General features: G+C 53.2%; 46 protein-coding genes (2 of these 46 cut by a window edge). 19 read left to right on the top strand and 27 right to left on the bottom strand.

The features are described from left to right. Window positions 1-227, top strand: partial view of a DNA-processing protein DprA gene (gene dprA, locus HMPREF9141_RS05895; RefSeq protein WP_007367666.1) — the end only. 892 nt of this gene lie to the left of the window's left edge; only the last 227 of its 1,119 coding nucleotides appear in the window; its start codon lies beyond the left edge, outside the window; its stop codon occupies window positions 225-227. Between the two features lie 16 nt (window positions 228-243). Here dprA and HMPREF9141_RS12440 read toward each other — a convergent pair whose 3' ends face one another. Further along, window positions 244-798 carry a helix-turn-helix domain-containing protein gene (locus tag HMPREF9141_RS12440; protein ID WP_007367665.1) on the bottom strand — a complete coding sequence of 185 codons (555 nt, stop codon included), beginning with the start codon at window positions 796-798 and terminating at the stop codon, window positions 244-246. Here HMPREF9141_RS12440 and HMPREF9141_RS05885 point away from each other — a divergent pair. Then, window positions 781-1,137 (top strand): hypothetical protein, encoded by a 357-nt coding sequence (locus tag HMPREF9141_RS05885; RefSeq protein ID WP_007367664.1) that lies wholly within the window; start codon window positions 781-783, stop codon window positions 1,135-1,137. The genes HMPREF9141_RS12440 and HMPREF9141_RS05885 overlap by 18 nt on opposite strands. 737 nt (window positions 1,138-1,874) lie before the next feature. Here the strand turns inward: HMPREF9141_RS05885 and ybeY are convergent. The 8 genes from ybeY to ruvB all read right to left on the bottom strand — a co-directional run bounded on the left by ybeY (window position 1,875) and on the right by ruvB (window position 6,925). Then, a complete protein-coding gene (gene ybeY / locus HMPREF9141_RS05880; protein ID WP_007367660.1) occupies window positions 1,875-2,294 on the bottom strand; it encodes an rRNA maturation RNase YbeY in 420 nt (139 codons plus the stop codon). Between the two features lie 63 nt (window positions 2,295-2,357). After that, window positions 2,358-2,804, bottom strand: a complete 447-nt coding sequence (coaD, locus tag HMPREF9141_RS05875; RefSeq protein WP_040554917.1) for a pantetheine-phosphate adenylyltransferase — start codon at window positions 2,802-2,804, stop codon at window positions 2,358-2,360. Window positions 2,805-3,033: 229 nt separating this feature from the next. Next, window positions 3,034-3,492 carry a DUF4252 domain-containing protein gene (locus HMPREF9141_RS05870; RefSeq protein ID WP_007367658.1) on the bottom strand — a complete coding sequence of 153 codons (459 nt, stop codon included), beginning with the start codon at window positions 3,490-3,492 and terminating at the stop codon, window positions 3,034-3,036. A gap of 3 nt (window positions 3,493-3,495) precedes the next feature. Continuing rightward, complete coding sequence (locus HMPREF9141_RS05865) at window positions 3,496-3,978, bottom strand: PG0215 family putative anti-sigma factor (protein WP_007367657.1); 483 nt, start codon at window positions 3,976-3,978, stop codon at window positions 3,496-3,498. Beyond that, entirely contained in the window at window positions 3,965-4,474 is a 510-nt protein-coding gene (locus HMPREF9141_RS05860; RefSeq protein ID WP_007367656.1) for a GFO_1088 family ECF-type sigma factor, read from the bottom strand. The genes HMPREF9141_RS05865 and HMPREF9141_RS05860 overlap by 14 nt, the downstream gene beginning before the upstream one ends. 81 nt (window positions 4,475-4,555) lie before the next feature. Beyond that, entirely contained in the window at window positions 4,556-5,056 is a 501-nt protein-coding gene (locus HMPREF9141_RS05855; protein ID WP_007367655.1) for a DUF4252 domain-containing protein, read from the bottom strand. Window positions 5,057-5,199: 143 nt separating this feature from the next. Further along, window positions 5,200-5,712, bottom strand: a complete 513-nt coding sequence (locus HMPREF9141_RS05850) for a DUF4252 domain-containing protein (protein ID WP_007367654.1) — start codon at window positions 5,710-5,712, stop codon at window positions 5,200-5,202. Window positions 5,713-5,890: 178 nt separating this feature from the next. Then, complete coding sequence (gene ruvB, locus HMPREF9141_RS05845) at window positions 5,891-6,925, bottom strand: Holliday junction branch migration DNA helicase RuvB (protein ID WP_007367653.1); 1,035 nt, start codon at window positions 6,923-6,925, stop codon at window positions 5,891-5,893. 284 nt (window positions 6,926-7,209) lie between these two features. Here ruvB and HMPREF9141_RS05840 point away from each other — a divergent pair, with 284 nt between their 5' ends. From HMPREF9141_RS05840 to HMPREF9141_RS05825, 4 genes are all read left to right on the top strand, one after another. Beyond that, window positions 7,210-8,151, top strand: coding sequence for a YitT family protein (locus HMPREF9141_RS05840; protein ID WP_007367651.1), 942 nt, complete (start codon window positions 7,210-7,212; stop codon window positions 8,149-8,151). Between the two features lie 290 nt (window positions 8,152-8,441). Next, complete coding sequence (gene dapB / locus HMPREF9141_RS05835; RefSeq protein WP_007367650.1) at window positions 8,442-9,197, top strand: 4-hydroxy-tetrahydrodipicolinate reductase; 756 nt, start codon at window positions 8,442-8,444, stop codon at window positions 9,195-9,197. A gap of 113 nt (window positions 9,198-9,310) precedes the next feature. Further along, complete coding sequence (locus HMPREF9141_RS05830) at window positions 9,311-10,843, top strand: S26 family signal peptidase (protein WP_007367649.1); 1,533 nt, start codon at window positions 9,311-9,313, stop codon at window positions 10,841-10,843. 218 nt (window positions 10,844-11,061) lie between these two features. Then, window positions 11,062-11,664 (top strand): WbqC family protein, encoded by a 603-nt coding sequence (locus tag HMPREF9141_RS05825; protein ID WP_040554592.1) that lies wholly within the window; start codon window positions 11,062-11,064, stop codon window positions 11,662-11,664. A 383-nt stretch (window positions 11,665-12,047) separates the two neighbouring features. Here the strand turns inward: HMPREF9141_RS05825 and HMPREF9141_RS05820 are convergent, their stop codons facing one another. The 8 genes from HMPREF9141_RS05820 to HMPREF9141_RS13355 form a co-directional block, all read right to left on the bottom strand. Further along, window positions 12,048-12,437, bottom strand: coding sequence for a GtrA family protein (locus HMPREF9141_RS05820; protein ID WP_007367647.1), 390 nt, complete (start codon window positions 12,435-12,437; stop codon window positions 12,048-12,050). Further along, entirely contained in the window at window positions 12,425-13,045 is a 621-nt protein-coding gene (locus HMPREF9141_RS05815) for an HAD-IB family phosphatase (protein ID WP_007367646.1), read from the bottom strand. Before HMPREF9141_RS05815 ends, HMPREF9141_RS05820 begins: the two co-directional genes overlap by 13 nt. Window positions 13,046-13,145: 100 nt before the next feature. After that, the gene (locus HMPREF9141_RS05810) at window positions 13,146-14,033 is read right to left on the bottom strand and encodes a decaprenyl-phosphate phosphoribosyltransferase (protein WP_007367645.1); all 888 of its coding nucleotides are present in this window, start codon (window positions 14,031-14,033) and stop codon (window positions 13,146-13,148) included. Continuing rightward, the gene (locus tag HMPREF9141_RS05805; protein ID WP_007367644.1) at window positions 14,030-15,055 is read right to left on the bottom strand and encodes an acyltransferase family protein; all 1,026 of its coding nucleotides are present in this window, start codon (window positions 15,053-15,055) and stop codon (window positions 14,030-14,032) included. The genes HMPREF9141_RS05810 and HMPREF9141_RS05805 overlap by 4 nt, the downstream gene beginning before the upstream one ends. Window positions 15,056-15,082: 27 nt before the next feature. After that, window positions 15,083-16,183, bottom strand: coding sequence for an acyltransferase family protein (locus HMPREF9141_RS05800; protein ID WP_007367643.1), 1,101 nt, complete (start codon window positions 16,181-16,183; stop codon window positions 15,083-15,085). Beyond that, the gene (locus HMPREF9141_RS05795) at window positions 16,180-18,009 is read right to left on the bottom strand and encodes a phosphoethanolamine transferase (RefSeq protein WP_007367642.1); all 1,830 of its coding nucleotides are present in this window, start codon (window positions 18,007-18,009) and stop codon (window positions 16,180-16,182) included. The genes HMPREF9141_RS05800 and HMPREF9141_RS05795 overlap by 4 nt, the downstream gene beginning before the upstream one ends. 539 nt (window positions 18,010-18,548) lie before the next feature. Continuing rightward, entirely contained in the window at window positions 18,549-21,173 is a 2,625-nt protein-coding gene (locus HMPREF9141_RS05790) for a DUF2339 domain-containing protein (protein ID WP_007367640.1), read from the bottom strand. A 136-nt stretch (window positions 21,174-21,309) separates the two neighbouring features. Then, window positions 21,310-21,474, bottom strand: coding sequence for a hypothetical protein (locus HMPREF9141_RS13355; protein WP_156792437.1), 165 nt, complete (start codon window positions 21,472-21,474; stop codon window positions 21,310-21,312). A 94-nt stretch (window positions 21,475-21,568) separates the two neighbouring features. Between HMPREF9141_RS13355 and HMPREF9141_RS05785 the strand changes: the two genes are divergently transcribed. Together HMPREF9141_RS05785 and HMPREF9141_RS05780 are read left to right on the top strand one after the other, a co-directional pair. Further along, window positions 21,569-22,288, top strand: coding sequence for an IspD/TarI family cytidylyltransferase (locus tag HMPREF9141_RS05785; protein ID WP_007367638.1), 720 nt, complete (start codon window positions 21,569-21,571; stop codon window positions 22,286-22,288). Continuing rightward, window positions 22,285-23,331, top strand: a complete 1,047-nt coding sequence (locus HMPREF9141_RS05780; RefSeq protein WP_040554586.1) for an NAD-dependent epimerase/dehydratase family protein — start codon at window positions 22,285-22,287, stop codon at window positions 23,329-23,331. Before HMPREF9141_RS05785 ends, HMPREF9141_RS05780 begins: the two co-directional genes overlap by 4 nt. Here the strand turns inward: HMPREF9141_RS05780 and HMPREF9141_RS05775 are convergent. After that, window positions 23,326-24,156: a LicD family protein gene (locus HMPREF9141_RS05775; RefSeq protein ID WP_007367636.1), complete on the bottom strand. Its 831-nt coding sequence runs from the start codon at window positions 24,154-24,156 to the stop codon at window positions 23,326-23,328. The genes HMPREF9141_RS05780 and HMPREF9141_RS05775 overlap by 6 nt on opposite strands. 345 nt (window positions 24,157-24,501) lie before the next feature. After that, window positions 24,502-25,326 carry an alpha/beta hydrolase gene (locus tag HMPREF9141_RS05770; RefSeq protein ID WP_007367634.1) on the bottom strand — a complete coding sequence of 275 codons (825 nt, stop codon included), beginning with the start codon at window positions 25,324-25,326 and terminating at the stop codon, window positions 24,502-24,504. A 405-nt stretch (window positions 25,327-25,731) separates the two neighbouring features. On the opposite strand from HMPREF9141_RS05770, the gene HMPREF9141_RS05765 reads away from it, so the two are divergent. The 6 genes from HMPREF9141_RS05765 (at window position 25,732) to HMPREF9141_RS05740 (ending at window position 32,632) form a co-directional block, all read left to right on the top strand. Beyond that, window positions 25,732-26,268, top strand: a complete 537-nt coding sequence (locus tag HMPREF9141_RS05765; protein ID WP_007367632.1) for an NUDIX domain-containing protein — start codon at window positions 25,732-25,734, stop codon at window positions 26,266-26,268. A 78-nt stretch (window positions 26,269-26,346) separates the two neighbouring features. After that, window positions 26,347-28,683, top strand: coding sequence for a type I DNA topoisomerase (gene topA, locus HMPREF9141_RS05760; RefSeq protein ID WP_007367631.1), 2,337 nt, complete (start codon window positions 26,347-26,349; stop codon window positions 28,681-28,683). Between the two features lie 92 nt (window positions 28,684-28,775). Continuing rightward, a complete protein-coding gene (locus HMPREF9141_RS05755; RefSeq protein ID WP_040554913.1) occupies window positions 28,776-29,336 on the top strand; it encodes a shikimate kinase in 561 nt (186 codons plus the stop codon). 147 nt (window positions 29,337-29,483) lie between these two features. Next, window positions 29,484-31,376 (top strand): biosynthetic arginine decarboxylase, encoded by a 1,893-nt coding sequence (gene speA / locus HMPREF9141_RS05750; RefSeq protein ID WP_040554584.1) that lies wholly within the window; start codon window positions 29,484-29,486, stop codon window positions 31,374-31,376. A 274-nt stretch (window positions 31,377-31,650) separates the two neighbouring features. After that, a complete protein-coding gene (locus HMPREF9141_RS05745; RefSeq protein ID WP_007367628.1) occupies window positions 31,651-32,163 on the top strand; it encodes a GFO_1088 family ECF-type sigma factor in 513 nt (170 codons plus the stop codon). Beyond that, window positions 32,153-32,632: a PG0215 family putative anti-sigma factor gene (locus tag HMPREF9141_RS05740; protein ID WP_007367627.1), complete on the top strand. Its 480-nt coding sequence runs from the start codon at window positions 32,153-32,155 to the stop codon at window positions 32,630-32,632. Before HMPREF9141_RS05745 ends, HMPREF9141_RS05740 begins: the two co-directional genes overlap by 11 nt. 1,009 nt (window positions 32,633-33,641) lie before the next feature. Here HMPREF9141_RS05740 and HMPREF9141_RS05730 read toward each other — a convergent pair. Next, a complete protein-coding gene (locus tag HMPREF9141_RS05730; protein ID WP_007367624.1) occupies window positions 33,642-35,942 on the bottom strand; it encodes a TonB-dependent receptor in 2,301 nt (766 codons plus the stop codon). Between the two features lie 115 nt (window positions 35,943-36,057). Between HMPREF9141_RS05730 and HMPREF9141_RS13350 the strand changes: the two genes are divergently transcribed. Continuing rightward, complete coding sequence (locus tag HMPREF9141_RS13350; RefSeq protein ID WP_007367623.1) at window positions 36,058-36,222, top strand: hypothetical protein; 165 nt, start codon at window positions 36,058-36,060, stop codon at window positions 36,220-36,222. A 537-nt stretch (window positions 36,223-36,759) separates the two neighbouring features. On the opposite strand, the gene HMPREF9141_RS05725 is transcribed toward HMPREF9141_RS13350, so the two are convergent. Continuing rightward, window positions 36,760-37,218 carry a hypothetical protein gene (locus HMPREF9141_RS05725; protein WP_007367622.1) on the bottom strand — a complete coding sequence of 153 codons (459 nt, stop codon included), beginning with the start codon at window positions 37,216-37,218 and terminating at the stop codon, window positions 36,760-36,762. Between the two features lie 497 nt (window positions 37,219-37,715). Between HMPREF9141_RS05725 and HMPREF9141_RS05720 the strand changes: the two genes are divergently transcribed. From HMPREF9141_RS05720 to HMPREF9141_RS05710, 3 genes are all read left to right on the top strand, one after another. After that, window positions 37,716-38,942 carry a spore maturation protein gene (locus HMPREF9141_RS05720; protein WP_007367620.1) on the top strand — a complete coding sequence of 409 codons (1,227 nt, stop codon included), beginning with the start codon at window positions 37,716-37,718 and terminating at the stop codon, window positions 38,940-38,942. 70 nt (window positions 38,943-39,012) lie between these two features. Further along, complete coding sequence (locus tag HMPREF9141_RS05715) at window positions 39,013-40,461, top strand: oligosaccharide flippase family protein (RefSeq protein ID WP_007367619.1); 1,449 nt, start codon at window positions 39,013-39,015, stop codon at window positions 40,459-40,461. Window positions 40,462-40,758: 297 nt separating this feature from the next. Then, a complete protein-coding gene (locus tag HMPREF9141_RS05710; protein WP_007367617.1) occupies window positions 40,759-42,882 on the top strand; it encodes a S46 family peptidase in 2,124 nt (707 codons plus the stop codon). A 459-nt stretch (window positions 42,883-43,341) separates the two neighbouring features. Here the strand turns inward: HMPREF9141_RS05710 and HMPREF9141_RS05705 are convergent, their stop codons facing one another. Continuing rightward, entirely contained in the window at window positions 43,342-45,243 is a 1,902-nt protein-coding gene (locus tag HMPREF9141_RS05705) for a DEAD/DEAH box helicase (protein WP_040554580.1), read from the bottom strand. A gap of 776 nt (window positions 45,244-46,019) precedes the next feature. Here HMPREF9141_RS05705 and HMPREF9141_RS05700 point away from each other — a divergent pair. After that, window positions 46,020-47,117, top strand: a complete 1,098-nt coding sequence (locus HMPREF9141_RS05700) for a lactonase family protein (RefSeq protein ID WP_007367612.1) — start codon at window positions 46,020-46,022, stop codon at window positions 47,115-47,117. An 847-nt stretch (window positions 47,118-47,964) separates the two neighbouring features. Here HMPREF9141_RS05700 and HMPREF9141_RS05695 read toward each other — a convergent pair. The 5 genes from HMPREF9141_RS05695 to HMPREF9141_RS05675 form a co-directional block, all read right to left on the bottom strand. Beyond that, complete coding sequence (locus tag HMPREF9141_RS05695) at window positions 47,965-48,846, bottom strand: carbohydrate kinase family protein (RefSeq protein WP_007367611.1); 882 nt, start codon at window positions 48,844-48,846, stop codon at window positions 47,965-47,967. Between the two features lie 7 nt (window positions 48,847-48,853). Next, window positions 48,854-50,011 carry an MFS transporter gene (locus HMPREF9141_RS05690; RefSeq protein ID WP_007367610.1) on the bottom strand — a complete coding sequence of 386 codons (1,158 nt, stop codon included), beginning with the start codon at window positions 50,009-50,011 and terminating at the stop codon, window positions 48,854-48,856. A gap of 311 nt (window positions 50,012-50,322) precedes the next feature. Continuing rightward, on the bottom strand, window positions 50,323-52,218 hold the full coding sequence (locus HMPREF9141_RS05685) for a glycoside hydrolase family 32 protein (RefSeq protein WP_007367609.1): 1,896 nt from the start codon (window positions 52,216-52,218) through the stop codon (window positions 50,323-50,325). A gap of 349 nt (window positions 52,219-52,567) precedes the next feature. Further along, window positions 52,568-54,880 (bottom strand): TonB-dependent receptor, encoded by a 2,313-nt coding sequence (locus HMPREF9141_RS05680; protein ID WP_007367608.1) that lies wholly within the window; start codon window positions 54,878-54,880, stop codon window positions 52,568-52,570. A 195-nt stretch (window positions 54,881-55,075) separates the two neighbouring features. Further along, a protein-coding gene (locus tag HMPREF9141_RS05675) for a substrate-binding domain-containing protein (RefSeq protein WP_040554909.1) crosses the window boundary here: on the bottom strand, window positions 55,076-57,671 show its 3' portion. The gene runs 38 nt beyond the window's last position; the window shows 2,596 of its 2,634 coding nt (coding positions 39-2,634); the start codon falls outside the window, past its right edge; the stop codon is at window positions 55,076-55,078.

Genomic DNA, 57,671 nt, shown 5'->3' with positions numbered 1-57,671 from the left:
TGGCGCAGGCACAGCAGAAGGGCATTGAACGTACTCTGTTCCCGCATCTGTCGCCAGAAGAAAATGCTGTCGTCCATGTGCTCCGGCAGAACAACGACCTGCAGATCAATCTCCTGTCCGTCCGGACAGACATTCCCATCTCACGGCTCACGGGCGTCCTCTTCACCCTGGAGATGAAAGGGGTCATCAGGGCGATGGCAGGCGGATGTTATCACCTGCTGGCATAGCCTTGCAGACCCTTGCTCACACATTCGGAATCTGGCCACGAGAGGCCTTCGCCTTCTTCCTGTACGCCGTGGGCGAACAGCCGAGAGCACGCCGGCAGAACTTCGAGAAGAAGCTGAGTTCCGGGAAACCAAGGTCTTTGCAGATTTCCTTCACACTCCGGTCAGAGTTCGTCAGACAGTAGCGTACATCCTGTTCTGTGTACTCCCTGATCCATTTCATGGCCGTCTTACCCGACAGATCCTTACTGACTTTTGTGAGATAGCCTGGCGAAACACAAAGTTCCTGGGCATAAGTATCGACAGGCTGGTGTTTGACGTGACGCATGGAGAGCAGCTCGAGAAACTGCTGGAACAGCACCTTGCGCTGCCCTTCTACGGATGTTTCGCCTGTCGGAACAACTACCGTCATCAGTTCAAGATAGTCGAAGAGAATACTGCGGAGAATACTCCGGACAACCTCCCGGTTGTAGCGGCGGCCAGTCTGGGCAAGTTTGAATGCCAACAGACCCGTATATCCCTCGGACTGCCTCCGGCTCTCCTCGTCTGTCCTGATATGATTGCTTTTGTTCACATAGACCGCCCTGTTCCTTTCATCAGTATGGCAGCCCAGCAGATTCCGGACCGTATCGGCATTCAGAACGGCAAGATCGCAGCCGACCACCTGGCAGAAAGTGCTAAGGGAGATGCCTACGAAGCACAGGCGAAGAAGACCGCTGAAGGTATGCGCAAACAATATAGCGGCAGCATGATGAGCGATCCGAAAATCGTTGCCAGAGCCATCAGCCGTGCAGCCAACACCCGCCGACCGAAAGCCCGTTACCTCATCGGTTTCGGTGCCAAGCCCCTCGTCTTCCTGCACACCCTCCTGCCTGCACGCTGGTTCGACTGGTTCATGATGCACGCAAGTTAAGGCCGGCCATTGCTGTCCGGCAAAGCCTAAGCAGCCTGTATTGCCATGTGTGGTGTCCCTGGGCACAGGCGGTTTCCTGTTGTTGTCGGGGGCGGCAAGTCCTGCTTCCATCCGATAAGTCCCGCTGGCTTTTGGCGGAACAGCGTTTCCTTCACTCCCGGTTGCTTTCTTTCCGGCATCCGGTTGCAGGCGTGCGAATGCCCGACACGGCCGGTGTTAGCCGACAATACCATCGGTGACGGGCACCGGTACACCGGCAGAAGGTGGGAAGTCGGGTGCATCCTGCCACTGTCCAGCCTGCCGCAAAAGGCTGACGAGCGGCTTATGCGGACGAGAACTGCTTAACGGCGGCAAGACCAGACAGGCGATGTGCCAGCTGGTAACGGACGCTCGTCATCTTGGGATTAAAAACGGATTACCATAATGGCAGGAATCTGTCTCCACGGTGATGCGGTGACAGACGTCACATGGAATGCAAACGAAAAGGGCTTCGTTTTCTCATCAAGGCAAGAGAAAACGGAGCTTTTTTCATGTCCATGTCCGCACGGACCGGACTGCGGAAAGGGAGGAAGAGGCGGCAGGGACGTGTCCGGAAAGCCCCGGGACACATTGCCCGGACAAGTCCGCCTCGCCCGGAGGGGTATCTAAAATAGGAGGAACAGAGGCTGGCTGCCGGCAATTCCGCATCATACCGGCACACGTGCGGCAGTATGTACGGCCTTCGCCCGCCTGCACCATCACATCTCCTTCAGCAGAGCAAGCGCCTTGTTCTCATTCTCCTCCATGATTTCACGTTCACCGGGTCCTTTGTCGTTGATGCCGCAGAGATGGAGAATGCCGTGGATGATGACCCGGTTCAGTTCGTCTTCATAGGACTTGTGGAAGAGTTCGGCATTGCTTCGCACCGTGTCGAGCGAGATGACGAGGTCGCCGTTGAGCACATTCCCCTCGTCATAGTCGAAGGTGATGATGTCTGTGTAATAGTCGTGTCCCAGGTACTCGTTGTTTATCTCGAGGATCTTCTCGTCGCCGACGAACATATAGCCGATTTCCCCGATCTCCCGGCCGTAGGTGGCGGCAACCGCCTTGATCCACCGGGAAGTATCACGTTTCCTGATTTTCGGCATCTTCACGCCTTCTGCATTGTATGTTATCATCTGTCTTTGTTGTTTTTGCGGGGCGGCCCTGTGAGAGCCTCCTGTAGCTTTGAGTCTTGCCGGTCAATATCCCTCTGGCAGAAACCCGGTTATATCCTGTCCGAAGTGCCTCAGTTCTCTGACCATGCTGGAGCTGATGCTTTCCAGCTGCGGATCGGCATAGAGGAGAATGGTCTCGATGCCGCCCAGCCGGCGGTTTATGTCAGCCTGTTCACGCTCGTATTCGAAGTCTTTCATGCTGCGTACGCCCTTGATGATATATCCGGCTCTTTCGCGGCGGGCGAAGTCGACGGTCAGGTCGCTGTACGCCTTCACCTCTACCTTCGGATTGCCGGCATAGAGGCGTGCGATGCGCTCCGTCCGTTCTTCTGTATTGAGCATGTACTGCTTGCGGCCGTTGATGCCTACCCCGATGACAATCCTGTCGAAGAGCGGCAGTGAACGGCGTACGATGGCATCGTGTCCGATGGTGAACGGATCGAAACTTCCGACGAAAATTCCTGTTCTCATAAGCGGCTGAATGCTGTTTGTTTCTCCGGCGTCGACGGTCCGGCTGAAACCAGACGCTGGGTCTTCTTGTCTTCCGGGGCTGGCCGGACCGGTTCCGGCCTGGTGCTGCGGACGGCTTTTCCGGATGCAGACCGTCTGCCTGCGGCATCCTGACAGCACCTGCCCTGTGCCCCTTCTTTCCGCTGCAAATATACTCCATTTCCAGAACATAGCCAAGAAAGCCGGTGGATTATTTCCCACCGGCTATCCCCTGTATGTCCTGCAACGATACGTTGCCGAGAATATTGATGATGCTGATTTCGTCCCGTTCCACGGACAGCAGGGCAAACTCGTTCTTGCCGTTGGGGTAGTGCCGTTCGTAGATGGTGGTGTGCTCTCTGCCGTCGTTGACCTGCATGACGACCGAGAACTTCTGCTTCCTGAAGATGGCGACGGCGGCATTCTGGATGGATGCGACCATCGACGGACGTTCGCAGGACAGGATCTGCAGCCGGTCGAGCCGCCGTGCGATCCTGCTGATGTCCCTGTTCCCGGCTTTCACCTGTCCCATCATCCGCATCATGTTGCGTGAGATGTAGACCGTGGTCACCCCTTCCGCATCGCCGTATCTGTCGAACAGCTCCTTTTGGGCGAACGCCGCCGTGCAGGCGATCACCGCCATGCAGACCGTCAAAATGATTCTCTTCATAATCTAATCGCTTGTCTTTTTAGTGATGTCCTCCGTTGCTTTTATCCCCCTGTTGAGGGTCTTCGAGAATTTCATCAGAGCCCGTGAGGTCTCGGCATACGCATCCTTTGTATTCGCATACGTGTCCTGTCCGCTCTGCACGGGGGCATGCTCACGCTGATAGACAATGGCGGAGGCGGCGAAGAGGAGCAGGAAGGAGGCGGCAATGCCCACTATCCAGCGCAGGTTGCTGTGCCTTGCCGTGCGGAGCGTGCCCGTCTCTATCGTATTCCACTGGCTGACCTGCCGGCTGATCCGCCCCTCCAGCCCCTCCGGAACAGGGCACTCCTCCGGCTGAAGAGCCGTGAAGAACGCACGTTCCTCCTCCAGGACGGCATCTGTGTCGTCACCCCGGAAGCAGGAGAACAGCGTGCTCTCTTCTTCCTCCGTGGCCTGCCCGTCGTAATAGCGGTCGAGCAGACGCCTGATGTCTTCAGTCTTTGTCATGTCGTATGGTCTTTATCTGTTCTCTGATTTTCCTGCGGGCACGGCTGAGGATGCTCCTTATATTCACCTCCGTAAGCCCTGTTTCCCTGCTGATTTCTCCGAAGGAGCGTCCTTCCACGTCGCGCATCAGCATGATTCTGCCCTGCGGACCGGGCAGAGAGACGATCAGCTGCCTGATCAGGTTGCATTCGTCAGCGTCTTCCACCTGCCTGCCGACGTCCTGTGCGGACACCACCTGGAGATGTCCCACGTCTTTGTCCACCTCCGGGAGGCGGGCGGCCCTCAGCCTGTCATAGAACAGCCGGCGCAGTACGCTCACGCTGTATCCCTCGGGACTGTCGGGTCTCCCTATCCTGTCACGCTGTGTCCAGAGCCGCAGGAAGGTCTCCTGTACCAGATCCTCTGCACGCTGCACATTGCCTGTGAGCCTGTATGCCACGGAAAAGAGTTTACGGTGGCAGGGAAGGAAGAGACATTTGAATTCGGTTGCTTGCATGACCGGCGGAGATAGGAAGGACAGACGTTGGGGAAGCGGCAGGGAGAATGCCGAAGGGAGAAAGTGGGAACGGAAAAGGTGTTACAGATTGCACCTTTTCCGGATTCCCTTCTTTGTGTTCTGTTCTATCACATTGCCTACGTCGCCTGGCTTGATCTTTCCTTTGATCTGGACAATGCAGCCGTCGTCTTTGTCGGTAGAGAGGAGGAGAACCTCCCGGATGCAGCCTTTTCGCTCCTTGACATAGATACGGCAGGTCTCACCGCCCTCCTTGGTATAGATGACGGGGATGTAGCCCGCCGGCAGGAAAGTCTGGACGGTATTCCGGAAACGCTCCTTTACAGCCGGCATGCAGTCTTCCAGGCTGAGGACCCGGATGGAGGAAACGGCCTTGACGGTCTCGACATCCTCCGGACTCTCCCTGACGAACAGCCGTGCCAGGGACATTACAAGGCGGGGAATATGTACGTAGTCGGCATGCTTCTCGTGCCGGTATTGCTTGATCAGTCCCTCCACGTTCTGTGCAGAGGTGCCCAGTACACTGATGGACAGGGCCAGTAGGAAGAGGATTCGCTTCATCATGTTCACTCGTTTCAGTAAGGTTCTAAAATCATTTCCGACGGTCCTTTGCCTTTCAGGCGAGCAGGGCAGCCGGATGGCAAAAGTTCCGAAGAGCCGACAGTGTCTGCTGCCGGCAGACCGGCACGGGTATTACGGGACAGCCCTTAATGGGTCTCCAGCTCTACGATTTCGTCGATGTCGGCAGGATTGATGTGTCCGTTGATGCTGACAAGCGAGCAGTTGTCCTTGTCCATGGAGAAGATGATGAGGTTCTGAACCTCCTTCTCGTTGCCTTTTATCAGTATCCGGACTTTTTCTCCGTCGTCATTCGATTTGACCACAGGTTCGTATCCCTTTTTCTCCAGATTGCTGAACTGCCGGAAGAGAGCATCCTTCGTCTTCTGGCCGGCCTCCTCCAGCGTCAGGATCTGTATTCCGTCAATCCGGGCGGCGAGTGCTTCGGCCGTCTTGTCGTCAGCCGACTTCAGTCCCATCTTGATGAGACTTTTGGGCAGATTGAGGTAGGTGACGTTCTCCGAGTTCCTGAACTGTTTGAAGAGAGCCTCCACGCCGTCATCCTGCGATGCGCTGACAGATGCCGACGGGCGGGCCTGTACGTTACAGCCGCAAAGTAAGGTGGCGGCTGCGAAAGCCAAGGTGAAGATTTTCTTTTTCATGTCTCTGATATTGAAAAGGGTTCATACTTTGTTCCGCTTACATCTATAGAGACGGAAGAAAGGAGAACTTTGTGGCAGCGGACCGTGTGTTTTTTCAGAAAAACTTTTCCGCTTCCTCCGGGAAGAGGGAGCGGAGACCGATGGAGCCGGCGGCAGGTGCAGCCGGAGACGGCTCCGCCTAATCGAACAGGCCGGGCTGGAGGGAGTCGGCCTGGGCGTAGTTTCTCCCGAGGTGGGTGTAGGCAAGCCGGGTTGCCACGCGCCCTCGGGGCGTGCGTTTGATGAATCCCTCCATGATCAGGAAAGGCTCATAGACCTCCTCTACCGTACCGGAATCTTCTCCGATGGCGGTCGCGATGGTCGACACGCCCACCGGCCCGCCCCGGAACTTGTCGATGATGGTGAGGAGAATCTTGTTGTCAATCTCGTCCAGTCCGAACTTGTCGATGTTCAGCGACTGCAGGGAGAGACCGGCTATCTCGGGAGTGATGGTCCCGTTGCCCTTTACCTGGGCGAAGTCGCGCACACGGCGGAGCAGGGAGTTGCAGATACGCGGCGTGCCGCGCGAACGGCGTGCGATCTCGGCGGCGGCCTCGTCCACGATGGGGACTTTCAGCAGCTGCGCCGACCGCTTGATGATGCGTTGCAGGGTCTCCGGGTCGTAGTATTCCAGGTGGAGGTTGATGCCGAAACGGGCGCGCAGCGGAGCCGTGAGCAGTCCGCTCCGGGTGGTCGCCCCGACAAGGGTGAACGGATTGAGGTCGATCTGGATCGACCGTGCCGACGGCCCCTTGTCTATCATGATGTCGATGCGGTAGTCCTCCATGGCAGAGTAGAGGTACTCCTCCACGACAGGGGAAAGCCGGTGGATCTCGTCGATGAAGATCACGTCGTTCGGCTCAAGGGACGTGAGGATGCCCGCCAGGTCGCCCGGCTTGTCGAGCACCGGGCCGGAAGTGATCTTGAACCCCACGCCCAGTTCGTTGGCGATGATGTTGCTCAAGGTGGTCTTGCCCAGTCCCGGAGGCCCGTGCAGGAGTGTGTGGTCGAGCGGTTCGCCGCGGTACTTGGCGGCTTCGACGAACACGCTGAGGTTCTCGACGACCTTCTGCTGTCCGCTGAAGTCACGGAAGCGCAGCGGACGGAGGGCGTTCTCGAAATCCTTCTCGGCCGAGGTCAGTTTCTCTTCATGTATGTCAAAATCTTCTGGCATCTTTCTGATTGTTTTGCAAGGACGGCACAGGACCACGAAACCGTGTCAGAGCCGCGGCCTGTCCCTCCGCCGCGCAGGGGTGAGGGCGCCCGTCCGGCAGGATCGCCGCGCGCAAACGGTGTCCGCTTGCGGAAGTGATGCAGCCGGGGCAAAGACAGCCCCCGCTTCCTGTTTGCCGAATATATCTTATTTTCTGCAAAGGTACTCTATTTTTCCTGTGCAAGTGCTTTGTTTCGGAAAATTTATCTAAATTTGCAGCGTGATTTCACTTATTCCTTAAATGTATGACTAACAAACTGAACAAGAAAGCTCTTTATCGGGAGATCTTAGACTATGTGATGATTGCCGTTGGCATGTTCTCCTATGCCATCGGCTGGATGATTTTCCTTCTTCCCAACCACATCGGCAACGGCGGCGTAGCGGGACTGGCCTCCATCCTGAAATGGGGGCAGAACATCCCTGTCAGCACCACATATTTCATTCTGAACGCCATCCTGCTGGCCGTTGCGCTCAAGGTGCTGGGGCTGAAGTTCTGCATCCGTACCATCTACGGCGTGGTGGTGCTGACGGTCCTGACGAGGATTCTCGGGTCGGCCTTCCCGCATCCCATGCTCCTCCATGGGCAGCCTTTCATGGCAGCCATCATCGGTGCGTCGTTCTGCGGTGTAGGACTGGCGTTCGGTCTGTCGTACAACGGAAGCTCCGGCGGATCGGATATTGTGGCGGCCATCGTCAACAAGTACCGTGACATCTCGCTCGGTCGGGTCATTCTCCTGGTGGACATGACCATTGTGACAGGCAGCTACCTTGTCCTCCACAGCTGGGAGCAGGTCATCTACGGTTACGTGAACCTTATCATCACGTCCTTCGTGCTGGATCAGGTCATCAACTCCAGCCGCCGGTCGGTACAGTTCCTGATCATCTCCGAGCGGTACAGGGAAATCTGCGACATGATCTCACGGGACCAGCCCCACCGCACCAGTACGATCGTCGATGCGAAGGGCTATTATACAGGACATGAGATAAAACTCGTCATTGTCGTGACCCGGCAGCGGGAGGCATCCTACGTCTACCGGATGATCGACGACATCGACCCCGACGCCTTCGTCACACAGAGCCAGGTCATGGGCGTGTTCGGAAAAGGATTTGACAAGTTCAAAGTGAAAAAGAAATCGGCACATAAATCCCCGCAGGGCGAGGAACTGCCCTGTGACGAACACAGGTAACGGACAGAACCGGCTGGCACCTCTTTCGTGTCAGCCGGTTCTGTCTGATGGCGCGGCCGGCCGGTTTCTTCCCGACCGGTTGGGAATCGGAGTACCAGCCGTCGGGAATCGGAGTACCGGCCGTCGGGAACAGGATTCCCGGCCGGTTGGGAATACGGGCCTTCTGCGGTACCTGCAAAGATGGAAAAGCAGAACCGTAAACTTGCGTACACCTTATATAAAATACGTGAACATATTTTGTATTATGCCGCAAATCAGCTACCTTTGCAACGTTTTAATCCAGATTGATTATGAAAATAGCATTGATAGGCTACGGCAAGATGGGGCACATGATCGAGCAGATCGCCCGTGAGCGTGGCCACGAAATCGTGAGTATCATTGATATTGACAATATAGAAGACTTTGATTCTCCGGCGTTCGCTTCGGCGGATGTCGCCATCGAGTTTACCAATCCCACGGCCGCTTTCGGCAATTACAAGCGTGCCTTCGCACATAACGTGAAGGTCGTCAGCGGTTCGACGGGCTGGATGCAGGATCACAAGGCGGATGTCGAGAAGATGTGTACGGAAGGCGGACAGACGCTGTTCTGGGCGAGCAACTTCTCCATCGGCGTGGCGATCTTTTCGGCTGTCAACCGCTATCTGGCGAAGATCATGAACGGTTTTCCGCAGTATGACGTCAAGATGGAAGAGGTGCATCATGTCCATAAACTCGATGCGCCGTCGGGCACTGCCATCACCCTCGCAGAGGACATCATCGCCCGTCTTGACCGCAAGGACAAGTGGGTAAAAGGCTTCCAGCATGCTGCTGACGGTACGGAAACCGGCAGCAACGAAGCCGCTCCGGACGAGCTGCCCATCGCTTCCATCCGTCGCGGAGAAGTGCCGGGCATCCACAGCGTCAGCTACGATTCCGAGGCCGACAAGATCACCATTACCCACGATGCCCACAGCCGGAAGGGCTTTGCGCTCGGTGCGGTCCTGGCAGCTGAATACACCAAGGACCACTCCGGTCTGCTCACAACGAGCGACCTGTTCCGGTTCTGAAGTCCTGTCGCCGGTTCCGCCGTCAGCCCCTGTCGTCGCTGCCCGTCGCCTGCCCCCCGCATTTCCTCCTCCTCATTTATATCCGCTTATCATCGGCTAAAGCCATTTCCAACATGATCGATAAAGAAAAAGCAGCCCTCAATCCCAAGAAACAGTGGGCCAAGTTTGTTAGTGTTCTCGTCCTCTACCTTCTCTTCCTCTTCTGGGTCAAGAGCTGGTGGGGACTGTTAGTCGTCCCTTTCATCTTCGATGTGTACATCACGAAGAAGATCCGCTGGCAGTGGTGGAAGGATGCTGAAGGACCCGTCCGTTTCATGATGGGATGGGTGGATGCGCTGGTGTTCGCACTGGTGGCGGTCTACTTCATCAACCTCTTCTTCTTCCAGAACTACGTCATCCCGTCTTCATCCCTCGAGAAGTCGCTCCTCACAGGCGACTACCTCTTTGTGTCGAAGGTCAGCTACGGGCCGCGTATCCCTGAGACACCGCTGACCATGCCCTTGACCCAGCACACGCTCCCGCTCATCAATACGAAGAGCTACATCTCCTGGCCGCACTGGGACTACCGCCGGGTGAAGGGGCTGGGGAAGGTGCAGCTGAACGATATTGTCGTTTTCAACTTCCCTGCCGGTGATACGATCATGAGCGAACCGGCCTATCAGGGCAACGACTTCTATCACGATGCCTACACCATGGGAGAGGACTTCCTTGCCCAGCAGAACCCCGGCATCAACCTGTCGGCCATGACCACCCTCCAGCAGCGGGCCTTCTACGAAAAGGCGTATGCCACCGGCAGGGCCTATATCGTCAAGAACGCCGGGACTTACGGACCGTTGGATTGGCGGCCGACGGACCGACGCGAAAATTATGTGAAGCGTTGTGTCGGCCTGCCCGGGCAGACCCTGCAGATCCGGAACAGGATAGTCTATCTCGACGGAAAGGCCGACAAAGAGCCGGAGAAGGTGCAGTACACATACTTTATCAAGTTCAACAACATCACGGCGGCCGACCTCCTCGGCGAACGTTTCGACGACCTGCGGAAGGACTTCGAAATCAGTGCGGAGGACGTGCAGAGCCTCAGCCGCCTGCACGGCTATGATGTCGACCGGGGCTATGTGCTCAACAATGCCGTGCTCCTCCAATATGACGGTTACATGCCGTTGACGAAACGTGCGGCCGCCGAACTGAAGCGAGAGGGGCTGGTGAAGTCGATGCGCCCGGTGACGGACAGGGACCTCTATGCAGGGCCTTACTATCCGCTCAACGCCTTCACGGGCTGGACGCGCGACAACTACGGACCGATATGGATTCCTGCCAAGGGCAAGTCCATCGCGCTTACTTTGCAGAACCTCCCTGTCTACGAGCGTTGCATCAAGGTGTATGAAAAGAACGACCTGCAGGTCAGGAACGGCCGGATCTACATCAACGGCAAGCCCGCCGGCAGCTATACTTTCAAGATGGACTACTACTGGATGATGGGCGACAACCGCCACAACTCTGCCGACAGCCGTTACTGGGGCTTTGTCCCGGAGGACCATATCGTGGGCAAGCCGCTGTTCATCTGGTGGTCGAGCGATCCTGACCGCAAGGGCTTCGGCGGTATCCGCTGGCACAGGCTGTTCAACTGGGTGGACAACATCAGATAGAGTAGCCTCCTCCCCCGGATCCCTCTGAAGGGAGGGGATGTGCGGATTACCATGGTCTGGTGAAGCCCTTGCGCATCCCCTCCTTTTGTTTCATTATCCTCTGAAATAAGACAGGGAAACCCTGTCTCCTTGATTTGGCAAAGTCTCCCCATGATAGATTCTGACAACCGCCACAACGGCAATCCTGCCTCCCCCCTTCGGAAAAGTGCGGGGAGGCCCTGCTGTCTTCCGCCTATTTCGCTCCTATCCAGTGGTATCAGAAGCTGAACCGCTATGACACCTGCCTGATCGAGCAGCACGACCACTTCGTCAAGCAGACCTACCGCAACCGCTGCGTGATTGCGGCCGCCAACGGACCGCAGCCGCTCACGGTTCCTGTGGAGAGGTTCGAGGAACTGAAGTGTCCGATGAAGGATGTGCGTATCAGCGACCATGCCAACTGGCGGCACCAGCACTGGAATGCGTTGCAGTCGGCTTACGGTGAGAGTCCGTTCTTTGCGTATTACGAGGACGACATACGTCCCTTCTTTGAGCGGAAGTGGACTTTCCTCTATGATTTCAACTGGGAGATAACGCTCAAGGTGTGCGAACTCATCGACATAATGCCCTGTATGCGGCGCACAGATGGCTATGTGACGGCCGTTCCTGACGGGACAGATGATTTCAGGGAGGTGATTCGTCCAAAACATCCGGGTGCCGATCCGGACTTCGCACCGGCCCGTTATTATCAGGTCTACCAGCAGAAATTCGGCTTTCTCTCCAACCTCAGCATCCTCGACCTGCTGTTCAACGAGGGCAACGGGAGTGTGCTGTACCTGTAGGATGCCGTGCGTGGCTTTGTCTTCCGGCGGTTTTGTGCCCGTCGCCCACGGACGTGTTTCCCCGCTGTCACAAACAGACAATCCCCACGAGGACGAGTGCCCGTCTTCGTGGGGATTGTCTGTTCCGTAGGGAAGCCGTCCTTCTCATTCTCTTCAGGCCTGTTCTGGAAGTCGCACGGCGGCCTGTCGCTGCCGGGAATGTTGCCGGCGTTTTGTGTCTTTTCGTCTTCAGGCGGATGTTCCGGTTTCGCTTTCTGTCGCGTCAGATGCCATGCTCCCTTCAAGAGGATCGCAGTATCTGAATCTGCCTGAAAGATGGAGATCCGGCCAAGACAGCCTTCCGGTCTGGACAGGAAAGCAGTGGATGGAAGAAACGGAACAACTTACTTCCTGTGCAGGAAGAAACGCACCAGCAGGAAGTTGACGGGGACACAGATGGCGAACATGGGAATCATCGCCAGCTGTTTGCTGATTCCCGTCCATAGGAAAAGATGAAGGAAGGCCGTCTGCAGGCCGTAGTTGATGATGTGTGAGAAGATGAATCCGGCTCCCCTCTTCGCCGTAGACTTCACCCGGAAGGTATAGCGTGTGGAAGCAATGTAGTTGAAGGTGAAGCTGAGTAGATAAGCGACCGTGTTGGCGGCCAGCGGCTGCAGCCAAAGGAGCATCAGCAGGTAAACAGCGTACTGGATGCCTGTCGCCAATGCGCCTACAAGCATGAAACGCACGATTTCATCGAGTTCCTTCCGGTGCTTTTTCTTCACTTTCCACATTCTGTCTCTCCGTTTCTGAAAGGTTTGTAAAATCCTCTGTCGGCGTATGCGAGCAGCTCTCTGTCGCCCCGGCTGTCGCCGAAAGCGGTCAGTCTGTAGTCCTTGCGGTGCGGATAGAGGGCTGTAAGCCGGTTGACTTTCTCCTGTCCATAGCAGTTGCGGGAGGTGAAACGTCCCGTGAGAAGTCCGTCGGCGACTTCTATCTGGGTCCCCAGGACCTGCACCTTTCCGCCGAATCCGTCGAAGAACGGACGTACCCAGTTGTCGATGCTCGCACTGATGACCACGACGGCCGTCTCCGGTTCGCCCAATATTCTTTTGACCGTCGCCACGCCCTCGGGGCGGAGCAGCTGTGGATTCTGCCGGGCAAAGGCAAGGCAGAGCCTGTCGAACACACCGGCCTCCATCCCCTTGAAAAACCAGGAGAATACCTGCTGTTTCACCTTCCAGTTGGGATAGAGATGCAGCTTCATCAGGACGATCAGGGGGGAGAAGTACAGGAAACCGGCCGCCATCCGTATGCCGCCTTTGGCAAAGCGGATGAAGGCTGGCAGGGTGTCCTTGTCGGTCAGGGTCCCGTCGAAGTCGAAAGCGTAGATTCTTTTCATTTCTTGTCTGGCCGGCCGGCTCGGGGTGCCGTGCAGGGGGTGTCTTGCCGGGAACGGCTCTGGAAATCCCCCGCCGGGACACCGGTATGCGGAAGCCTGCCTAAATATTCTTGAGTACGTAGATGATAAAGAGGAAAGCCAGTCCGAAGGCCAGGACGGTACACTGCATGAACCGGTCGTGGAGCATCACCTTCGTAGGGTCGCCGCTCTTCTTGTCGACGACGGAAATCTGGATGTAACGGAGCAGTCCCACCAGGACGAAGACACTCGTCAGATAGAGATAGTCCGTATGGAAATTCTGAATCGTCTCGGGGCTTACCGTGTACATGATGTAGCATACCAGAGTGACACTTGCCGTGATCGTGATAGACTGGTTGATGAAAGTGAGGTTGTAGCGGATCGTGTTCTGGCGGGGAGCATGCCCCGTCTCGTTCATCCGAACGACATCGTCGCGCCGCTTGGCAAAGGAGAGGAAGAGCATCAGGAGGAAGGTCATCAGCACGATCCATCGGCTCAGACGGATGTCTGTGGCATAGCCTCCCGCAAGGATTCTGAGGACGAATCCGAATGCGACGATGCACACGTCTATGATGGCGTACCGCTTCAGCCTGAGGCAGTAGGCGATGTTCAGCAGCCAGTAGAAGAGAATCACGCTGGCGGTCTCAGTCTGATGTGAAGACAGCAGAAGGGTCGAAACCATTGACAGGGCGAACATCAGCGCCATCAGCAGATAGCCTTGCACGACGGTGATGGCTCCTGAAGCCATCGGACGGTGACACTTGACAGGATGCCGGCGGTCGTCTTCGACATCGACAATATCGTTGAGGCAGTAGATGGAGGAGGCCGCAAAGCTGAACGACAGCACCGTGACAAGCGCCGCATAGACTGCCTCGGGCTGCAGCAGCGCCCCTCCGAAGAAGACCGGGAGGAGCACAACGAGATTCTTTATCCACTGGTGCGGGCGGATCAGACGGATGAGGTTTTTCATTTCATTCTATTCTCTATGGGAGTGATGAATCGTTCAAGCAAGGCGTGCAGCATCCACGCCAGGAAAATGGTGACAAGGGTCGTCACGAGGAATGTAGGCCAGTAGGACCAGCCGTTGCGCTCGACATACTCCAGTACGAAGTGGTCGTGGACGAGATACGCCTCCAGGCTTAATGTGCCGACAAGACGGAAGACTTTGTTCACGGTGTCGGGCAGCCGGCGGAAGATCCGGTTCAGCAGGAGGATGGTCGTGACCGTAAGGGGAATGTAGAGCATCCTCTCCAGAAAGAGGGGAAACTGTCCGTGCTTCACCTGTTCCAGGAAGATGCTGGAGGCGAGTGCCATGACGAACATCAGGCCGATCATCCAGATGGAAGCTCCGTCCATCGTCTCCTTCCGTTTCACCGCAGCCGCCATGTTGATGCCGATGAAGAAGATCGGGACACGGCTCCAGAAGATTTCCAGGTGGCCTACTGCCTCATGGACCGGGGTGACGTATTGTACGAGGATGCACCACATGATCATGGCTACCGGCAGCCAGCGGTAGATGGGATGACGGATGACGAGGCTCATATAGAACGGACTGACGGCATAGAGGAACAGGATGGCGGGAATGTACCAGAACGTCAGTTCGTCGTGCAGCCAGAAGTCCCAGTTGACAGTGATGTCGCCGATGAGGTCGATGAGGCTGGTGCTGTGTCCGCTATGTCCCGCAAAGCCGGCAGACAGATAATCGGGGATGTAGTACAGGGATGCCATGAGAAGCCATGCCGGATAGATACGCAGGAAGCGGCGCAGATAGAACCGGTGCAGGGACGGATTCCTCGTCCAGGAGAACCAGAGTCCCATGCCGCTTAGAAACAGGAAAATGTCAACCCCTATGTTGCCCATCCTCCGCAGGCCGAAGAAGATGTCCTCTCGCGGCAGTCCTACATGGAAGAGTATGACGAAGAGCATGGCTGCTCCCATCAGTTCGCTGCGGTAGCGGCTTATGTTGGCCAGTTCGATATCTTTTATCTTCATATCTTTCCGCAATGGAATCGTATGATTTCACTTGAGTTCCGGGTTCGGGATCTTCTTCATCAGTTCCTTGAACAGCCATGCCAGACAGAGGGAGGCGAGGACATACAGCAGGAGTCCTGTCCAGTGATCTCCGCCCCGTGAGATGGGAATGAAGACCTTTCTCGTTATGGGGTGACAGACGAAGAGAGCCGCCGAGATGCTGCCTGTCCAGGAGAGGATGTGCATCAGCGGTGACCGCCGCCTGCCGGCGAAAGCCTCGAATCCTCCCAGCAGTTTCACGAAGCTGACGGAGGCGATGCAGACGGCCAGCGGTACGAGATACCACGACAGGGCATTGAAACTCATCAGCAGGACGGCGAGGGCGGAGACGAGGAATGCAGCCCCGTGGGTCGCCATGCTCCACGGCCGCATGTACCTCGCATAAAGCAGTCCTGCCCCGAAAGGCAGCATGGCACCTACGAAGTTATACCTCAACTGGTTCAGCGCCTCGCTTTCAGGAGGGCACGCCAGCTGGACGGCGGTGCAGACCACGATCAGGGCTGCGGTCCACATCCAGTGCCGCCGGTAGAGGAGAAGGCGGTAGACGACATAAAGCTGGAACATCAGTCCAAAGAACCAGTAAGGCCCCGGCCAGATGATCTTGTCGGGGAATGGAAGTACGTTGTTGAAAAGTCCCAGCTGGGCAAGGATGTCCGTCACGGCGTAACGGTGAGGGACGGGCGTGACGGCATCCAGCAGGGTGAAGGCGACGAATCCGACGATCATCATGCGGAAAAGCTTCAGCCAGTGATACCTGATGAATCCTGACAGGGGGAGCCGCCTTGTTCCGTCTGCGGACAAACCGCCCTGCCCCCGCTCGTATTTCATGGTCAGTCCGTATGCGGAGAGGAACAGGAAGACCGGCACGCCGTAGTGCCCGAAGAACGACAATACGTGGAAAAGAAACAGGTCGTCCCACGGCCCTCGCAGGACCTGCCAGAACCCGTCTGCGTTGTGCTGGAAATACTGGTACTCGTTTTCCTTCACCACCGGTCCCAGCCAATGGCAGTAATTGTGCAGGAAGATTCCGATGATGGCAAGTCCCCGCAGTGCATTGCATTCTGTTCTTGTCAACAGTTCTCTGTTCATTTCCCGTGTTTTGCAAGTTGGTCGTAATCCGTCGTATTCTTCAGCAGCCTCGGCCGCTTCTCATCGTAGTCGGGGCTGAGCACGTTGTATTCCGCATGATAGTCTTTCGTATGGATCCCCGCCAGATACAGGAGCAGATGCGGCAGGGCATCCGTCATGAAACGGCGGTGGCGGGCACGGATGATCTGCTGGAAGATGTCCGGATGCTTCGCCGCATACTTATGCGAGCAGAAGATCCAGAACGGAATCTCGAACTCATAATGCGCCAGGTCGTAGTCAATGGTGTCAGAGTGGTTTCGGCAGATGAAGCCGCGGCTGCCCTCGTAGCATTCTTCTCCGTGGTCGGGCATATAGATGACGATGGCCTCCCGGTCTTCAAACCGTCTGACGATCTGGTCGACGATGGAGTCATTGTACAGGACGGCATTGTCGTAATCGGCCAGGACATTCCGTCGGCTCAGGTCGAGATCCGGCCGTTTTTCTGCATAGTCTTCTCCCCTGAAGTGATGGCGGTCGGCCGGATAACGCTGCCGGTAGTTGACGTGCTGGCCGATGAGATGGAAGATGATGAGGTTGTGGTCTGAATTGTACTGCTGCTGGTTCTTGTCGTAGTCATCCAGCAGTCCGCAGTCGTAGCGGTACAGCTGCTTGTTGCGTGCATCGAACATCGCCCTCGACAGCTCCGGGTGGTTCAGGAAGAATCCGCCGCTGAAGTCGTACACGGCTTCCTTTGCCTTGGGCAGGAACTGGTTGGTGAGGAAGGTCACGTGATAGCCGGCTCTGCGGAACAGTTCGGGGAAGAGCGGGTAGTCGCACCACTCTCCTTTCTCGCCTGCAACATGGAGGGAAAAGACGTTCTTGAAGACGAAGCTGGTCAGATTCCAGGGAGACACCACATCGCTGAACGGCACCAGCAGCCCTGTCTTCTCACGCCTGATCTGCCGCGGGGTGGTCGGCATGAAGTATCCGTACTGTTCCGAATGGTGCTTGCCATAGCTTTCCCCGATGATAAGAACGATATCCGGCGAACGGAACGAGCAGCTGTCTACTGTCACCTTGTCCTTTGCCACGATAAGGCGGTCGATCTGCTTCGATGCCAGCTCGTTGGAGAAGATGCTGAATACAAGACGGTAGACCGGAAGATAGAACTCGGCGCACTTGCGGTGCGTCAGCTCATGTTCTACGGAGCCGATGGTGTCCAGCGAGAATATCTGCGCTATTTCCCTTTTGTTGTGTGCGGATCTGACCACCGACCAGACAAGCAGCACGAGAAAGATGAATCCCAGAGCCGGCTGCAGGGAGGTAAGCCGCTGTCTCCAGGCCGCTGCCCGCCGTCTGAAAATCGCCGGCAGCATGCTCTTCCCGCAGAAAGCGGTAAGAATATGGACAAGCAGAATCAGCCCTAACACGCCCACACTCGATGCAAGGAGGTCGGCAGTGAAGTAACTGCTGAAGAACTCGCCGGCCTCGCGGCCATTGGTCTCGCCGACGAGAAGAAGCATGGAGGGATTCAGCGTCGACTGGAACTTCACCCAGCAGAACAGGTCGGTGATATTTGTCGTGTAGGCGATGACATACAGACAGGCACGCACCCACCGGCGTATCTTCCGGGGTATCAGCATGAGGATCACGGCTATTGCATACAGGTCGAGAAACAGCTCCAGCCAGAGGTTTCCGTAAACTTTTTCCTCGGGATTGCCGGCCGGCAGTTCGGCATACGACACGAATATCCCTATCAGGTACATGAAAACGAAGAATGAGGCATTGTCCCTGATGGGCTGCCATACTTTATTCAACAGGCGGATAGCTTTCTCTCTGTATTTCATTTATGTGCATAGAATTATAGAAATTATGTGCAAAGTTAACTTTATTTTATGAGTAAGTCTATTTTAAAGTACAATTTAACACTGTCGGCCGTTCCATTCTCCTTCTTCATGGAATTCAGGACCGGTATGCCTGTGCGGCATTCTCCCCGGTGGATGGAGGTCTCCGTTGATGTCTTTTGCGGATCTGCCGGAGAATCCCTGCCGGCGGATCCGCATTATGAGACAGCGTGTTTGCTCCTTGCTTTAGGGCAACATGCGCTTCTTTCGTCCGTGTGGGTTACGTCAGTTCTCGGCAGTGCGGCTTTTTTTCACGGCAATCCGCTCCCTTACCGGCAACGGATGGTCTGCGTGCGGGTCTTCGACACGGCCGGTGCCAGCCCTCAACACGGCCGGTGTCAGCCCTCAACACGTTCGGTGTCGGGTATCAACGCGGATAGTGTCGGGTGTCAGCACATCGGCAGGAAGCGGTGAGACTGCAGTCCCTGTCGCCGTGATGCGGACAGCAGGCGGCCGGTCGGCCTATGCGGTATGGCGGGGTGTCATTTCTCTTCTTCCTCTTTGAACAGTACATCTTTGAGCTTCTGATAAAGGAAGGAAAGGGTCAGGAGGAGAATACCGAGGCTGATGAAGACGATGATTTTCCCCAGAGCCGGCATCGACCATACGTCGTTGAGGACAAGTTTTCCTAAGACGATACCGAACTCTGTCAGACTGACGATGCGTACTTGCTTGCTGTGACAGCGCATGCCGACACACATGAGGGTGAAGGCTGCAAATCCCAGGGAAAGGGAGAAAGCGGTGCTGAAGCCGTACTCGTTGAAGGTAACCATCAGCAGGCGGGTTGCCGTGAGCCATACCAGTGTTGAGATAATGGCGAACTCGGTGTGCTGTTTTCTGTTGTCAGGCATTGCAAGCAGCAGTCCGCGCATGACATATATCAGATAGGCTGCTGTCACGCAGGTCATGATCCATTTCAGCAGATTCCCGTCCGTACCGGTGTAGTTCCATACTGCCATCGCATACAGTCCCGCTGCAAAATAGACGGTGATATCGTAAAAGACCCTGTACCGGTCTATTTCAAAGCGGTTGCGCAGGATGCCGGCACCCGCCGACAGCAGCACGTTGAGTGCAAGCAGAGAGGCAAGGTCTGCCACGACATTCTCGAGATGGAAGTGGAAATCATCCCAGAGCCCCAGGTACAGGAGCAGGAAGCCGACGGAATATGCAACCGCATTGCAGGGAGCGTAGCTGATCAGGCGATGGTCTTCTGAGAACAACGCTCTGTGGCGTTGCAGGATGACGGCAAACACAAAGGAGGAGATGCTCAGGAACAGCATCACAAGGAAGTTGCCATTGAAGAACAGGGAGTGACCGGTGTCGGCTAAATTCTCGCACAGCAGTCTGCAGAGCAACAGGGACACCAGCGTCAAGACAGACAGCACGACAGCCCCGGTCTCAAATATCCGGTCTTTCTCCCGGGTGAAGAGCCATAGGAGGATCACCGCCTCGGTTGCCCACATCATGAGGAGGTTGGTCGTATCGAACTGCATCGGAATGCCGATGGAGACGAAGGTGATGGTCAGACCCAGCATAAGGCTGCGCAGGGTGTCCTGTCCCGATATGCGGAAACGCAGGTAGAGATAGGCTGCCAGATTGACAGCGGCGATGAAGAAAGCGATGAAACCGTCATTGTCGAACGACATCCCACACCGTCTCAGCACGTAGTCGCCATACAGCAGATACAGGAAGCTGTTGCCGGTCACGACCGACAGCATCGCACGTCTTATGGACTTGCTGCACGGGGTGCGCAGGATGAAGATGACTGGAAGCAGGAAGATGAAATAGAACAGGGTTGCAAATCCCAGCAGGACGGTATAGCCTGTGGGTGAGAGCAGGAACTGCCAGCCGCCTGCCAGGGTCGTCATCCACAAAATGATGTATGTAAAACAGAAAGCGACAATAGGCAGTATTCCCCATTTCCTGTACATCGCCAGAGCGAACATGCCGATGTTCAGGATGCTGATGTAGATCTGCAGGGTAATGACGCTGTCCGAGTCGGTGCTGACGATGAAGGGTGCGAGGAAGCCGCCGACGAGTGCCGTGACGGCCAGCTCCTTCCGGTCGTACAGAATGGAGATGACCGACATGAAGAGGGTGGTGGCGCAGAGGATGACAAACGCCATGGTCTGTGAGAACAGCCCGTAGTAATGGAAAGCGATGGCTGTGATAAGATAGAACACGCCGAAGGCACCGCCGGCCAGCAGGGAGGTGAAGGTGTGGTATCGCCGATGCAGCCGTTCGGCCAGCACGAGCATGCCCGCTCCGACGGCATAGCCCAGCATAGTCCGCGCCGTCTCATTGATCCAGTTCTGGTCAATCGCATACTTGACGAAGAAGCCGATGCCGATGATGAACACGATGATGCCGATCTTACCGAAAAGGTTCTCACCGATGAACTTCTCATAGTTCGTTCCCTGTCCGGCGAAAACCGCTTCATCCCTGTCACTTGCCGCATCTTCCTCGGAAGAGCCGGCAGAGCAGTCCATGACCCTGGGAGGCTCGCCGTCCTGTCTTTCCCTTGCAGTATCTTTCTCTGCAAAGCGGCTCATGACCCTGGAGAGTCCGCTGTCCTGTCTTTCCCTTGCCGCATCTTCCTCGGAGGAGCGGACGGGACGGTCGGCAGCCGGGAACGGTTTCCGGTCCTGCCGGTCAGCTGCCTGTTCGGTTGTATCTTCCTTTTGTCCGGCGGATTCCGTCTCTTGTCCAATCGTCTCCTGTTTCCTTTCATCTTTCTCTTTCACAGGTATTTCGACGACGGATGGACGTATGGGCTCTGACTGTTCCCACCAGTAAGCAGCAGGAGCATGGGGGACAGGGGCTTCTTCTCCGGAAGTCTTTGCCGTCTCCTGTCGCATCTCCGCCGGAGTATTCTCTGCTGTCTGCTCCCGTTCTTCCACGATGGCTTTCTTTGCAGGTCCGGCAGGTTTCCGGTATTCTTTCCGACTGTCCCTGATCATTTTCTGCAGTGCCGAAAGTTCTTCGGTGATGATGTCGAGGGAATCGCCAAGTGCATTGATCTTGGAGAACAGTACATAACAGACAGCTGCCGGAATCACCAGTAACGCCAGAGGAAGAAGCCAAATAAATCCGTAATCCATAAACATATTAAAGCATTTTGACCGTAAAGGTAGTGTTTTTCTTCATATTCTCCTAATTCTTTTGACATTTAAATTATTTTCTTTTGACATTTAAATTATTTTCTGTTGACATTTAAATTATTTTCTGTATATTTGTCAGCAATTACAGGGTGTTGGTGAGCAGGGGAGAAACAGGCAGGCCGGTCTCGGCGGTTGTCTGTACCTTCAATGGGAGAAGTACCTCAGAGAACAGCCGGACTCCATTCCCATGCAGACCCTTCAAGGAGACTGATGGGAGGGGGCAGGGAGGCTTCTTCTGTCCGTTCATCTTCGCTTAGGGCAGCGTACAATACACTGATTGCAATGTACGACACGCCTGTTGCGACATACAATCAATACGACCTTTAAATACAGGAAAAAGAATGAATATCGCTTTGTTGACAGCCGGCGGAACCGGCAACCGCATGGGACAGGACATCCCCAAACAGTTCATGACGATCGACAACATTCCCGTGATCATCTACACCCTGAAGGCTTTTCAGGAGCATCCTGAGGTAGATGCCATCGGTGTCGTGTGTCTTAAAGGCTGGGAAGTGGTGCTGCAGGCTTATGCCAACCAGTTCAACATAACGAAGCTGAAGTGGATCTTCGAGGGCGGCGACAGCAACCAGCACTCCATCCTGAACGGTCTGCAGGGACTGAAGTCCATGGACTGTTCTGACGACGACATCGTTCTGGTACACGACGGAGTACGTCCTCTGGTCTCCGGACAGATCATTTCCGAGAACATCGCAACGTGCAGGGAATACGGCTATGCCGTGACAGGACTGGTATGCAAAGAAGCCATCATGGAGGTGCGGGGCAGCTGCCTGCGCAACATTTCCATTCCCCGCGAGCGGCTCATCAGGACACAGACACCGCATACCTACCGGCTGGGCACGCTGCTGAAAGCGCATGCAGAAGCGGAAGAAAGGGGAATCGGGAATACGGTCGCATCCTGTACTCTGCTCGGAGCGCTCGGCATAGACGACCAGCACCTCGTGGCGGGATCCGAACGAAACGGTCTGAAACTGACCCGGACAGAGGATGTAGAGCTGTTCAAGGCATTGAAAGATACGGAAAGAGAGGAATGGTTGAAATGACTAATACCTATTCACAGCAGCTGGAAGAAGCCGTACGGAGCGGTCTTCCCTGGTCGAAGCTGTCAGGCTGCAATATCCTTGTGACGGGTGCGACAGGGCTGATCGGCGGCTGTCTGGTCGATATGCTCATGCACAGGCGGCACCGCGACTACACCGTCTATGCGGCAGGACGCAACAAGGCTAGGGCTGACAGGCGTTTCTCCACCTATCTCAATGATCCGGACTTCCACTTCCTGTGCTTCGATGTCACGAAGCCGCTGCCAGCGGACGTCGATTTCCATTTCATCATCGATGCCGCCAGCAGTGCGTCCCCCGCCCTCTATGCCGCCGATCCGGTAGGCGTGATGAAAGCCAACATCTGCGGTGTCGACCGCCTTCTGGACTATGGCAGACGGCACCGGCTGCGCAGGTTCGTCTATGTCTCATCGGGAGAAGTGTACGGGGAAGGCGACGGAAGAGTCTTTACAGAGGATTACAGCGGCTACGTCGACCCGACGGCGGTCCGTTCCTGCTATCCGTCTTCCAAACGTGCAGCCGAGACACTGGCGGTCTGTTACGCCCGGCAATACGGCCTTGACATAAGCATCGCGCGCCCTTCCCACGTCTACGGCCCTTATTTCAGTCCGTCGGACAATCGGGTCTATGCCCAGTTCCTCCGCAATGTTCTCGCCGGTGAGGATATTGTCATGAAGAGCGAAGGGACGCAGTTCCGTTCCTGGTGCTATGTCATCGACTGTGCCGCCGCCCTTCTCTTCCTGCTCCTGAAGGGAGAGAACATGACCGCCTACAATATTGCCGACGCACAGTCGAACATCACGATACGGCAGCTGGCGGGAATGATTGCCGCCGTCGGAAACCGTAAGGTGGTCATGGAACTGCCGGAGGAAGCAGAGAAAGCGGGCTACTCCGTCGTCACCCGGGCAGTCTTCGACACGACCCGGCTGGAGCAGCTCGGCTGGATGCCGCTTCCCTCGTCCATGCAGGAGAAAATCAAAGCGACCCTGCTGGAAGAGAAGCGGGTGCAGGGAGGCTCCTGTTTATAGAAACCGCACCGTCACCTGATGGCGGTTGCGTTTGTCCTTCGGGGGCAGGTCGTTGTAATTGCCGTAGATGATCCCGCAGAACTCCTCGGGTTCTGCGGGGCCGTTGTAGGTTCTGCCCTCAAAGCGGATTTCCCTGTAGGGGCGCAGTACCCGTTCGGGAAACCGTTCATAGAACCACGTTCCGTATGTGTGCATATACGCTCCTTTCTTTCCGAACAGCTGCCCGAACAGGCGGAAGACGGGAAACACGCCATGTTCGAGGAACGCATACCCTGCCTGTGCCCAGTGCGGGTGATCCGGCGAAAGACGGAAGTTCACGACACAGGCCAGCTTGCCCGCCAGCCGTTGCAGCGAGGGCAGTATCCTGTCTTCATAAGGGAAAATGTCGATGTGCAGACCACGGTATTTCATGATCTCCAGAGCCTTCCGGTCTCTGGAGTTTTCGTTTTCCGTACTCAGGTGTTCGCTCTTCGTGTCGCGCAGGCTGGCCCACGACTTCAGGTAGCCGGGGTCGGTGCTGTTGTCCTGAAGGACGAACTGCGGATGCGGATGGCGTTTCAAGTAAGTACAGAAGCGCCTGTAATCCTTGTGATCCACCACGATATCCACATCGTCATCCCAGGGAATGAACCCTCCGTGGCGCAATGCGCCCAGCACGTTGCCGCCGTCCAGCCGCCATGCCACTCCGGCTTCCGCCGCCGCTGCTTTCAGATAGTCGAGCATGTCAAGCAGCCGCAGCTGTGCCTGCCTGAGTACCGAGCCGTCAGGATTGTATTCTTTCCGCAGGCTCTCACGGGTCTCTCCCGTATTGAATGTGCCGGTCATCATCTTTCGTCTTTGTTGTTGGAAAGACAGTACCGGCGGGTGCAGGGAAAACGTGGCTTCCTGCCTGCCGGATGCAGCCTGTCTTTGCGAAATTACATAAAAAAGTCGAATCTTCCTCCGCTTCTGCAAAGACATCCTCCCCCTCGATGTCCTCAATGTGTCCTCCCCAACGCTGGTTCTTCAAGTGCGTCCTGTCCGTCTCCTGCCGACGTATGGCTGCCCGGCACCAGTTGTGGCGAGGCCTGACACCGGTCGTGTCGAGGGTCCGCACGTTTACAGCCGATGGTATCGGAAGACCGTGTCCGGGGCGCAACCGTGTCCGGAGACAGGCGGATCCTTCTGTCCTTAGAAGCTCTTGAGCCACGCCTTCAGGTCCATCATCATCTCTTCATGGTAGCGGAAGCCGATCTTGCTGCCCCAGCCATGACCGCCGCCGGGATAGACATGCAGCGAGGCGCGGACATCGTTGCGGTAAAGTTCGGTGTAATAGTTCACGCCGTTTGCGGGGGGAACGGCATCGTCGTCGTCGCTGAGTGCGATGAACGCGCGCGGCGTGACACGGCTCACGTTCATGTCGGCGCTGTATTTCTTCTCGTCACGCTTGCCGGGATGTTTCCCCAGGAAGTTGGTCCGGCTCCGGTCGTGTCCGTAGCCTTCCAGCATGGAGATGACCGGATAGAACAGGATCTGGAAGTTCGGCTTCGCCTCTCCCAGACTTCTCGTGGCGATGGTTGCCGCCAGATGTCCGCCTGCCGAGAAGCCCATGATGCCGATGTCATTGCGGTTGATTTTCCAGCTCGTGGCATTCATGCGCACCAGTCTCATGGCCTGTTCGGCATCCGATACCGGAACCTCCGGATTACCGTTCGGCATACGGTATTTCAGCACGATGGCTGCAATGCCCTGGTTCTGGAAGAACTCCCCCCAGTCGTAGCCCTCCTTTTCCATCGACAGCGTCTCGTAGGCGCCGCCCGGGCAGATGACCACGGCACGTCCTGTCGCCTCTTTCTCTATGGGAAGGAAGACGCGTACCTTTGCCGTGTCCCTTGAGTCGCCGTTGCTGTAAGGTGGGCGGCCGTTGTATAGTTTGACATCGAATGTACTCTGGGCAGACATTGCCATGCTGACAGCAGCCAGTCCGATCGTGAAGAATAGTTTTCTGAAATTCATTCTGTATTCTGTTTGTTTGTCGCCTTTTCCGTCATTCGCTCGTTCCAGCCGTCATCTGCCCGTGCGGTATGACGGCCGTGTCCCCATAATCGTAAGGTGTCGTCACTGTTGCAGCAAGAAGCAGGAGGAAGTATGTAATTTTGAGCGTATTGTCGCAAAGTTAACAAAAAGATACGGTTTCGGCCGTAGATATTTAGAGTTTTTAGTATATTTGCAGCATGAAATGATAAAAGTCATTGAACGTAAACGTATTTTAAAGATTGCGGCGTTTATGTTAACAACCGTGCTCTGCCCTGCTGTCCCGGCGGCCGGCCGTTCATTGACACCTGATGTTCACCCCCTCATCCCTCTCACCGCCCCCTCATCGCTTATCACGTCCGTCATCCCTATCAACATCACCCGATTATGCACGTATTAGACAAATTTCAGTATTGCCCCGCATGTGGAAGCAGACACTTCGTGGAGCAGAACGAGAAGAGCAAACGCTGCGAAAGCTGCGGCTTTGAGTATTTCCTGAACCCCAGTTCGTCCGTGGCGGCGTTCATCCTGAACAGCAAAGGCGAACTGCTTGTGACGCGCCGGAAACTTGATCCGGGACGCGGGACGCTGGATCTGCCCGGCGGATTCTGCGACATCGGTGAGACGACGGAAGAGGCTCTTGCCCGTGAGATAGAGGAGGAGACCAACCTCGTTATCAAGGAAAAACGTTATTTCTGTTCGCTTCCGAACAAGTACCGTTACAGTGGATTCGACATTCCCACACTCGATGCCTTCTTCATCTGCAGCGTGGAGGACGAGACCGTTCTCAGGGCAGCTGACGACGTGGATGAGGTGAGGTGGCTGCCGCTGGACGAAATTCATACCGAGCAGTTCGGTCTCCGCTCTATCCGCCAGGCGCTCTATGACTTCCTCCAGAGGGAGAAGGAAAACTTAAAAAAGTAGAAATTTTGCCTATTATATAAGGTGTAAGCAAAAAGTTTAAGTACTTTTGCGCCCTTGAAAAAACGTACAAGAGTGATTATGCAAGAAAACCTGGTAATAGTAGAGAGCCCCGCAAAGGCCAAGACCATCGAGAAGTTTCTCGGCAAGGACTATAAGGTAATGTCGTCTTACGGCCATATCCGTGACCTGAAGAAGAAGGAACTGAGCATTGACCTTGACACCCTGACCCCCGACTACGAAATTCCTGACGAAAAGAAGAAAGTCGTCAGCGAACTGAAGAAGAATGCCAAGGCTGCCAAGAAGGTCTGGCTGGCTTCCGATGAGGACCGCGAGGGAGAGGCCATCAGCTGGCATCTCTGTGAGGTGCTGGGACTGGACGAGGAGAAGACGAGCCGAATCGTGTTCCATGAGATTACCAAGCCGGCCATCCTGAAGGCCATCGAAACTCCGCGCCATCTGGACATGAACCTGGTGAACGCACAGCAGGCCCGCCGTGTGCTCGACCGTCTGGTAGGTTTCCGCCTGTCACCGGTCCTGTGGCGCAAGGTGAAGCCGGCACTGAGCGCAGGACGCGTGCAGAGTGTCGCCGTCCGCCTGATTGTCGAACGTGAGCGGGAGATCCAGAACTTCGCATCAGAACCTTATTATCGCCTGAATGCCGTCTTCGCCGTCACCAACGAGGACGGCTCGAAGAATGAAGTGAAGGCGGAACTGAACAAGCGGTTCAAGACCCATGAGGAGGCCCTGGCGTTTCTGGAACTGTGCAAGAAAGCAAGGTTCAGGGTCGCATCCATCGCCAGGAAACCGCTGAAACGCACGCCGGCGCCGCCTTTCACCACCTCGACCCTGCAGCAGGAAGCGGCCAGAAAGCTCGGATTCACCGTCAGCCAGACGATGATGGTAGCGCAGAGGCTGTATGAGGCCGGCCGCATCACGTATATGCGAACCGACAGTGTCAACCTGTCCGCCCTGGCCATCAACACCAGCAAGGCCGAAATAGAGCGACTCTACGGGGCTGAATACGGCAAGGTAAGGATGTACCATACGCACAGCAAGGGTGCGCAGGAGGCTCACGAGGCCATCCGTCCCACCTATATGGACAATGTCTCCATCGATGGAACAAGTCAGGAAAAACGCCTGTACGACCTGATATGGAAGCGTACCATCGCCTCACAGATGGCGGATGCGCAGATAGAAAAAACGACCGTAAACATTTCCCTTGAAGCGGAAGACGGCAAGAACCAGACCGATCTGCAGTTCGTTGCCAACGGTGAAGTGATTGCTTTCGAGGGATTCCTGAAAGTTTACCACGAGTCGTCCGACGACGAAGAGGGCGGCGAGGAATTCTCCCATGCACTGCCCCCCATGCACGAGGGCGAGGAACTCGAACGCCGTGAGATTGTCTCGACGGAGCGTTACTCGCAGGGTCCCGGCCGTTATACAGAGGCAAGTCTCGTGCGCAAGCTCGAGGAACTCGGCATCGGCCGTCCGTCCACTTACGCCCCGACCATCTCGACCATCCAGCAGCGCGAATACGTGCAGAAGGGCGACCGCAAGGGCGAAGAGCGGAAATACGTCGTGGACACGCTGCTCGGGCTGAAGGTCACGTCCAAGACCAAGAAGGAAATGGCCGGTGCCGACAAGGGCAAGCTCATCCCGACGGACATCGGTATTGTCGTCAACGATTTTCTCATGGAGAACTTCCCGGACATCATGGACTACAACTTTACGGCAAAGGTCGAGCAGGAGTTCGACAAGATCGCCGAGGGCAAGGTGGCATGGAACAAGGAGATGAAGACCTTCTACCAGGGCTTCGAGCCGGAGGTGGAGAAGGTGATGAACGCCCGTTCAGAGCATAAGGCCGGCGAACGCGAGCTGGGCATAGACCCCAAGAGCGGCAAGCCGGTGTTCGTGAAGATCGGCCGCTTCGGCCCCGTTGTCCAGATCGGCAGTGCCGATGATGAGGACAAACCGCGTTTCTCTCAGCTGCCGGCCGACAAGAGCATAGAGACGATTACCCTTGACGAAGCGCTGGAGCTGTTCAAACTGCCGCGCACGGTCGGGCAGTTCGAAGGGACGGATGTCGTCATCGGGGCAGGTCGTTTCGGCCCTTACGTGCTCCACAACAAGAAGTATACGTCGCTGCCCAAGGACGAAAACCCGCTTACCATCAGCCTTGATGCAGCCATCAACCTGATTCAGAAGAAGCGTCTGCAGGATGCGCAGCGGCACCTCAAGACCTTTGAAGAAGACGGCAGGATGGAGGTGATGAACGGCCGCTACGGCCCTTACATTGCCTATGACGGCAAGAACTACCGTATGCCGAAGACGCTCCACGAGAAAGCCGCCGAGCTGACGTACGAGCAGTGCATGGACATCGTGAAGAATGCACCGGAGCCCCGGCGAAAGAAGTAAAAAAGACACCGGCCTGCCTGCAAAGGGGGTATGACATCCGCCTCATGGTGTGGCGACGGCCTGCTGCGGGGGGATGGTAAATGATCTTGGGCATGACAGAAAACAAGGAAGGCTACCGGCCGCTTCGCATCATCCTCGTCGGCTATATGGGAGCCGGGAAGACCACCGTCGGCAAGGCTCTCTCAAAGGAGCTGGGCATTCCTTTCTACGACCTGGACTGGTACATAGAGAGCCGGATGCGCAGGACTGTGAAGCAGATCTTCGATGAAAGGGGCGAAGACGGATTCCGCAAGATGGAACAGGCCATGCTCCATGAGGTGGCGGAGTTCGAGCACGTCATCATCTCCTGTGGCGGAGGGACTCCTTGTTTCTTCGACAACATGGACTACATGAACCGGCAGGCGGAAACCGTCTATCTGAAGGCAGAGCCTGACGTGCTCTTCAGGCATCTGCAGATGGGCAGGTCTGTCCGTCCGCTGTTGCTCGGCAAGACGCCTGACGAGATCCGTTCGTTCATCCGTGAGCAGCTCGAATGGCGAGAGCCGTTTTATGCCAGGGCAAGACATACCCTCGACGTGAGCCTGATGGACAATTACGAGAAGATACAGATTTCCGTAGACCAGCTCTGCCGCCTGCTGCGGATCGACTGGTGAGGCAGTCCGGGCCAGGGCAGGGTGATGGCGCCGCCGGAGGCCCGGCAGCCTTCGCCCCGTGCGGAGGTGCAGGGGGACGGGTGTGTGCAGGGATTTAAAACAAGATATTTTATAGGGAAAGAAACATTATATAGGGAAAGAACAGAAATGAAAAAGTGGACGATTGAAGATTCGCGGGAACTGTACAACATCTCGGGGTGGGGTACATCTTATTTCGGCATAAATGACAAGGGCGACGTGTATGTCACGCCCTGTAAGGACAACACGCAGATTGACCTGCGCGATGTCATGGACGAGCTCGCCCTGCGTGATGTCACGCCGCCGGTGCTGCTCCGCTTCCCCGACATTCTCGACAACCGTATCGAGAAGACCTCTTCCTGCTTTGAGAAGGCAAGGAAGGAGTACGGATTCAAGGCCGAGAACTTCATCATCTATCCGATCAAGGTGAATCAGATGCAGCCGGTGGTGGAGGAAATCATCTCCCACGGACGCAAGTTCAACCTCGGACTGGAGGCCGGGTCGAAGCCCGAGCTGCACGCAGTCATCGCCGTACAGTGCCAGAGCGACTCGCTCATCGTCTGCAACGGTTACAAGGATCAGAGCTACATCGAACTGGCTTTGCTGGCGCAGAAGATGGGCAAGCGCATCTTCATCGTGGTGGAGAAGCTCAACGAAATAGACCTCATTGCCCGGGCAGCAAAGAAGCTGAATGTGAAGCCGAACCTCGGCATCCGCATCAAACTGGCATCCAGCGGGTCGGGGAAATGGGCCGAGAGCGGCGGCGATGCCTCCAAGTTCGGACTCACTTCTTCCGAGCTGCTCCAGGCGCTGGAGACGCTCGACGGGAAGGGGCTGCACGACTGCCTGCACCTCATTCACTTCCACATCGGATCGCAGATTACCAAGATACGCCGCATCCAGACCGCCCTCAACGAGGCAGCACAGTATTACGTGAACCTGCGCAGGATGGGGTACGGCGTCGATTTCGTCGACTGCGGAGGCGGTCTGGGGGTCGACTACGACGGTACTCGCTCGTCCAACAGCGAGAGTTCCGTGAATTACAGCATTCAGGAATATGTCAACGACTGCGTCTATACATTCGTGGATGCAGCCGACAAGAACGGTATTCCGCATCCGAACATCATCACCGAGAGCGGAAGAAGTCTTTCGGCGCACCACTCCGTCCTTGTCATCGACGTATTGGAGACGGCTTCCCTGCCGGAGATGTCCGAAGAGTTTGAGGCGAAGGAGACAGACCATCAGCTGGTAAAGGACCTTTACGACATCTGGGACAACCTCGACTCACGCAATATGCTGGAGGACTGGCACGATGCCGAACAGATCCGCGAGGAGGCACTGGAGCTGTTCTCCCACGGCATGGTGGATCTGAAGACACGTGCCGAGATTGAGGCGATGTACTGGAGTGTGTGCCATGAGATCAACAGTCTTGCCAAGAACATGAAGCATGTCCCCGATGAACTGCGGAACATGGACAAGCTGCTGGCAGACAAGTACTTCTGCAACTTCTCGCTTTTCCAGTCGCTCCCGGACAGCTGGGCGATAGACCAGCTTTTCCCCGTCATGCCTATCCAGCGGCTCAACGAACGTCCGGCACGCAACGCCACTTTGCAGGACATTACCTGCGACAGCGACGGGAAGATGTCGAATTTCGTTTCCATGGGGCGCACCAGCCACGTCCTGCCGGTCCACCCGCTGAAGAAGGGCGAGCCTTATTATCTCGGTGTTTTCCTCGTCGGAGCCTATCAGGAAATTCTGGGAGATATGCACAATCTCTTCGGCGACACCAATGCGGTACACATCTCCGTCAAGGACGGAGGCTATCACATCGACCAGATCTTCGACGGTGAGACGGTGGAGGAAGTGCTCGAATACGTACAGTACAATCCCAAGAAGCTCGTCCGGCAGCTTGAGATATGGGTGACGAAGAGCGTCAAGCAGGGTAAGATTTCGCTGGAGGAAGGCAAGGAGTTCCTCAGCAACTACCGCAGCGGACTATACGGTTACACCTATCTGGAGTAGCCGGGAAAGTGTTTCCTGCCCGATGTGGCAGACTGTGGGAGACGTGCCGGAGTGCTCCGGTCTGTTGCTGCCGTTTGTCCGTCCCGCCCCTGGCTGATGCTTCCATTCCCGGTCTTCAAGACACTTGCCGCCCCTGCCGCAAGGGAACGGAAAGCGGCAGGAAGCAGGGGGAGCAAAGCGCAGCCGATAACTTAACGAAAGTTAAACGTCGGCTTTTCCGTCCGCCCCCCTGTAACTTATCCCCATCCATAATCGTCATATATACAGAGAGAAGATGAAGAAAGTCAGTTTCCGTAACGATGTGTTGCCGTTGAAGAACGAACTCTTCCGGCTCGCACTCCGTATCACGCTCAACAGAGCGGAAGCCGAGGACATCGTGCAGGACACACTGATAAAGGTATGGAACCGCAGGGAAGAATGGAATGCCATCGACTCCATCGAGGCTTTCAGCCTGACGGTATGCCGGAATCTGTCGCTCGACCGCATCAAGAAGAAAGGGAACGATAACGACTCCCTCGAAGATGTGAAGGCTGCCGAGCCCCTCGCTTCATCCAATCCGCAGGACCGTATGATCCAGACGGACAAAGTCCGCCTCATCAGGCAGATTGTAGACGGACTCCCCGAGAAGCAACGGAGCTGCATGCAGCTGAGAGACTTCGAAGGGAAGACCTACAAGGAGATAGCCGGTGTCCTTGACATCAGCGAAGAGCAGGTAAAAGTCAATATCTTCCGGGCACGGCAGACGGTCAAACAGAAATATTTGAAATTAGACAATTATGGATTATAAGTACATCGAGCAATTACTGGAACGCTACTGGCGATGCGAGACATCCCTCCAGGAGGAGGAGATTCTCCGTATGTTCTTCTCCCAGGAGGACATTCCAGCTGCCTTGCTGCCTTATCGTCATCTGTTCGCCTATGCACAGAGTGAGAAGACGGAGGAGGTGTTGGGAGATGACTTTGACCGCAAAGTCCTGGGCCGCATCGAGGAGGAAGAACCTGTCAAGGCGCGCGTCATAACCATGCGCCAGCGGTTTATGCCGCTCTTCAAGGCGGCTGCTGTCGTGGCCATCTTCCTCACATTGGGCAATGCCATGCAGGTGGCTTTCTCCGATGGAGACGGCCGGCAGGCTGTCTCGGCCACAGCGGCGGTGGAAAAACCGCAGGAAGGGCCGTCCGTTGCCAAGGCCGACTCCGTGAAGGGAGACACCTTGCAGCACAAGATACAGAGTCCTGTGTCTACCCTCACAAAGTAAAGACAATTTCTATGCTTTCTCTATAATAATCATTTTTAGTTAAACAAGCAGAGGCTGTGAAGTCTCAATTCTCTCAAATTTTTCATAACATACTAATGTAGAAGAACCGATGCTCCACGTGGGTGTCGGTTTTTTCTTTTCCCCTCTCAAGAGGTTCTCTCCCTCTGGTCCGGCGGACGGGCTGGCAGGTGGTAATGGCAGGCTGTAGAGCGGGATGCGGTGTGCTGCCCTTTCGCATGAAAACACAGAAACACGAAGAGTCCGGTCGGTTTCATCGCAACGGTCTGCAGATGCAGGGACTCCGGCTTTCTGCTTTTTCAGATTCCCAAGGCAGTCCGAATGCCATGGAGTGTCTTGTACAATGGGATGGAAAGGCGGGGGAGGGAATGCTGCATCACAAGGAAGCGCCGGCGGTGCAGGGGTGGCGACCTGCTGCCGTGTGCTGCCGGTGCCTGTCAGAGGAGGAATGGAAACCGGACAGCTTCTTTACAGATCTGAAAGTATTTTACATTCTGCAGATGAAAATCCCCTGTTCTCTTACTGAAGAAACTTGCCGGGAATGGGGATAACCTGCCCCTGGACTCCAACCGGCCGTCACCTATGTTCCAACTAACGCCCGTTAGCATCCCAAGAGGGCGTTAGTTGCAAGCCAACTAACGCCCTCTTGGAATGTTGTCAGGCACCTTTTCCTGTAAGATCTCTATGTGTCTGTCTATAAGTGATTTGCTACCTCTCTTGAGCCCTGTTCCTTTTCCGGTTTCATTCGTTCCCCCTTCCGTTTCCGAACAGATTGCCTCCTCACATCCTCCTGATAAAACAAAAGTAATTTTTATGGACAAAACATGCGCTTTTAAAACAACTTTTCCTGTCACTTCCGTCACGCTTCCCTAATTAATGAGATGTTTATATACAGGGGACTGATGAAAAATATTAAAATGATAGCAGGACAAAATCGGCTCTATAGTTTAAATCGTTTTTAATTTGACAGTATTTGAAACTGAAAGACTTATTATCTTAATCGGCCGTTGGATGGAGTGTAATCTCGATATTCATCTACGACTCTTTGGCCTTTATTGAATACATATTTAAGCGACAATCTGAATATTGGTCCAATGTGCCGTTGATAAGAGGAATATTGACCATCAACATAATAGAATACTCTTTTAGCATCTCTTGCAAATACATCATTAAGAGTCAATCTAAGCTGAAGATTCTTTTCTTTTAACATCATATATTGTAGCTCAAAATCTAAAGAGCCATTTGCTGCCGCATTCATTAAAGAGGATTTATATGTTGGATAATAATTTCCATCTATTGATAAGTAAATCCTACTTGCCGGAGAGTAACTTATATTAGAATGAATGTTATAATTAACATACGAACACTTTCGATCAGCAGGCAATGAGAATTGGTTTTTAAAGTTATATAGCTTATCATAAGCGAGGTTGAACTGGAATTGTCCCATAATTTTCTTGTCTGCAAAACGATACGGTATGACTATGTTTGTCTTAAACGTCTGTTGATCTGCAATATTCTGATAGGTACTAGACAAATGTTTACCATTTGAGGAAAAAACATTTCCAATGAAGTCATATGTTAGTATATATGAAAAATTAAGATTCATATATTTAAATAGTGTGTTATAAATAACAAAGCCGTATGCTTTATTTGGTTTCAGATCCCGATTACCATACATAGATACCATATCATTAGCTTGTCTTTCTCCATACACCATCCATGAATATTTCGGCCTGTTTATATTTGAGACAATACCAATAATCGAATTATAATTATTCAGATTAATATACGTCAACAAGGATGGAAAGAAATTGACATAATGATTGCTGTTGTTGTTAGTAGTAGAGGAATATGTATATTGTGTATTCTCCATTCGTAAACCAAGACGTGTAGATACTCGCTTAGAAAATGTATATTTTGCTTGCGCATATAGACCTGTTAGCACTTCATGACCAGAAAATGATTCATCAACATCATTTCTATCCATGTTGACATGTGAATAGATAACATGATCTTTCACTTTATTATAGTCCACTTGTAGCCCATAAGAGAATAAAAAGGATTTTACTTCTGAGTTTAAATCTATATTAAATGTATTCATATATCCACTCATTCTCAAGTCTGAACTCTTGTATACCTCATCTTTTGCCAGGTAATCCAATTTAGAGTTATCATTACCGTAGGAAAAGGCATATGTCAAATGGCCATTTGCCCTTTTGTTGATAGAAGGTAAAGTATATGACAATGAAATATTATAAAGGTCACTATGGGCATGTTTGTTCGCAGTATATTGATTGATGTTATAATTGTTCCAAATTAAATCGGCACTGCCTTTATCGTAATATACAAACGCATTAAGACTTAATTTGGATTTGTTTGTAAACTCATAAATTGTACTTCCTCTATATGTAAACACATTATTTCTGCCATCGCTGAAATTATGGTCATCAAGGATTTTGAGACCATTATACGACAAGCTATCTGTAGATGACTTGTATATTCTTTCGTTTGCAAATGAAAGCGTGCCATTATAAAGCCATCTACTTTTCTTTACCATATAAAAAATATTTCCACCAGTATCATACATTCCATGTGGGAAAATTGAAGTAAAAGCATATGGTTGTACTGACTGACCCAGGGGTATATTGCTTTTAGTATTAATATTTATAACAGCCTCGGTGGATGCACTATATTTCCCTGAATTGACAAAAGTCAGTTCTATATTTGCAACAATATTTGCAGGTAAACTCTCCAGAAAAGCCTCCAATGATTGTGGTGAAATATTTTGCTTTACATTATTTACATATATGACTGCATTTTTCCCACCCAAAGAATAATTTCCATTAGAGTTCTTAACAATTCCTGGGATATGACGTAATGCATCTGACAATTGCAAATTTTGTTCCATCTTCATTTTTCCAAAATCGACAACGACCATTCCATCTTTCCTGTATATCCAGTTACTTTCAACCACAACCTCATTCAGCATCTCATATTTGGGCTTAAGATAATATGTTGTCCCATTACTTGTTAATTTTGTTGTGAGAGAATTAAAAGATATATGGCTCATAGAAATAATGTGGCTATCTTTCAATGCAACACTATCTAATTTAAAGTAGCCATGGCTATCTGTTAAAGCAAACAACTCGCTATTATTGTCGACTTTTACCAACACATTAGCAATGGCAGTAGAATCTATTTCATCGAATACATATCCATCTACAACTTGTCCAAATAAAGGAAGGGTTGCAAAGAACAGAAACGACATAATGTATACTGTTTTTTTTGCCATATTTGTATTACATTATATAAACGCTCCAAATTTACACATTCTTTTGGTGAATACCACGTTTTACAAGTTGTTTTTCACAAAACCGTATCGATAAATAATATTTAAAACATCTATTGTGCAAAAAGCTGTTGATGACCACCTTGATTGTATAGAGGAATTTATCAACATTCCACAATTAAAGAACTATCTTGAGGGGTTTGACAAACCAGATGCGGTTACGGAAGTTCTTAAAGAGATTATACTTCAAAGTAAAGTTGAATTTAATTTTGAAGATGACTAAATAGGTCGCTTATTCAGGGTTCTTCCGTTAAAGGGATAGATTTATACGATTGCTAACACCATGGGAAGGTCTGTGCCCGCCTTCCAAAACGTCACGTACTTGTTTTTCAACCAACTGTAAATCAATGTTGCATAGAGCTTGATGGGTGATACAGATCCCTTGACATCCCATAAACATCAAAGAACCTCATCTACGCATTTTATGGAGGGATCGGTTCTTCTGTATGTGTGATTCGTTCACTTTAGGCAATGGACACAAAACGACTTTTCCTGTCACTACCGTCACACTTGTTCAATAATTAAAGTGCTTATATACAGTGGATTGGTGAGAAATGTTAAAATGACGGCAACCAAAACTAAAACTTATATTGCGAGAAAAGTCAGTCTCCTGAAAGGGCTTTTGTGGGAACATGAAGGCCCACACAAGGGACAAGTCTTCACATTTCAGGCAGGTTTTATCGCTCTCCTTCCGGAATGGGGGATGAAAGCGGGGGGAGCTGTGTCCCGGTGGTTCTGTATGGGATGTACGGGGAGGCGGCTATACTTTCTCTCTTTCAGGACAGCACGCCAGCGTATGTCTGACACCTGATATAATCTCCCCCATTTCCAGCGCGTTCAGTCCTCTGATCAATACGTTCGGTTCTCTGATGTCCAGTGCATAGTTGGAAAGTGCGGGGACACAGTGGAAGAAAGGAAGATCGACAGGATCTCCTTTCCGGGACGTACTGACAAAAATGAGGCGTATGTCGGCGAATCCGTTTTTACCTTTCCTGTACAGCTCGTTGGGGAACATCGGCAGAATGGTGTTTATCCCCTCCGTCACGACAAAACTCAGGATGGGCTTCTTCCCCTCCTTCGTATAGCAATGCGGTTTTGCCATACAAGCCTGGGCCCACAAGTCTGCCTCCTCCTCTTCCTCCGCCATCACCTCTGTCGTGTGCTGATTGTTCCGGCATTCCTTATGCCTGTTTTTCTTGAAGAAGTCAAATATACCCATATGGTCTGCTGTTACTGTATTGTTCTTTGCAAATGGAATAAACCTGATGTGCGCAATCGGAATACAGACAATGCGCTATTCCGAAAACTCTTGGTTGCAAAGTTAAAAACTTCATGGAACAATCAGCCTGCTTTGTACGTTAAAAAGATTAAATGGTATATGTGATACAGGGTTGTCATCGACAAAAACAGGGAATGACAGCCTGTTTCACCTGCTTTTGAAAAAAACTCAATAGGATATGCCTCGTGCGTTTTCCCACGGTTGGATGGTACGGAACAGGAAGTGTCTGTCTGTCTTTTTCATTTATTTTACTGCGGGTTCACACACAGAATGGATTGTCTTTCCTTTAAAGAAAAAGCATTTTCTTTATCCGACTGGATTATAGTTCGGGAATTTTATCTAAATTTGCAATGGGAAAGAATGGTGCCTTCTGCGGGGCTGTCCGTCCCCGCCCCTGAAAACAATCAAACAATGAACAGCTGTAACAGACAAACTGAATGGTACTGAACTACATTTGGATAGCATTCTTCCTTATTGCCTTCGTCTTCGGAATCATCTCTCTGCTGACGGGTGACACGACGATCTTCCAGAAGATGGTGGATGCGACCTTTGATTCGTCCAAGACCGCCTTCGAGACATCATTGGGACTGACCGGAGTGCTGGCACTGTGGCTGGGCATCATGAAAATCGGTGAGAAGGCAGGTGTCGTAAACGTGCTGGCACGGATACTCAGTCCTCTTTTCACCAGACTTTTCCCTGACATCCCGAGGAACCACCCTGTCATGGGGTCCATCTTCATGAATATTGCATCGAACATGCTGGGACTTGACAATGCGGCCACGCCTACCGGACTGAAAGCCATGGCACAGATGCAGGAACTGAATCCGAGGAAAGACACGGCAACGAATCCGATGATCATGTTCCTGGTGCTGAATACGTCAGGGCTGACCATCATCCCGACGACCATCCTTGCCTTCCGGAGCTCGTACGGAGCTGCCCAGCCGACGGATGTGTTCATCCCCATCCTGCTTGCGACGACCGTTGCAACGCTTGCCGGAATCATCATCACGGCCGGCTGGCAGCGCATCAATATCTTCCAGCCTGCTCTGCTTGCCGCCCTTTTGGGGCTGACGGTTTTCGTGGGGCTGGTGATCTGGGGATTCGGACAGATGGACAAGCAGACGATGGGTACGGTGACCTCCGTCGCCTCCAATCTTATCCTCATGTCGATCATCGTCCTTTTCATCGGTGCCGGCCTGCTGCGGAGAGTAAACGTCTATGACGCTTTCATAGAGGGAGCCAAAGAAGGGTTCTCTACAGCCGTGCGTATCATTCCCTATCTGGTTGCCATCCTCGTGGCAGTGGGCGTGTTCCGTGCGTCGGGTGCGATGGACCTGCTGATAAAGGGAATACAGTGGTGTGTGGGGCAATGCGGACTGAATACCGATTTCGTCGGTGCGCTGCCGACTGCCTTCATGAAGCCGCTGTCGGGCAGCGGGGCACGCGGACTGATGCTGGAAGCCATGAAGAGCTACGGCCCCGACTCGTTTGTCGGCAGGCTCAGCTGTATCTTCCAGGGCTCGACGGACACGACTTTCTACGTTCTGGCTGTTTACTTCGGCAGCATCAGCGTGAAGTACACAAGACACGCTGTAGCGTGCGGACTGCTGGCGGACCTGGCCGGCGTGATTGCCGCAATAGCCGTCTGCTATGTTTTCTTTTAGATGACGACAGGACGGTGACCAGACGATAACAGGCAATATAAGCGGTAATAAGCCCAATAACAAAGCGACAATGGCAAATTTAAAATCACTTGCAAAGGACACTGCCATCTACGGTATGAGCAGTATCATCGGAAGGTTTCTGAACTATCTTCTCGTCCCCCTCTATACAGCAAAGATCAGTGCGGCGAGCGGTGGTTACGGTGTCATTACGAATATCTATGCCTATACGGCGCTGCTGCTCGTCATCCTGACCTATGGCATGGAGACCACTTTCTTCCGTTATGCCAACAAGACGGACCAGAATCCACAGAAGGTTTATTCCACTGTCCTGTCGATGGTAGGACTGTCGTCACTGCTGTTCATTGCAATGGTTTTCGTCTTCCTGCAACCCATCTGCGGTTTCATGGGCTACTCGGCGCACCCCTCTTACGTATGGGTAATGGCGGTTACAGTGGCGATTGACGCCTTCCAGTGCATTCCTTTTGCCTACCTCCGGTACAAGAAGCGTCCGATAAAGTTTGCGGCATTCAAGCTGCTGTTCATCGCTCTGAACATCGTCCTGAACCTTGTCTACTATCTTGTTCTCGGCGGACATGAGGTGGGTTACGCCTTCTACATCAACCTTGTCTGCACGGGAACCATCACCTTCTGCTTCTGGAGAGAACTGAAAGAAGGTTTCTTTGCGGGCGGGAAGCTGCTTGATATGCCTTTGGCGAAGAAAATGCTGTCGTATTCCTGGCCGATTCTTATCCTGGGTATTGCCGGAATACTGAACCAGACGGCAGGCTACATCCTCTTCCCCTACGTCTACAAGGGAAACGATGCACACGCACAGCTCGGTATCTTCGGTGCCGCAAGCAAGATCGCCATGATCATGTCGATGATCACACAGGCTTTCCGATATGCCTATGAGCCGTTCGTCTTTGGCAAGGCACGCGACAAAGACAACAAGGAGACCTATGCCCGCGCCATGAAGTTCTTCATCATCTTCACGCTGCTGGCGTTCCTGGTGGTAATGGGGTACATGGATGTTCTGCGCCATATCATCGGCCGGGACTACTGGGTAGGACTGCGGGTCGTTCCTGTCGTGATGGCGGGCGGCATCATGACGGGTGTTTATTTCAACCTCAGTTTCTGGTACAAGCTCATCGACAGGACCATCTGGGGAGCCTACTTCTCGGGAATCGGCTGTGCTGTAATCATCGGCATCAACGTGGTTTTCGTACCGCACTACGGCTACATCGCCTGCGCATGGGCTGGCTTCCTGGGCAATGCAACGGCAATGGTATTGTCGTATCTCGTCGGCCAGCGCAAGTATCCGATAGACTATCCGCTGAAGAGTATCTTTACTTATGTTCTGATAGGCGGACTGTTTTTCGCCATTATCGCTTACAGCAACGCCAACCTTTCAGTCCCGGCAGCATTGGGTGTCAACACGCTGGTCATCATCCTCTTCATTGCACATATCGTCTATCACGACCTGCCTTTGGCACAATTGCGCCGACGCATATCAAAATAGTGGCTTTCTGCAGTCAGAGAAACAGCTCTAAGCCGATAAAGGAAAGCCGAAGATGTAAAGGAAGCCAGGGGACGGCGGCTCCAAACGACACAGGAGTAGATTTTAACGGACACCGAAGAAAATTTCCTGAAGGATGCCGAAGACGACTTCTGAAGGAGAATGGAGAGGAAAAGAACGCAGCCGACGGCACCGTCTGTCAAAAACCTCCGACTGCCAAAACATATTCCCCTTCCCCCTCCGGCTTCTTGAACTCCCAGGAAAGCAGTATAAATATATCATTCAACAAATAATACGAATATGAAAAAATCAGCTTTGCTTATCGCCGGACTTCTCGCATGGGGAAGCACATCCATGCATGCCGACGAAGGTATGTGGACGCTCTACAACCTCCCTGATGCGGTCTACGAACAAATGGTTGCCGAGGGATTCCAGCTGCCTTGCGACATGCTTTACAACTCGCCCGATGCCATCAGCAATTACGTTGTCAACTTTTCAGGATTCTGCTCGGGTGTCGTCGTGTCGCCGGATGGACTTGTGTTCACCAACCATCACTGTGGCTTCAGTGCGATAAATGCCCATTCCACCGTTGAACACGACTACATGAAGGACGGATTCTATGCCAGAAACTACGTCGAGGAACTGCCCAATGAAAATATGTTCGTGTCGTTCATGAAGAACCAGCAGGACATCACGGACCGTGTCAATCGACTCATTGCAGGCAAGGATGCCGAACAGACAGAGGCCGCCATCGACTCTCTGACGAACCACATGACCGACTCCGTAAAGGCGATTGACAAGACCTTACACGTGACCATTGACCCGTTCTACGAGGGAAACAAGTATTACGCAACGACCTATCAGGACTTCCCTGATGTCCGGCTGGTGTTCACCGTGCCCAAGAGCATGGGAAAGTTCGGCGGTGAGACGGACAACTGGATGTGGCCGCGGCAGACCTGCGACTTCTCCGTCTTCCGCATCTATGCCGACCCCAAGACCAACGGACCGGCGGCTTACTCGAAAGACAACGTACCTTACCATCCTGCTCACTGGGCGCCGGTGAGCCTTGAAGGCTACAAGGACAAGGACTTCGCCATGACCGTCGGATATCCCGGTTCGACCAGCCGCTATCTGTCATCGTATGGAATACAGCAGCGTCGTGACGTCGACAACACGACCCGTGTACAGGTGCGTGACATCAAGCTCGCCATCATGAAGAAGTACATGGACCGGAACGAGAAGACCCGCATCCAGTATGAGAACAAGTATGTCGGCTCTGCCAACTACTGGAAGAACTCGATGGGAATGAACAAATGTATCGATTCCATCGGCCTTATCCGGCAGAAGGCGGAATACGAAGCGAAGATACAGAAGTGGCTTGATGCCAAAACCGTGAAAGACCCGGCTGTAAGCGTAGACTTCGCCAAGCTGGGTAAACTCTATGAGACAAGCAGGGAACCGGCATTAGCCCAAGCCTATTGGAACGAATCGTTCTGGAGGACATCGGAGTTTCTCCAAAGAACCTTCGACCTTTCGCGCGGAGCCATCGAGCTGCAAGGACCGAAAGACGACCCCAAGAAACAGTATATGCAGTTCAAGGACAACAGCGATGAATGGAATCTGGCACTCGACAAGGAAATGACAGCGGCCATGCTGAAGAACTACGCAGGCCATGTGCCGGCCAGGTATCTCCCTGATTTCTACAAGACTATCAAGGACAAGTTCGGCAACAACTATAAGAAGTACACTGACTGGGTGTATGCCAACAGCAAGCTGCTGACAAAGGGGCATAAATTCTATAACGATGAGAAGAACCTCAAGGACCCGGGCATACAGCTGGGTGTTCAGCTTATCATGGTCTACCAGGCAATCATGGCAGACCTGTCAGAAAAGGAAGAATCCATCGAAAATGAAGAGAAGAAACTCTGTGAGGCAAAGGTGCAGATGGAGATGGATATGCCCCATTACAGCGATGCCAATTTCACAATGCGTCTCTCTTACGGACAGGTTGGGGGCTATATGATCGGTGGCTTCAACAGCAACTATTATACGACAGCCGAGAGCATTGTCGAGAAGATGAACCGTGGCGCAAAGGTTGAAGATTATCAGGCAGAACCAGTCATGAAGGAGCTGATGAGCGTCAAGGACTTCGGTCGTTACGCTGACAAGACAACCGGAAAGATGCAGCTCTGCTTCCTTACCAACAACGATATTACCGGCGGAAACTCCGGCTCACCGATGTTCGATGGCAAGGGACGGCTCATCGGTCTTGCCTTCGACGGCAACTGGGACAGTCTTTCAAGTGACATCAACTTCGACCGTAACCTTGCCCGTTGTATCGGTGTTGACATCCGTTTCGTCCTCTATATGATGGACAAATGGGGACATGCCGACCGCCTGCTGAAGGAAATCAACCCGCAGTAAGCAAGATGCGGCGGCACAGCAAAGACGAGTGCCCTCTCAAAGGTAAGCCTCTTCCCGACATCCGGCTTACAACGACTGTACAACAAGCAGACAGCCCTGTCCCGGTTCCGACAGGGCTGTCCTTGTTTCGTGAAGTATCGGCAGAGGGAAGCGTAGGACTTTACAGCACGGGTCTTTTCCCTGCATGAATGTCAATGGAGGAAGCCGTCCGTGATGCCTTGCAGGAATGTTGCAGACACTTTGTACGGATAAGCGGACGTGTCAGGACCCGCTTCCGACGGAAGACAGCTTCCGGCTGCAAAGAACAACCGCTACCAGAGAGTCGAAAACTCGATGATAGCGGTTGTTCTGATGTTTATGAGGGTTTGATACGGTCAGCAGGGAACAGAGGTCTTTCCCGATTCGGAGTTCCGGCACGTCCTCATGCTGTTCCCAAAGCCCGGAAACGATGATAGCCGGCTACTTCTTCGGCCGGCGGCGTGCCCAGCCTTCCTCCGAGAAGTCCGGTTCCTCGCCTTTCAGCTTGGCCGACGCCCCCTTCATGAGTTCCTTCCAGTCGTCCTTCTTGAACTTGTGCTGTGCGAAGGAGAAGTCCTCTTCCGGTTCCCGGCGGCCGCGTCCCTTGCGCTCCCGGCTGTCCTGCCGTCCTTCTCCCCGGCTTCCGTAACCGCCCCGGCCACTGGCTGCCCGGCCTCTGTCCGACCGTCCATGCCCGCCTTCTTCAGCGTCATTGCAGCGTACCTTGCGTCCCTTGTACGTCGTGCCGTCCAGTGCCCGCATCACCTTCTGTGCATCCTGTTCCGGCACTTCGATGTAGCTCTGTTTGGACAGCAGGTCGATGTGTCCTACCTCCTGATGGCCGTGTACGTTCTTGTTGATGAACTGCATCACCTCGCCCGGATAGAATCCGTCGGTCTTGCCGAGGTTGATGAACAGCCGTCTGTAGCCGCTCTCTGCCTTGCGCTGGCCGCGGCTGCGTCCGGACTTTCCCTCTCCGCGGCCGCTGCGGGAACTCTCCCGTGAGCTGCGTGACGACGGTTTCTCTATCTCCGGCGCATTCTTGTAGTAGTTCAGGAAACGTCCGAAAGTGGCTGTGACGATCTTCTTGATGATATCTTCCTTGTCGATGTACTCGAACTGGCGGTTGATGTCCGTCATGTATGGTTCGATCTGTTCCTCGTCGACATCCGTCTTCAGGATGTCGTCCATGGTCTTGAACAGCTGTTTCTTGCAGATTTCTTCCGGTGTCGGCAGCGTGCCGTCCACGAACTCCTTGCCGATTTCCCGTTCGATGTTGCGCACCTTGTGCTTCTCCCGGGAGTGGATGATCGAGATGGATGTGCCCTTCTTGCCCGCACGGCCTGTACGTCCGGAACGGTGGGTATAGTTTTCAATATCATCCGGCAGGCCGTAATTGATGACGTGCGTCAGGTCGTTCACGTCCAGTCCACGTGCAGCCACATCCGTTGCCACGAGGATCTGCGTGAGGTGCGAACGGAACTTCTGCATCGTGAGGTCGCGCTGCTGCTGCGAGAGGTCGCCGTGCAGCGATTCGGCGTTGTAGCCGTCCTTGATCAGCTTGTCGGCAATTTCCTGCGTCTCCACCTTCGTGCGGCAGAAGACGATGGCGTAGATCTTCGGATAGAAGTCCACCAGCCGCTTCAGGGCAAGGTACTTGTCGCGGGCATTCACCATGTAATAGATGTGGTTGACATTCTCCGCACCCTCGTTGCGGCTGCCCACGACGATTTCCTTGTAGTCGTGCAGATAGCCCTTTGCCACCCGTTCCACGTCACGGCTCATCGTAGCCGAGAACAGCAGGGTGTTGCGGTCTTCGGGCACACCGGTCAGTATCTCGGTGATGCTCTCCTGGAAGCCCATGTTCAGCATCTCGTCGGCCTCGTCCAGGACGACGTTCGTCACCTTGTCCAGGCGTGCCTTGCCGCGGTGCATGAGGTCGATGAGACGGCCCGGCGTAGCCACGATGATCTGTACTCCATGGCGCAGCTGATGAATCTGCGTCTCGATGGAGGCACCGCCATAGACGGCGGCGATGTGCAGATGGGGGATGTACTTGCCGAAATCCTTCAGGTCGTCTGCAATCTGCAGACAAAGCTCACGTGTCGGACTCAGCACTACCGCCTGAGTGTCCTTGCTGCCGGTGTCGATCCGTTGCAGCAGCGGCAGGCCGAATGCGGCCGTCTTGCCCGTACCGGTCTGTGCCAGTGCGATGACGTCGTTTCGGTTACCGAGCAGATAGGGGATTACTTCTTCCTGTACAGGCATTGGATGTTCAAATCCAAGCTCACTGATGGCGCGGCGAATCTCTTCGCTCACACCCAACTCTTCAAATGTCTTCAAATTCGTTTGTTTATGATTTATTATCCTAATATAATAAGGTAAGTGCGCCACCAAACGAACCCACAGAAAGACACTCGCCTGTGACTGGCTTCCATCAGTCAGCACGCAGACTCTCAGGTGGCATATTTACCTTTATCGGCGTGCAAAGGTACGGCAAGATTTTGAGATGAGCAAATAAAACCGTTTAAAATTGGCCTTAATCCCTGATTTCTATACCGTTTCAGGGTGTCTGCCGGCCCGGTTCCAGCCGGCCATGCGCCGGACAGGTCTTACAATCCCCGTGCCGTGTAGAGAAATGGCCGATAATTGAATATGAATGCCGTGCGTCTGTTATAAAGTCTAAAAGCACCGTTAATTATAGGATATTTTACATTCTATTCTGCACTTTTTTTGTATCTTTGCCCTGTCAAATAGAAAAATAGTCGTTATTAAAGTTAATTATTTGAGTTAGTACAAGAACACACGGCTTGCGTGAGCAAGTCTGATGTTAAACGAAAGGCTTCGCAGGGATGCGGAGCCTTTTTCGATTGTCAGGGCCGCAAGGAGCCGTGGTTCGCATGGGCGTGACGGTACCGTGCGGCGGTCGATGTTTCTGGCGGGAATCCGGCTGGTGGATTTTCCGAATCTGCCTTAAACAGTGTCATTGAAGACAAAGAAAAGTAAAAAACAGAACAGGTTCACATCTTTTTCTTTACTTTTGCAGGAGCGTGACAGGAGAAGATCCGTCTTCGGGTCAGCGGAAATGAACATTCAAAACAATCAATCAAACCCATCCAATGAAAGCAAAAACACTTGTTTTAGGCATGATTGCCACGGCCCTGCCGACATTCAGCATGGCCGGGAACGACCTGGACATGGTTGTCGGGACTTATACCGGAACCGGGAGCGAAGGGCTCTACTCCTTCAGTTTCAACCAGACTACCGGTGTCGCCGCACTGCGCAGTACGCTGGAAGTGAAGAATCCGTCTTACCTCGCCTTCGCCCGTGACGGACGGCATCTGTATGCCGTCAGCGAGAACAACGATGCGACGGCGACGCTCAACAGCATCGCCTTTGACCCGGTGACGGGCAACATGTCGTTTATGAATTCCCAGCTGACCCATGGCAAGGATCCCTGCTATGTGGCGACAGACGGGAAGGTGGCGCTTACCGCCAACTACTCCGGCGGCAGCCTCTCCGTCTTCCCCGTCCTGCGGAACGGGACCCTGGGAAAGATGACGAAACAGTTTGCCGGCTATAAAGGCGGCCCTGACCGTACACGGCAGAATGTTCCGCACATCCACTGCGTGCGCTTTGCCCCCGACGGATTCGTGCTGGCAACGGATTTCAGCGCCGACCAGATTCTCACGTTCAGATACGACAAGGCGAAGGGGACGCTCTCGCCGTACGGCATTGCCACGCACGTGAAACGAGGCTCAGGGCCGCGCCATCTCGTCTTCTCGCCCGACGGCAGGCATGCTTACCTCATGAGCGAACTCTCGGGCTACATCACGGTCTTCGACTATGCCAAGGGCGAACTGAAAGCTACGCAGACCATCCTTGCCGACGATGCCCATGCACGGGGCGGGGCGGACATCCACGTCAGCCCTGACGGCCGTTTCGTCTATGCCAGCACACGCCTGAAGGCGGAGGGCATCACCCTCTTCAGGGTAGAAGCGGGCGGGAAGCTCGTCAGGATAGGGAAGTGCCGTACAGGCAGCCACCCCCGCAGCTTCACGATCACGCCCAACGGAAAATACCTGCTTGTAGCCTGTCGGGATGCCGACAAGATACAGGTGTTCAGCCGCGATAAGTCCACCGGACAGCTGCGCGATACCCGTCAGGACATACAGCTGCCCCGTCCGGTGTGCATACAGTTCTGCCCGGCAAGCTGACGGGAAGAGAGACGGCCGCCGCAGTGGCGGAGCCCGCTGAAGGTGCATCCGACATTCCGCCTGTCACCGGAATGTCGGATGCACCTTTTCTTTTCCCGGTAAAGGGTGGCTTCCTGTGTCCCCGGTTTGAATGCGGGAATCCGGCTGTCGGATCATCCGTTGAAACGAAATAATTTTACAATCCACGTACTGATGACCGTCTGTTTCCCCTCGTTTCCGTACCCGTTCAAAGGCAAGGGATGTGGGGTCATCTTCTAACCGACCCTTGCCTGACTTCCAATCAACGCCCGTCAGCGTTCTAAGGGGTGCTTGTCTGCATGGCAACTAACGCCTGTTTGGGGCGTAATCGGGCACCTTTTGGAAAGAGAGTTGTATGTGCTTGACTGTTAGTGATTTGTGAATCACCTTAAACTCTGTTTCCTCTTGCTCCGCAGTCGTCCTCGCCGGATGGCGGCATGGCGGCATTGTCCCGGTCCTTTCCCTGTAACGGCTGGTAATTTATCCTTACAATTCAAAGGAAGGCTTCTGACGGTTTCCCATTCTGCATCCGATCTTCCCTGACCGATGGGAAAATACTCCCGCCTCCCGCTGCACATTGCTGTTTCGGAATCACAGGACAGGCGTGATGGGATCTTTCTTCTTCAATCAGGGAGGTGTGGGGCTGTGGGAGGACGGAGGTCTGACAGTACACGGAAAAGCCCGGGCTGAGCGTTGGAAGGGAGTCCCTTCCGCTGTCAGTCCGGGCCGTCCATGTCTATCCTGAAACATCTTTTACCCGATATCTGCCGGTATTGTCTGTGTTGTTGTTACCCCTTTGGGAAAAATCCGTACGCGGCGGCCGGCTTCCTTACTTGACCCTGTCGAGCAGTTCCCTGGGAAGTTTCGGCATGGCGCCGTTCTGCGTGCAGACGTAGGCACTCACCTCTACGGCCAGCTTGTGAGCTTCAGGGATAGGCATGCCGGCGAGGATGGCGGATGCAAAGGCACCCGTGAAGGAGTCGCCGGCCCCGACGGTATCGGCTACCTCCACCTTCGGGGTTTCCTGATAAGACTGCAAGTTGGGAGCAAAGACATAGGATCCGTTCACGCCGCAGGTAAGTACGAGCATATCAAGGTTGTACTTGCCCAGCAGCAGCCAGCACTTGTTCTCCATGTCGAGTCCCGGATAGCCGAAGAGCCGGCCGATTGTCACCAGTTCCTCATCGTTGATCTTGAGGATGTCCGCCTGGTGGAGCGAGTGGGTAATCACCTCTTTCGTATAGAAGTTCTGGCGCAGGTTGATGTCGAAGATCTTCAGGCAGTCCTTCGGCGTAGCGTCCAGGAATTTCTGGATGGTCTGCCGGCTCACGCTGCTGCGCTGTGCCAGAGAGCCGAAGCACAAGGCACGGCAGTTCTGGGCCGCCTCTTCAATCTCGGGCGTGAAGGGGATGTTGTCCCAGGCCACGCCCTCTTTGATGTCGTAGGTAGGGACACCCTCGCCGTCGAGTTCCACCTGCACGGTACCCGTCTGATAATCTACCTCGGGCATGAGGTAGCGTACCCCTTTCTTGTCGAATTCATCGAGTGTCTCCTTGCCGAGTGCGTCATTGCCGACGGCACTGATGGCAAGCGACTCATGACCGAACTGTCCGGCGTGATAAGCGAAGTTGGCAGGTGCGCCGCCGAGCTTCTTTCCTTCCGGAAGACAATCCCACAATGCCTCTCCGAGGCCTACGATTACTTGTTTCATATTGGCTTTATTTGTTCATTTTAGGAATGTACGTAAACAGGTAGCATACGCCGACCGCCATTACAATGACAGCTCCGATCTGTCCGATGGCATCGCTGGCAAAGCCCATGAGGAGCGGGAAGACTGTGCCGCCGAAGAGCCCCATGATCATCAGCCCGCTCACCTCGTTCTGCTTTTCCGGCACACTCTGCAACGCACGGGCGAAGACCATCGAGAAGACGTTGCTGTTGCCATAACCGACCAGGGCGATAGCCACGAAGAGGACTGCTTTCGACGTTCCTACCGCCATGCCGATCATGGAAAGCGCCATCATCGTGACGGAGATGATGAAGAACACCTTGTTGTTCATCACGCGCAGGAAGAAAGAACCCGTCAGACAGCCGAGGGTACGGAAGATGAAATAGAGCGAAGTGGCGAAAGCAGCGTCATTCAGCGTCATCCCGAGACGCTCCATGAGAATCTTCGGAGCGGTGGTGTTCGTACCGACATCAATCCCCACGTGGCACATGATACCGAGAAAACTCAGCAGGACGATGGGCTTCCCCAGAAGGCTGAGACACTCCGAGAACGAGCTCGCCTTGCCTTCTATGGGTTCTTCCTCAATAGGGGTAGAGAAAAGCAGGAGGCTGGCCAGGACACCGATGACGAGGTAGATGGGGAAGAGGACACGCCACCCGAGGCCGAAAGCCGGAATGCTTGCCTGTGCTCCCCACATGGCAAGATAAGGTGCCATGAAGGATGCTATCGCCTTCACGAACTGTCCGAAGGTAAGCGTCGATGCGAGGTTGCCGCCTTTCATCACCGTTGAAACCAGCGGATTCAGCGACGTCTGCATCAGTGCATTGCCGATGCCGAGCAGCGAGAACGACACGAGCATCAGTCCGTACGACTCGCCGAAGACGGGCAGGAGCAGTGAGAGCAGTGTGACGACAAGGCTGAGCAGCACCGTCTTCTTGCGTCCGATCTTGTTCATCAGCATTCCCGTCGGGACGGAGAAGATGAGGAACCAGAAGAAGACAAGGGACGGAAAGACATTGGCTGTGGAATCCGACAGATGCAAGTCGCTCTTCACATAATTGGAAGCAATACCCACCAGATCGACAAAACCCATTGCAAAGAAGCAAAGCATTACGGGCAGCAGCGTGAGTTTATTGGTTTTCGACATAATCTTTAAATTTTTAGTTTTGCGTAAATGAATGTCTTTATTTCGATTGCAAAGTTATGATTTAGCAGTGAAATCGACTTTTACTTTCCGTTCATTTATCGCAACAAATGTTTCCCAAAGGGATTTTCTTGCGACAAATGAACGAGATGTTACATTCCCTTATGCTGCGTTACTCACCTCTTCACTGCACGAGTCTTCCCATTACAGCCCTTTGCAAGAATCTTGTTGCAGGGACTGGGGAGGAAGACAAGGTTGACCATAGTCATCTTCCCGACAGTACCAAAGCCTCAACGCAGCAGAAAATCAGCAAATTACAGCCTCAGCTCACTCACCTTTATATTCCTGTAAGCGGCCTTGTTGCCATCAGAGTAGAACTTGACAGATGTGTATGGCTGCGTCGGGAACACAAGATTAGTCATTGCAATACGACCGCCATTGACGAAGATTTCAATTGAACACTTGTCAACAAAGACATCCAGATGATAGGTCTTTGAGTCGCAGAGACTCAACGGAGCCCATGTGCCGAGTGCAAAGTCATTCTTATAATTGACTGAATTCAACTTGCGGAACGGCTCCTTAATCTCACGGTGTTCGTGCAGGTCGAATTCCTTTTCTATCTTATGGGCTTCAGCCTTCTCACCGAATTTGGTCCTACCACTCTCCGTTCGGTCCATGACAAGCCTGCCAGCCTTCATATCAAAATAGATGTTTACCTTCTCACCCTTTTCATTGTAGAGGATGAAACCAGTCTTGGCAGCATCACCGGGAGCAACGTCCATCTCCATTTCAAAGGCATTCTCCTTGCTGGAGGAGAGATTTTTTGAATCCTTCCCCTGCGCGATGACCAAGTCAGGCAGACGTTTGAAAGTCTTTCTCAGTCCGGCAACTTCGGGTACGACATTGGACGACATATAAATCTGTCCGTCCTTGCCAGTAAAGAGTTTGAACTCACGTGGGAGAGTGTTGGCACCACGATACTGGCGGATAGGAGTAACGTTGGCATACTGCCAGTTGCTCATCCACGCAATACCCAGTACACGGTCTTGGACACCAGAGAAGGTTACAGTGGCGTAATGATCCTTGCCATAATCGAGGAATTTGGCAACAGAAGGCTTGCTATCGCAGACAAAATTCTTCCCATCGAAGTCACCGATGAAGTATTCCGTAGCACTTCCGCCGAAGAGACAGCCCGGATTTATGTTGACTATCATCACCCATTTCTTCTTGTTCGGGTTTCCATCAACAGGCAGCTGGAAGAAGTCCGGGCACTCAAACTGGTTAGGCTGTGCGCCATAACCCTGACCGAAAGCACTGATATAAGTCCAATCCCGCAGGTTAGGTGACGAATAGAAACGCATCTCCTTGTCGGCTGAAACAATCATATACCACTTCTTCAGCGGTGCATACCAGAACACCTTCGGGTCGCGGAAATCCTTGAGCCCGTCAAAAGGAGTAAGGACTGGATTCCCCGGATACTTGTGGAAGGTGTAACCGCCATCGGTACTATATGCCATGCACTGTATCTGACCGTTCTTGTCACTGGCTGATGTATAAAGGGCAACAATGGCATCCTTGCCGTATTTCGCTGTACCCTCCTTATCGATAACAGCACTTCCCGAGAAGATATGTCCCATCGGGTCACGTGCAATTGTCGGCTCAACCTCTTTCCAATGGATAAGGTCGCGGCTGATGGCATGCCCCCAGTGCATGTTACCCCACTTGGATCCGTAGGGATTATACTGATAACAGAGGTGATAGACACCATCCTTATAGAACATACCGTTAGGGTCATTCATCCATCCATACGAAGGTGTGTGGTGGTAAGAAGGGCGATAAAAATCGGTATTGGTCACATCCCAGACATTTGAAAGTTTCATCTGTCCCTTCCTAAGTGCCAGTGCATCCGCCTTCAGGTTGAGAATCTTGACGACAGAAGTCCTGCCTTTATTGAGCTTGAAAGGCACGTAATAATCGGTTTTTCCTTGTGCCAGCCGCACATCCATCCACGTGTCGGTAACCTTTCCATTGTCGAGGAGCACCTGCGCCTCGTCCTTCTCCTCCTCAACAGGAAGGATGAGATACTGTGGCGACTTCTCAATCTTCACGATGGTGGTATCACCAGCACGTGTAATCTTCATTGTCTGTGCAGTGGCTGACAGTGTAAGGGCTGTCAATGCAGCACATAGGATAGTATTCTTTCTGTTCATAGCTGTTTTTAGTTATGGCATGTTCCAGTCAGAATTTGGAACTTATGGAACATGCCGGATAATATTTTACTCTTATTTCTGATATATTCTTGAGTGCAAGATGTCAACAATCCACCTGCCAACAACTGATTATTCATATATTCCCAGCATCTGGTAACTATATTACAAACGCTTTGTACACATATTACAAACGCTTTGTAGAAGCATTACAAACGCTTTGTAGACGTATTACAAACGCTTTGTAGAAGCATTACAAACGCTTTGTAGACGTATTACCAATGCTTGGTAACAAAGTCACCAAAACCTGGTAACAATCCGAATAACCCAGAAGCGTAGGCAGTTAAGCGTCTTAGAACTTGAGAGAAGCGGTGAACTCAACTGTGAAAGGACGGAGATAGCTACCTGTCATCAGCTGGTTCTTGATGTTCTTGGCTTCATCCTTGGTGATAAGTTCTGCACCGGCAATACTACCCTTGGCACCTGTCTGGTTGAGGAAGTTAACTACCGTACAGCCTAAAGCCAGTCGCTTGTTAACCTGCCAGTTCACACCTCCGAATGTTTCCCAGTGTCCGTTGAAATAGTAGGCATCATTGATATTGGCGTAGGTCTTGCTGAAATAACGGAAGCTGGTCCACAACTTGATGTCCTTCGTAACCATGTAACTTGGGTCAAACTCGATGAGCACTCTTGGAATTTCAGCTACGATGTTGCCAGTAGCATTGATACTGCCGACATATCCATCAGCGAAGGTAACCGAAGTTTCATACTTCTTGTATGTAGGACGCTGATAAGTGAAGAGGAAGTGAACGTCAAGCCCCTTTACCGGATGGGCAACCACGTCGGTAGTCCAGCCGATGGTCTGTATGTCATAAGTAAGTGGTGCAGCCATAATCTCGCTTCCGTGCTGAAGATTAAGCGTAGAGTTGTTGTTGGTCTTTGAGATGTAAGAGAAGAGAGAGGTGAGGCTCATCCATGAATTGTTGTAATAGAAACCTACACGCCCGAGAGGAACAGAAATCTTGTCAGTGTTAGGGAGTGTCGCCGGAGAGAAAGCCTCGAACTTCGGATGCTGAACGATATAGGTGAAATCACCTGTCAGTCCAAAATGCTTGTTCACCTTATAGGTTGCAGCAAGGGCGAGGTCATAGTTGAACCAGCTGTAATCCAATGGCACAGGGGTTATCTTCGTGCCGTCGGCAGCAGTAGCACCGAGATGGTAATCAGTAAATCGTCCGACGTAATCACCAGCTGCATTCTTCACAGCAAGGTTCTCACCCTTGAGTTTCTGCAGCTCTACACGGGCACCATAGTAGAGATTCAACTGTGGGAGAATGTCCCAGTCATGGGTGAAGTAAAGGGCAGTCTTGTTCTCATGACCACGGTAGAATTCGGATGCGTTCTTGTTATAATCATAGAAGAAGGACGTGCGTTTGCCAGCATCATAGAGTCGTACAGCATAGCTTCCATCAGAAGGAACGCTCTGGTCGTACATCGTTGTATTAGATGTATAATCAATGTGATAGTACCACTCGTTGACACCTACACGCAGTGTTGATTTGCGGAACTTCTTTGAAAGCTCTGAAGTGAAGAGGAATTCGTTGACATCGCCAGAGTTCAGACAGGACATACGGGTCTGGACATACTCACCATTATAAAGCGACTGACTTCCATCAATGCCATACTGCATATAATTGTTGACGAAACCTGGTGCTTTCGTGTTAATCAGCGACATCGGAGTCTGATAAACCAAAGCTGCATGACCATGATCAAAGCGTGCCATTGCCTTCCAAGAGAGTCCATTACCAAAATCGTAGTTGTTCATCAATGAAATCTGACTGCTGCGATTGGCGATGGCATCATAGAGGGAAATACTCTTCAACTGACCGTCACGCATATCCCGATAGGTAATGTTCGCATCCACTGGCAGATAGGATGTCGTACCGAGCTTGAAGTCGCCATATTCCTTCACGCTACCGTCACCGACATAGATAAACGGTGCGGACTGTGTGGCGTAAGTATAGACAGGATGGCTGTTACTATAACTGTACATAGCCGTAAGTTCACCTTTGTTACCGGCATAACGCTTCGTGATGGCTGCCTTGTAAATCTGTGTGCGGTCCTGGTTCTGCGAACTCTTGATCTTAAACGTACCGGGATCGCTGTTCTGATACATGCTTCCGCTGTAATACCAGCCTTTTCCGAACGAACCATTCAGGTTCAACGACATTTCCTGCAAGCCGAAATGATTGGTCTTGTAGTTGAGTGTTCCGTGGAAACCATCCTGCCCCAACTGTGTGAAAGAGTTGACAGCATAACCGATATTGCCGGTTGTAATGGCCGTTTCGGCAATCTTAAGCAAGCCCTGATGGCTCAGACTGGCATCGCCACGCCAAAGAGAATTGACGCTGCGGGGATTGGTTGCATAGGTAACCGGCAAACCGTTCTCAAGCACATTGACATCAGCAGAAGGCAGACCAATCTGTATCTCACGTGGACCGTTGGCACTGGCAGCGTTCAACATCACGTTACGATTGCTCTCTTCCTTGTTCCCGTTATCCTTCTTGTTACTGTTGTCATCCTGAGCACTGACAATAGAGAAGGCAGGCAAAGTGGCTAACAATAACGCACCTAAGCGTAATGAAAGATGATAAAAGTTGACCATAATTAAATTGTTTAGTAATGTGAATATTCTAAGTTGCAGTCTCTTCTTCCTTTTAGGTAACTAACTACGGCGCAAAATTACAATGACAAACTAACAGTGTGGCGCAAAATCCGTTCATAGACTGCAAATATTGTGTCTGCGAAACATTCGTTCTATCCTGTGAACGTTTTGTTGTATGTGGCTGATATATGGTCGTTATCGTTCCTGTGCAGGCTGCAAGTCAAACTCCTCCTTATAGCACTTTGAGAAGTAACTTGGAGTAGAGAAGCCTACAGCATACGCCACCTCTGACACCGACTTATCGGTTGTCTGGAGCAGATGACGGGCACGCATGAGGCGGGCTTTACGGAGCATTTCAACAGGAGAATGCCCTGTCAGGGCTTTTACTTTGCGATAGAGCTGGACGCGGGAAAGCCCGATTTCATCGCCGAATCTCTCCACATTAAACTCGCTGTCACCAAGATTATCCTGAATTATCTTGCGCAGCTGGGTGATGAAAGTCTTGTCTGTTTCGTTCGACAACTTCTCCAAAACATCGTTTTCATCGCTGTTTGAGAACAGCTGGCTGAGTTTCCTCCTACTCTGGATGAGGTTGTCAATACGCGAAAGAAGCAGCCGGAGCGAAAAAGGCTTGGCTATATAGGCATCAGCACCATGCTCATACCCCTCGACACGCTGATCGTCAAGACTACGGGCAGTGAGCAGGATGACAGGGATGTGACTGATGGCTTTGTCCTGTTTCAGTTGACTGCAGAACTCCAGTCCATCCATGACAGGCATCATAATATCGGAGATGATGAGGTCGGGCACTATCCGTCTTGCCATTTCCAGTCCGTTCTTACCGTCAACAGCTTCGCTCACCTTATATATAGGGGAGAGTGCCGAACGGAGGTAAGTGCGGATGTCGCCGTTGTCGTCGATGACGAGCACTTCCGGCCTGTCGGATTCAGCGGGCAGGATGAGGTCGTCGACATGGCGGGCCTGATTGGGAATCTCCGTGTTCTCCTCCGTCTCGATGAGCGGGCCGTCCGGCTGCACCTCTTGTGCGCAGGCCTTTCCTTCCTGGCGGAGCGGCATGCTGACGACGAAGGTGCAGCCTTTCCCTTCTTCGCTCTCCACCGTCGCCTGTCCATGGTGCAGCTCGGCAAACGCCTTTACCAGTGCCAGTCCGATGCCTGTTCCATGTCCGGCATTGCCGGCCTGGTAAAACCGGTCGAAGACATAAGGCAGGTCGTCCTGTGCAATGCCGCAGCCATTGTCGCTCACCATAATCCCCACTTTGTCAGCCTCCACGGAAGCAGCAAAGCCGATGCAGCCTCCTTCGGGCGTGTACTTCATGGCGTTGCTGAGCAGGTTGTAGCAGATGCGCTCCAGCTTGTCACGGTCGGCACGCATGGGGATGGATTCCGGTACATGGAGCTGCAGGGTGATGTGTTTCTTCCGGGCCGACGTGTCGAAGAGGCCGAGCCACTGCCGCATGCACTCGGAGAGGTCGAAGTCGGACAGGTGCAGCTGCATCTTCCCGTTCTGTACCTTGCGGAAATCGAGTATCTCGCTCACCAGCCGGCTGAGGACGGCCACGTTGCGCTGTACGATCTGGAGCATGCCGCGCTGCTGCGGACTGAGGTTCGGATCATGGATGATGTATTCCACCGGGTCGGCTATCAGCGTCAGCGGCGTGCGCAGCTCATGGCTGATGTTGGTGAAGAACTGCAGCTTGGCGGCTGTCGCCTCCTCTTCGATATGCCGGCGCATGACGGTCGTCCGATAGGCATAGACCATGATTCCGACCAGCAGGATGATGATGACACTGAAAAGCAGGAGATAGACTTTCTGATGATTGTACTGAGCCAGATAATTGTCCACCTTGCCATGCAGCGACTGGATCCGTGCTGTCTGCTTCATGATTTCCTCACTCTGAAGAAGCAGGGCATTGGCATTGTTGCTCGTTACGAGTGTGCCTTTCAGATAGTTGTCACGCTTGTAGGGCCTCTTTTCCAAGATGTTCAATGCCAGCTGCATGACGAGGTCGCCGCGGGTAGGATAGATGTAGGAAGCCTCCATCCTGCCGTCGCGAACGTTCTCCATGCCGCCTCCGGGGACGGGAAGAGCGTCAATGCCTGCAATCCTCATTCCCCTTATGCCATGCCGTTCTGCCGCCTGCAAGGCACCGACCGCCATGCGGTCGTTCTGTGCAAAGACATAATCCACGTGCTGTCCACCAGCCAGAATGCTGTCCATTGCAGCCGCCCCGCGGTCTTTCAGCCAGCCGGCATACCGCCGGTCGACGACCCTGATGCCCGGAAAACCGCTGACGGCATCCATGAAGCCGCGGTTGCGTTCGATGGCAGGCGACGACCCTTCCAGTCCGCATATCTCTACGACATTGCCCTTTCCCTTCAGCTGCCGGGCGATGAACGCACCCATCTCGTGCCCTGCCTCGTAGTTGTCTGCCCCGATGAAAGCCGTGTACTTCTTCGAGTCGGTCTTGCGGTCGAACAGGATGACAGGGATTCCCCTGTCATAGGCCTTGTCGATGACCGAAGAGATGGTATGTATCTGGTTGGGCGAGACGATCAGCAGGTCGACCCCCTCCTTGACGAAGCGGCTGATCTGCTTTGCCTGCAGCCGGTCGTCGTCATTGGCGGAAGCGAATTTCAGGACAACGTTGTCATGCTGGTAAGTACTCATGACCAGCTCGCTGTTGAGCTTGTCACGCCAGATGTCTTCCGAACACTGTGAGACACCGATCACGTATTTCTTCCCGTTGTCTGCCGTGCAGGCCGTGAGA

It is taken from the genome of Prevotella multiformis DSM 16608, from assembly GCF_000191065.1.
Taxonomy (GTDB): domain Bacteria; phylum Bacteroidota; class Bacteroidia; order Bacteroidales; family Bacteroidaceae; genus Prevotella; species Prevotella multiformis.
This window is presented reverse-complemented; position numbering and strand designations above follow the sequence as displayed.

Bases quoted from the DNA above. Each gene is read 5' to 3' on its own strand.
- HMPREF9141_RS05885 (WP_007367664.1), top strand. From the start codon at position 781: ATGATTGCTTTTGTTCACATAGACCGCCCTGTTCCTTTCATCAGTATG.
- ybeY (WP_007367660.1), bottom strand. From the start codon at position 2,294: ATGATAACATACAATGCAGAAGGCGTGAAGATGCCGAAAATCAGGAAA.
- coaD (WP_040554917.1), bottom strand. From the start codon at position 2,804: ATGAGAACAGGAATTTTCGTCGGAAGTTTCGATCCGTTCACCATCGGA.
- HMPREF9141_RS05870 (WP_007367658.1), bottom strand. From the start codon at position 3,492: ATGAAGAGAATCATTTTGACGGTCTGCATGGCGGTGATCGCCTGCACG.
- HMPREF9141_RS05865 (WP_007367657.1), bottom strand. From the start codon at position 3,978: ATGACAAAGACTGAAGACATCAGGCGTCTGCTCGACCGCTATTACGAC.
- HMPREF9141_RS05860 (WP_007367656.1), bottom strand. From the start codon at position 4,474: ATGCAAGCAACCGAATTCAAATGTCTCTTCCTTCCCTGCCACCGTAAA.
- HMPREF9141_RS05855 (WP_007367655.1), bottom strand. From the start codon at position 5,056: ATGATGAAGCGAATCCTCTTCCTACTGGCCCTGTCCATCAGTGTACTG.
- HMPREF9141_RS05850 (WP_007367654.1), bottom strand. From the start codon at position 5,712: ATGAAAAAGAAAATCTTCACCTTGGCTTTCGCAGCCGCCACCTTACTT.
- ruvB (WP_007367653.1), bottom strand. From the start codon at position 6,925: ATGCCAGAAGATTTTGACATACATGAAGAGAAACTGACCTCGGCCGAG.
- HMPREF9141_RS05840 (WP_007367651.1), top strand. From the start codon at position 7,210: ATGACTAACAAACTGAACAAGAAAGCTCTTTATCGGGAGATCTTAGAC.
- dapB (WP_007367650.1), top strand. From the start codon at position 8,442: ATGAAAATAGCATTGATAGGCTACGGCAAGATGGGGCACATGATCGAG.
- HMPREF9141_RS05830 (WP_007367649.1), top strand. From the start codon at position 9,311: ATGATCGATAAAGAAAAAGCAGCCCTCAATCCCAAGAAACAGTGGGCC.
- HMPREF9141_RS05820 (WP_007367647.1), bottom strand. From the start codon at position 12,437: ATGTGGAAAGTGAAGAAAAAGCACCGGAAGGAACTCGATGAAATCGTG.
- HMPREF9141_RS05815 (WP_007367646.1), bottom strand. From the start codon at position 13,045: ATGAAAAGAATCTACGCTTTCGACTTCGACGGGACCCTGACCGACAAG.
- HMPREF9141_RS05810 (WP_007367645.1), bottom strand. From the start codon at position 14,033: ATGAAAAACCTCATCCGTCTGATCCGCCCGCACCAGTGGATAAAGAAT.
- HMPREF9141_RS05805 (WP_007367644.1), bottom strand. From the start codon at position 15,055: ATGAAGATAAAAGATATCGAACTGGCCAACATAAGCCGCTACCGCAGC.
- HMPREF9141_RS05800 (WP_007367643.1), bottom strand. From the start codon at position 16,183: ATGAACAGAGAACTGTTGACAAGAACAGAATGCAATGCACTGCGGGGA.
- HMPREF9141_RS05795 (WP_007367642.1), bottom strand. From the start codon at position 18,009: ATGAAATACAGAGAGAAAGCTATCCGCCTGTTGAATAAAGTATGGCAG.
- HMPREF9141_RS05790 (WP_007367640.1), bottom strand. From the start codon at position 21,173: ATGTTTATGGATTACGGATTTATTTGGCTTCTTCCTCTGGCGTTACTG.
- HMPREF9141_RS13355 (WP_156792437.1), bottom strand. From the start codon at position 21,474: ATGAACGGACAGAAGAAGCCTCCCTGCCCCCTCCCATCAGTCTCCTTG.
- HMPREF9141_RS05785 (WP_007367638.1), top strand. From the start codon at position 21,569: ATGAATATCGCTTTGTTGACAGCCGGCGGAACCGGCAACCGCATGGGA.
- HMPREF9141_RS05780 (WP_040554586.1), top strand. From the start codon at position 22,285: ATGACTAATACCTATTCACAGCAGCTGGAAGAAGCCGTACGGAGCGGT.
- HMPREF9141_RS05775 (WP_007367636.1), bottom strand. From the start codon at position 24,156: ATGACCGGCACATTCAATACGGGAGAGACCCGTGAGAGCCTGCGGAAA.
- HMPREF9141_RS05770 (WP_007367634.1), bottom strand. From the start codon at position 25,326: ATGAATTTCAGAAAACTATTCTTCACGATCGGACTGGCTGCTGTCAGC.
- HMPREF9141_RS05765 (WP_007367632.1), top strand. From the start codon at position 25,732: ATGCACGTATTAGACAAATTTCAGTATTGCCCCGCATGTGGAAGCAGA.
- topA (WP_007367631.1), top strand. From the start codon at position 26,347: ATGCAAGAAAACCTGGTAATAGTAGAGAGCCCCGCAAAGGCCAAGACC.
- HMPREF9141_RS05755 (WP_040554913.1), top strand. From the start codon at position 28,776: ATGACAGAAAACAAGGAAGGCTACCGGCCGCTTCGCATCATCCTCGTC.
- speA (WP_040554584.1), top strand. From the start codon at position 29,484: ATGAAAAAGTGGACGATTGAAGATTCGCGGGAACTGTACAACATCTCG.
- HMPREF9141_RS05745 (WP_007367628.1), top strand. From the start codon at position 31,651: ATGAAGAAAGTCAGTTTCCGTAACGATGTGTTGCCGTTGAAGAACGAA.
- HMPREF9141_RS05740 (WP_007367627.1), top strand. From the start codon at position 32,153: ATGGATTATAAGTACATCGAGCAATTACTGGAACGCTACTGGCGATGC.
- HMPREF9141_RS05730 (WP_007367624.1), bottom strand. From the start codon at position 35,942: ATGGCAAAAAAAACAGTATACATTATGTCGTTTCTGTTCTTTGCAACC.
- HMPREF9141_RS05725 (WP_007367622.1), bottom strand. From the start codon at position 37,218: ATGGGTATATTTGACTTCTTCAAGAAAAACAGGCATAAGGAATGCCGG.
- HMPREF9141_RS05720 (WP_007367620.1), top strand. From the start codon at position 37,716: ATGGTACTGAACTACATTTGGATAGCATTCTTCCTTATTGCCTTCGTC.
- HMPREF9141_RS05715 (WP_007367619.1), top strand. From the start codon at position 39,013: ATGGCAAATTTAAAATCACTTGCAAAGGACACTGCCATCTACGGTATG.
- HMPREF9141_RS05710 (WP_007367617.1), top strand. From the start codon at position 40,759: ATGAAAAAATCAGCTTTGCTTATCGCCGGACTTCTCGCATGGGGAAGC.
- HMPREF9141_RS05700 (WP_007367612.1), top strand. From the start codon at position 46,020: ATGAAAGCAAAAACACTTGTTTTAGGCATGATTGCCACGGCCCTGCCG.
- HMPREF9141_RS05695 (WP_007367611.1), bottom strand. From the start codon at position 48,846: ATGAAACAAGTAATCGTAGGCCTCGGAGAGGCATTGTGGGATTGTCTT.
- HMPREF9141_RS05690 (WP_007367610.1), bottom strand. From the start codon at position 50,011: ATGTCGAAAACCAATAAACTCACGCTGCTGCCCGTAATGCTTTGCTTC.
- HMPREF9141_RS05685 (WP_007367609.1), bottom strand. From the start codon at position 52,218: ATGAACAGAAAGAATACTATCCTATGTGCTGCATTGACAGCCCTTACA.
- HMPREF9141_RS05680 (WP_007367608.1), bottom strand. From the start codon at position 54,880: ATGGTCAACTTTTATCATCTTTCATTACGCTTAGGTGCGTTATTGTTA.